Source organism: Parasphingomonas caseinilytica, assembly GCF_036663755.1.
Classification (GTDB): domain Bacteria; phylum Pseudomonadota; class Alphaproteobacteria; order Sphingomonadales; family Sphingomonadaceae; genus Sphingomonas.
In genome coordinates, this window is record NZ_JAXOJL010000012.1 from 1 (window position 1) to 53,413 (window position 53,413).

Consider the following 53,413-nt stretch of genomic DNA (forward strand, 5'->3'; position numbering starts at 1 on the left):
CGATACCGCGCTTTGCCTTGAACCATTGCCGGTCGCGATCAACAAGCGTCACTGTTGCCATCGGGACGGCCAGCACCGTCCGAACAAGGGTGACGATCTTCTCGAATGGCTCTTCGAGCGCGGTGTCGAGTACGTCCAGCCGTCGCAGTGCGGCAACCCTCGCGTCATCGTCGTGCAACTGGGTGTCATCCATGATGCTCTTCCTTCATCATGGCGCGGATGGCGACCGTAAGGTCATCGGCATAACTGTCGACCAACGTGCGAACGCTGGCGGCAACCACGTCTTCGCCTAATCCGGCGGCTCGCAGGCTATCGACAAGAGACGATAAATGGGACTGATGCCGCAGCACGCTGTCTAAAAGTTGTGGAGGTATCTCGAGCGGTTGCGCCGAGGTAGGCGTCGGTTGAAGTTGATCGATACGCACAGGATCGTCCTCAGAAGCGGAGATGACAGCGCTAGGGTCCAATGGTTAAAAGGTCGGAAACGAATTTTGACCAGAGACTGCGTGCGATGGCTGAGGTGCCGTCGAAGCCGCGGCTTATCGGTTCACCGGCAGCCACGATGATGTGCATCAATACCGGATAATGCCTGCTCAAAAATCCTTCATCGATGCATTATCGATTAGGACAATACGACATTTGCAGTGTCGGAGCATCACGGTGCTGGAAAGCGACTACATATATCCGATTTGGCGAAATAGCCTAAGCCGCTGCATTTGGTTAACCTAAGTGTGGCAGTTCCCGGTGCTGAGGAAACACGCGTGATCGGAAGGTCTACCGAAAATGAGCTGCGACGGCTGCAAAAACGGCGACGCTTTGGAATTCGAGATCTCGATGGCATTTCAGCCGATCGTCGATCTGACAACACAGCTTCCTTTCGCGTACGAAGCGCTCGTTCGCGGTCCGTGCGGTGAATCTGCAGCGAGCGTTCTAGCGCAGGTAAATCCGGGCAACCGTTACGCTTTCGATCAGCGTTGCAGGGTCCGCGCGATTGAGCTGGCGACCGCCGCAGGCATCCTGAATGGCGGGGCGAAACTTTCGATCAACTTCTTGCCAAATGCAGTCTATTCGCCCGCAGCGTGTATCAAGTTGACCCTGGCAACCGCGAAGGCTGTCGGTTTACCATCCTCTCGGCTGATTTTCGAATTCACCGAAAACGAAGAGATGGTCGATCCCGCGCACATCGCGCATATTGTTAAAAGTTATCAGCAAATGGGGTTTGGCACGGCGCTCGATGACTTTGGCGCAGGCCATGCCGGCCTGAACCTGTTGGCAAGATTTCAGCCTGACATTATTAAGCTGGACATGGAACTGGTCCGTGGAATCGAAGCAAGCATGCCACGGCGAATGATCGTCGATGCCGTCATCAAGCTAGCGGCGGCAATGGGTATCCTTGTGATCGCAGAGGGCATCGAGACCGAGGCTGAGTTAAGCACGCTGACACAACTGGGCGTCCGCTATATTCAGGGCTTCATTTTTGCTCAGCCGATGCTTGCAGCACTTCCCGCGATTTCGATCCCGTACGAAAATATTTCTTTGCGCGCCTGAGTTTGCTGAAGTCAGCAATGATTTGGCCAGATCACGCAGCCGAACAAACCGATCTAAAAAACTCGTCCCTGCGACTAACCCCCACCAGGCGCTTTGGTGCCGCGTGGACGCGCTTCGGGTATAACGGTATCGCGTTTGCCACCTTCTTTCCATTCGATCCGGTACAAGTCGAAGCGTCGATCGGCGAGGTTGCGTACAGTACCTTCAGCGCGCGCCCAGGTGAGATCGGCCAGGTTCACATCGGCTATCGTCACCGTCTCGATATTTTCACTGGCCTCAGCAGCGATGCCATCGCGAGCGAACGGAAAGTCGCAGGGTGTCAGAATGCAGGACTGAGCATATTGAATGTCCATATTATCGACCCCGGGGAGATTGCCCACGTTACCTGATAGTACCACAAAACACTGGTTTTCGATCGCGCGTGCCTGCGCGCAGTACCGCACCCGCATATACCCTTGGCGATTATCGGTGCAGAATGGGACAAAGATGATACGAGCACCCTCGTCGACGAGGCGGCGCGCAAGTTCGGGGAACTCGCTGTCGTAGCAGATCAAAACGCCGATTGGGCCGACGTCGGTCTGGATTACGTCGACGGAATTGCCTCCCTTGATTTTCCACCAATATGCCTCGTTTGGGGTTGGGTGGATCTTTTCCTGGGAGTGGATCGATCCGTCGCGAAGGCACACATAGGCAATGTTCTGGACGCTCCCGTCTTCGACGCGCGTCGGATGCGACCCTCCGATGATGTTTATATTGTACCGCAACGCCATCCGCGAAAGCTCGGCGACGATGGGCGCGCGGTGCTCCGTCATCCGGTCGATTGCTTCGATCGGTGACAGCACTTCTGGTTCAAACGACAGCAGAGACATTGTGAACAGCTCGGGAAAAACTACGAAGTCCGAACGATATTCCGCAGCAACGTCGACGAAATATTCGACGTTTTTGACGAAGGCGGCAAAGTCGTCGACAGCACGTGCTTGGAATTGCACGGTAGCGAGCCGGACGCTTTCAACATCGCGCGGTACGCGAAACGCGATTGGCTCGTTTGGGTCAACGTAGGGATTGCGCCAGATCATATGCGCGGCAAACCCGTCTGACGCTTTGTCGAACGGGAGATATCGCTCCAGCACACGAAGCGGCGTGAAGCCATTCGAAAGCTGAAATCCGATTACTTGATCGCGAAACTCCCCGGCTACGACCCGGGCAAGATAATCATCAGGACCGGTCACCTTGGCTTTGATGCGCGCATAGCCCGGCATACGCCCGCCGAAGACTATACCACGCAGTTCCAGCCGCTCAGCCAGCACGCGTCGAGCCTCGTAAAGGCGTTTGCCGATGCGTAGCCCGCGGTGACCTTCGTCCACCGCCATTTCGATCCCGTATAGCCAGTCGCCGGTGGCGTCGTGCCGGCTGCCAAACCCGTTGCCCGTGATGGTCGCCCAATCATGCGGAGACAGAGCGATCGCCTCGTCGATGCGCGAGGACGCGCAATATCCGACGATCGCGCCTTCAAAAATGGCAACGAACTGGCCTTGCGGAAAATTGTTAATCTGACCGCTGATCTGGCCAGCGCTGTAATTTTCTATTCCAGGATAAGCGCGGCTGATTAGCGCCAAGATACCCGGTACGTCTCCCGGAACTGCAATTCGGACCTCGAGAGTCGCAGGAGTCTTGCTTGGCACGGTTCGCTCCAAAAAATCTAAAAGCACCAACGAGTAGTCACGACGCGCCTGAGGCATCGCGTCCGACCTGGGTCTCTAACGTATTTACGGACGCGGCTGCGATGACAAAAATTTAAGAACACCGGAGCTGCTCATGCAGCGACCGTTGAAGCTCGGCCACTCCGGACGAAATTTCCCTGCAGTTTGTCGAAATTCTTTTCGATCCGGAAATGACGAGGCAAATAATGTCAACGGACTGCGTCGGATGCAACGCTCCTCACGGCGCGCGAAGTGGCTCCGATAGCGAATATCTCAGTTGTGTCAGGGCATATTCGACGATGGGGTAACGTGGAATCCACTATCCGGCTGACCATGCTGTCGCGATTAAACGCTTTCAGCGGTCGGGTCCGCATCTGCTGCGAGATTCCACCCATCGTGCGCTTCAAGTCGTTGAAGCGCCAAAAACGCACCACTAGCACCGAGACGATCATCACAGTCCACTTGTCGCCGACCAGCGAAAGCACGCGTTGCACACTGATCACGACGGTGTGCCGATCAGGTATTGTATCGTCGCGCGGCTGGGCAGGAAGAAGTATCCGCCCGCCCGAAGGGAGACGTAGGATCGTACGTTGTCTACCTGGATTGGGCCGGGCGCGGTGGGAATCGTGAACTTGCCGGTTTGCATCAGACGGCTGCCCAGCAGGGGGTCCGGCTCGCCGGTCAGCCCGTGGAACGAGGTCGCGTTCGACCATGTACGCTGCACGAACTCGAACTGTCGCTCGATGTCCGCGCAGAGCGCGACGAACAGCAGGCCCTTGCGCGGCTTCTCGCCGCGGCGGGCGTAGTCGTAGCTGCGACCGCGACGCAGCAGCCGGTGCCGGTTTGTGATTCGCTGCTCGTCCACGTCGCCCGGCTCGAGGCTGTCGCGTGGGTTGGTCCGCCGGATATGCGCCCCGAGCGGGCATTGCAGGCCGCGCGGATCATCCGTGCCGTAGGCGAAGTCGTTTTCCGGCGTGTCCTCGTCGTTCAGCGACGCCGGCTCGGTCGGATTGCCTACCAGCGGCGAGCCATCCCTCCATCGCCCGATGATTTTTGCCGCGATCCATTCTCGATCGATCCTCGCGCCAGTGAAGGCGGAGAGATCGGGATACTTCTTCGCGAGATCCTTTGCGTGCCGCTCGATTGCCCTGTCGAAGCCGTCGACGTCCTGGTCGAGTTGGCGGATCACCATGAAGCTGCCGTTGCGCCCGAGGTCGCGCAGTTCCGCGGCAGGCGACTGATCCCCGTACCGCGGGAACCGCCTGGCCTCGGTGGCGGTGACCGTCGGCAGCGAGTTGTGCACGTCCAGCTCGGCCCCGACCGCGATCGGGGGCGTGAAGAAGCCCTGGTCGTTCCGGTATCCAAGAAGAAACTCGCCTGCGGAGATCAGGTCCCGTGGCGACGGCTTCACGCGCGCGCGCTGGCTGCCACAGATCGCCGGTTGGGAAATGCCATCCCGAAAGCCGAAGTGTTCGCGGCGCGAGACGCCGGCTCCGCCCGGTCCGGGAACGGGCGCGCAAGGGACGGCGTCGATCAGCCTGCCTCCGAGTATCTCGAGCAGCAGCCGGTGGTTCGCCACGAGGCGCTCGTGCGCGGCATCATCGGAGTCGCCATCGGTCCCCGCAATCGTCGGTTCGTTGCCGTAGATCGTGATCACCGCATCGACCGTCCGCTCGCCGACACCGCTGTCGTTCCAGGGGCACCCGTGGCCATCGCCGTCGCCGAGCAGCCGCGTCCGTCCCGCCATCCCCATCAGGAACGCGGGCGGGAACGCATCGAGACCGCTGCCCTGGCCGACGCCGCAGCGCTGCAGACCGAAGCTGGTCAGCCCGAGCGTCAGTCCGCCGTCGTCGACCGGTCGGTCCCCGAAGGCGATCTGGGCCTCGGGCGGCAAACGGTACCGCGTCGCGCGGGCGTTGCCCGTCCGCAGCGCGAGCGCCACGCCGTCGGGCGGGCGTCGTTCGGATATCCGCCAGTGCGGCGGCAGGCCGACGAGTGCGGGTGGCGCGCTGAACGCTATGCCGCTCACGGCCTGCAACCACATGCTCAGCGCATCGCGATCCTCGGGCAGCCTTACGAACAAGCTGGTCGCGTAATGCTGCCGGCCGAAGCCGGTGAAGACGATGGACTGGGCCTCCTGTGCCTCCAGCTCGCCATCTTCGCGCTGCGCGGATCCGAAGCAGGTGAGCCAGCGGCGCGCGTCGGTGTCGTTCGCGGCGCGGGCGAGACCGTCCTCGATCATCGCGTTGTTGCGGATCTGCTTCGTGGTGAGGTGTGGATAGCGGCTGTACCAGAACGAGGTCGGACGCTGCTGCCGCCTGACCCAGCGCTTGAACCGGTCGCCGTCAGCGGCACCGTCGAGGATCAGGAAGCGTGTGCGCGGGAAGCCGACGCCGTTGCCCCAAGCGGCCGACTGCCCCGGGTGCGCGCGGGTCACGAAGTCCTCGAGGTAGCTCTCCCAGCTGCCGTCGTAGTTCGATAGGAACACGAACTGGTTGGTTCCCCGCACGCGGAACCACTTGGCCTTGTGTATCGTCCCCATGGTGACGACGAAGCCGGGGCGAAACCAGAACGTGACGCTCTGCTTGATGCCCCACATCGCGAACGCGAAGATGAAGCGGCGGAATAGGCCCGGTTTGAATGGCATGACCGCGATGATGTGGTTCTGCTCGTAACCAGGTTCGTCCTCGCGACGGGCTATCTCGCGGACGCATGCGAGCTCGGGCGCCCGCTCGTCGACGGTGTCGCTGGTCTCGTGCCACCGCAGCAGGGCGACGAGCACCGTGAGCACGATCGCGCTCGCCAGCGCGATGGTCAGGAAACTGCCGACTAGGGCGGCGGTCACTGCCCAGAACCAGCCGAGCGCGGTTGGACGGATCGGACAGCCGTTCCAGCCGATCGAGAGTGCGACGGCGACGTGCAGCACCACGGCGCCGACGACGAACGGCCTGAACGACGGCGATGCGACCATGGTGGCTGCGGGCGCCCATATCGACTTGGGAGGGACCCAGTCCGCGATCTTGAGGCGTCTGCGACCCGGTCGGATGATCGCGTAGCGCAAACTGGCCGCCTTAGAGAACAGGTCCTTCCATGCGCGGCCGCGCAACGCATAGAGGCCGTCCTGCTTGAGGAAGCGGCGCACGTGCATCAGCGCGTCCATCGCGCGCGTGGTGTTTCCCAGATTGCTGGCAAAGAAGTGGGCGAGCGCCTCCCGTGCGAACGTCGCGAGACGTTCCTGCCGCGCGATGTCCGCGACCGAGAACTCCTCCGTGCCGTTGAAGTTTACCCCGGTTTCGCCCCACGGCCGGGTGCGCAACGTCATTGCGCCGTCCCGGAGGAGGTCGGCGAGCGCGTCGGCGTCCGTCGGTGGTGCGCCGTCGGCGGTGCAATGCGCGTAGATCGGCGCGAGCCACGCGAAGCCCGACTTGGCTACCGCGCTGATCGCCCGGTCCTGTCCGCCATCGGCGTTGATCTCGAACAGCAGGATGGCCTTTTCGGAATGGGGGCCGGATTCGATCGCTGATAGCGACGCGAAGTGCACCAGCCCGGTCTCCGCCAGCGTCTTGGCGATGTCGCCCCTGGCCGGGTTTCTCAGCTGCTCGATCTGGATCGACAGGGCTGCGACGCCCACCCCATCGCACGCGGGCGAGGCGATGATGACCATCGATTGGCCAGCAAGTGGATCGTCGAACGTCATGTCCAGGCGCGTCGGGAACGGTCCGGTGCGGAACATCGTCCCGTCGGCGCCGGGTGCCGGGGTGAGGTCGGGCAGCCGGAGCAGCACTGCGAATATCTCAACCAGCTGGGTCATCGCGATCTGGGCCCCGAGGCAGGCGTGCGGGCCGTCGCCGAACATTAGCCACGCCGCGCGCCTCGGGTCCTGCCGCACTTCGCGCGCAACCCGTCCATCGCGCAGCGCCGACATCACGGCGACCAGGATGACGTCGTCGCTGCGAACCCGCCGGGCGCGCCACGTGTCCGGTGCTATAACACCGTCGCGGCCGACGCTCCGCCATTGTCCCGGCGAAAGCGCGGGATTAAGCCGCGCCGCCTGGAGCAGCGCGACCTCGAGCGCCGCCTTGTCGCCCTTGGTGGCGGCTGTGCGCGCCGTCGCCATCAGACCGGGGTCGTCCAGCAGTTGCTCCAGGATGTTGCCGCAGGCGAGCGTGTTGGTCGGGATAAGCGCGGTCGCCAATCCGAGCAGCGAGGCGCGCACGAGCGGGGGGGGCATCTTCGCCTGGGTGACGAGCCGGTCCGCCAGCGTCGTGTGCTTGCGTCGACTGCGCGGGTGCTTCACGTTGTTGGCAGTGATGCGCGCGACCGCGTCGTCGAAGGTGGCGCGCAGGTGTGCCGCCGCAATCGTGCCCTGCCGACGCGTGTTGGCATCCCCGAACGGGTCGCCGAACAGCATCGCCGAGACCGCCATTGTCCATTCCGCGAAGGTGTCGGGATCGCTCGGCGACACGCCGAGGTAGGTGCAGCATACCTCGGTCGCGCAGCGGGTGACGAAGTCCCGCATCACGTCGATCCGCCCGCCGCTCGCCTCCACAAGTGCGGTGGCGTGGTCATGCGTCAGTCTTGCGATCTCGGCGAGGTCGCCTGGTTCGAAGTGCCGGTGCAGCTGGGCGCGGAGCGCGGCGTGTTCTTGGCCTTCCATGCCGAGCACCGAATTCTGGGCTCCGCCCAGCTCGGTCATCTCGGGTGCATAAACGTTCGGGAAGGTCACGTCATCGGTCAGCACCGCCCGAACGTCGGCCTCTCGCGTGACGATCACGAGCCGCCCGATGCGCAGGTTCGGGCAGAACGTCCGCAGGATGGCGAAGGCCGCGGGCATAACCCGTCGAAATACCACGCGCGAGAGTCGCTGGCCGAGCCTGCTGCGTAGCGCCAGGCTCTGGAAGTCGAACAGCGGGAGCGGTGCTGGCGGCTTCGCCCGGTCGGCCGCTTGCTGGGCGAGGATCGTGTCGAAATACTTGAGCTTCAACATCCTGTATCCTCCGAAGCTGGCGGGATGGTTTAGGCGGCCGGTTCCCCGGCTGCGACGAGGCCCTGGTTCAGGACAGCGATCCAGTTTCGGTCCGCGAAGGGTAGCCACTCGAGTTCCTCGACGGCGAAAGTCGGCCGCGCCCGCCTGAGGTCGGATAGCGCACGCTTCGCCTCGTCCTGCCGGTCGAGCGCCACCAGGCTGGTGATGCGGATGACGTGCGCGAAGGAGTAGGCTGGCCGGCGCGCGAGCGAGAGCTCGGTGAACTCGAGCGCCGACGCGTGGGCGCCGAGCATGAGGTGCGCGATCGCCATCTCCGCCAGTATGTAGAACACCTGGCCATCGAGCGGGCTGAGGCGCAGCGCCGTCTCCAGCGGACCGAACGCAGCCTCCGGGCGCCCGGTCAGATAGTGGTTGCTGCCCGACTGCGCATAGGCCGACGCTAGACTTGGGTTCAGCCGGATCGCTTCGGCGAACAGGCTCTCGGCGCGGGCGTGGTTGCGCAGCCACATCTCGGCCATCCCGGTGAGCAAGTAGCCGCGCGCGTCGAAGCCGTCGGCTGCCACCGCGCGTAGCGCGGTCGCCCGCATCGCGGCGATTTCGTCCGGCGACTCCCGCCTTGACCAGATCGTCCAGGCCTTGGCGAGCGCCGACTGGATCAGCACCTCCGCCGAGTTCGGCTTGGCCTGGAGCGATCGGCGGAGCAGGTCGTCGGCGATCGCCGCGTCCTCGCGCGACAGGCGCCCGAGATGCCAGCGCGCACGCCAGACCATCTCGTCGATGTCGAGCTCGTCGACGGCGCGGTTGATCACGAGGGTCTGCTGGGCGGTGTCGACATAGGCGTCGAGATTGGCGACGACGTCCTGGGCGAGCGCCCCGAGTGCCGAGTGCGTCACGCCGCCGTCCAACTGGCGCCGCACCGACCAGAGTAGCTGCGCCCGCTTCGCGTCGAACAGGGAGACCTGCAGGTTGAGCGCGTCGTCGCGCGTCGTCAGCTGACCCCTTACGACGTAGCTCGCACCCACGAGCTGCCCGACCGCGCTGGAGGTCAGCTGGGTGACCCCCCCGTCACCGCTCGACGCCAGAGCGATGACCGGGATCCAGCGCAGTCGCGACAGGCGGTCGATTAGGTCCTCGGTGATGCCGCCTGCCCACATGTCCATCGTGGGATCGCCTGTCGTGTTCGCGAACGGCAGCACCGCGATGGCGGGCCTTCCGCTGAAGCCCGGGGCCGGTTGCGACACGTCCAGGATCCGCTTCGGCAGTGGATCGGGCGTCGGCGGCCGCGCCTTCCGCGGCGCCCCCCGACCGTCGAACCGGGCGCGCTGGTCGCGCAGCCACTCCTCGAAGCCCTCCTCGCCCGGAATGTCGAGACCTTCGAGGAACTGTGCCGGCGAAAGGGCTGACGCGGGCTGGTCGGAGGTTTCCCAGTCGCGCACGTCGATCGAGAACCTGCTCAGGTTGAGTGCGATGCGGTCGCGGTCGGCGGCGATCGGCACGCCCCCGTTCGTCCGCAGCACCAACCGCAGGTTGGCGAGTTCGCGACGGAGGCTGCCCTTCGCCTGATGGGAGGCGCGCGAGCCCCATAGTCGCTCCTCGAGCCAGCTGCGGGATCGTTCGCCGCTGGGCGCGGTGGCGAGCAGTGCAAGCAATGCCGACCCCTTCCGGCTGTTGATGTCGATCCGGACCCCGTCCGGACCGAACAGTCGCAGCGGACCCATCAGTTCGAGCCGTAGTGCGTCCGTCCGATCCTCCATGCCGCCATCCCCCCGCCCACAACAGAGGTCTAGCCGAGCCGTTGATCTATTCACGCTATTTTTCACGCGCGGTGGACGGGACTTTCACGGTGGGCGGATCGCCTCGCGCTATTCGAGCTATCAATCCGCCGCTTCGGGCGGTTGCAACAAGTCTCGGGAGCAGACCATGCCATTGACCGATTCGGATCTGAGTGCGCCGATCGATTGGACCGATCCGCGCTTCCACCCGATGCTGGCGGACCTGCAGGGGCACATCCTGAAGCATCATGGGCGTGACCACGCCAACCATCTGCTGCTCCGGTTCGACGGGGACTTGGACCAGACGCGCACGGCGCTGGCGCGGATCGGCAGGCATGTGCTGTCCGCGCTGGACCAGCTGCGGCAGGTCGAAGCACACAAGTCGCCGCTCGCGCAGGACGGCGGCACCGCGGTCTTCGTCTATCTCACTGCCACAGGCTACGCCAAGCTCGGCCTGCAGGGCCCGGCCGATCCGGCATTTCGTGACGGCATGAGGAACCGGGCGCAGCTGTCGGACCCCGATCCTGCGACCTGGGAGGAGCATCACCGCTCGCAGATCGACGCGCTGCTCATCATCGCGGACGTCAATGACACGAAGTCGACGGCTGTCGAGACCAACTTCCTGCCGATCCTGAGTGCCGGCGGCATCACGATCACCGGCCGCGACGTCGGGCGGGCTCTGAAGGACGCCGATGGCGTCGGGCATGAGCATTTCGGCTATGTCGACGGCATCAGCCAGCCGCTTCTGCTCGCCGACGACGTGGTCCGCGAGGACGCGCAGATGGGCAAGGACGGGTGGGATCCGGCGTTCGGACCCGGCGACGCGGCGCTGGTGCGTGATCCCAGCGGCGCCTCGCCTGACAGCTTCGGCAGCTACATGGTCTACCGCAAGCTCGAGCAGAACGTACGCGGCTTCAAGAAGGCCGAGCGGAAACTCGCCACCAGAATGGGTTTCGGCGAGCAAGACCCGCGCCGTGAACGCGCCGGCGCGATGGTCGTGGGCAGGTTCGAGAACGGATCGCCAGTGGTGCTGTCGGAGTTCGACGCCCCCGCCAACCCGACCAACAACTTCAACTACGCGCTGCCTAGCGGGGCGAGCGACCCCGACGGTCTAAAATGCCCGTTCCACGCGCACATTCGCAAGGCCAATCCGCGGGGCGACACCGGCGATGGTACGGGCGAGCGCACCCATCTCATGCCTCGCCGCGGCATCCCGTTCGGGGAACGCGCGGACGACTGGACCAGCGACGACGACGACACCAAGCCGGATCGCGGCGTCGGCCTGATATTCATGGCGTTCAACCGCGACATCGCACGACAGTTCGAGTTCACCCAGGCGTCCTGGGCGAACAATCCCGACTTCATCTTCGGGCGAGATCGCCCAGGCCTCGATCCGGTGATCGGGCAGGGACAGCGCGAACTGCAGGTGTGGCGACGCGACTGGAACGATCCAGCCTCCCCGACGGTCAAGTTCCAGTTCGAGCAGTTCGTCACCCTGCGCGGCGGCGAATACTATTACGCGCCGCCAATCAGCTTCCTAACGGGGCTGTAATGACGTTCGAGGTCTCGAAGGTCCTTAGCGACCTTGACGACGGCGCCAGGGATTACTTTCGGCGCTCGACGCTTACACCCGTGCGTGCGCTAGGCAGTGACGAGCGGAGCAGGGAGGAGCTCGGGAAGGTGCTCGAGGGCATGCGCTCGCTGGGGCCGCGCGACGAGGAGAAACAGATCGGTCCAGACGATCGCAAGGCTCGCGGGCGCCTCGAGGCAAGCGTCTACCCGTGGGTTCGGATCTGCCGCCTCCGGATACGCTGTCCGGACCAAAACGGGCAGCCAGTCGGAGTGGGCTGCATCGGCACCGGATGGTTCGCCGGACCCAAAACGATCATCACCGCAGGCCATGTCCTCTACGACGTGAACTGGCCGAAGCGGGGGGAGACGACGCCTGCATGGGGGGCGATGGCCGACGTGTGGATCGGCTACCGCGAGGGATTGGCGCTCGGCCATGCCAACTCGGCACGGTTCCGCGTCACGAACTCCTGGAAGGCGTTCGTCGATGCGGGAGCCGACGAGGCCGGGCGCCGTTCCCAGATCGACCTGGGCTGCATTCAGCTCGGTGAATCGCTTTTCGACTTCCCCAAGTATTTCGATCTGAACGGGGCTGGCGACGCTGCGCTCACGGGGCAGATCGCGACAATATCCGGCTACCCCACCGACCGCGACGCGTCCCAGATCCAATATAGCGGTTCGGGCGCGATCGGCGATGTCTCGCCTAGCTTCTTCTATCACCTGATCGACACCTACGGCGGCCAGAGCGGTGCGCCGGTGTGGCTCGGCGGGACCGGCGTCGATCAACCCTCGGTTGTCGGGATCCATACCGGCGGCAGCGAGGAGGAGGCGCGCAACTGGGCGGTCCGGGTGACGGGCGATGTCAAGGCACTGATCCAGCGGTGGGTGGACGAGAACCCGTGAGCCCGTTCGTGCCTTGCATCCTGGGATTGCGCTTCGAGAGGAGGAACTGACGTGGGAACGCTTGCATCCGTGTCGAACGATCTGCCTGAGGGAGCGGCGCCCGCCGTCAGTAGCGTCGCTGTGGACAGCCGCGACGTGGCGTCGGTGCCGGTCGTGGAGTCGCCTGTGGTGGTGCCGGCGACCGCCGTCGCGCCGAAGCCGCCGGTGAATGTCGTCACGATAGTCACGGCGATCGCGATACTCGCGCTGTTCGCGTGGCTCTTCGCCGTCATGCTAGACCGGGCAGTCCCCTCCAAGGACTGGGACCGCTACCTTGCGCTCTACAACAGCGTACAGTCGATCGTCGCCGCGGCCGTGGGGGCGCTTATGGGTGCACAGGTCAGCGCGGGCCTGGCCGTGGTCGCCCGTGCTGAAGGTGCCGCGTCGAAGCAGCGGGTGGAGAGGCTCGAGGGCAACATCAAGAGTTTCCAGGCGGACGTCGTCAACGGCGGAGCGGCATCGGAGTCCGGCGATCTAACCAGCCGAACGCGGCTGCTCGCCCGCGCGATCGCGCTTCTCCACTGATCGCCGAGATGTTCATGATCAACAGCAAGGGGACCCGAAATGAAGATCGTACCTGCAGCCGCGGCTGCCAGTCTGGTGGTGACAGGCTGCGCCCAGACGCCGCACGCGACGATCAGCTATCCGCTGACCCGGACCGACGCGGCGATCACGGTCGTCCGCACAGTGAAGTGCGACAAGGACGATCTGCCGCACATCGTCGACGTACCGGCCGTCGCCGTCACGTTCGGTGCCGATCCGAAGGCGACTGGAACGCTCGATACGTCGAAGCTGGACGGCGTGTTCGCCGACACCAGCCTCGACATGCACTTCGCCGCCGACCAGCGCCTGAAGACGGTCAACGCGGAGGCGACCGGCCAAGGCGAGACCATCCTCAAGGCGGCGATCTCGCTCGCTTCCTCGGTGTTCTTTCCGAAGCTCGGCGCGGAATCCGCGCAGGAACTGACCGGCATGCCGACGCCGGCTGCGGTTAAGGCCCAATGCAGCCAGCTCACCAAAGCCTTCGGAGCGGAGGCGATGACCATTTCCTACGCCGGGTCGCTCGATCTTCCGGACGTCAGCGGGCAGCCCGCGGCTCAGGTCGCTGCGAACAGGCGGATGGACTTCACGCTGAGTCCCGTGCCGCAGGACCTCGATCGCAGTCGCCGCTATGCGGCTCTGCTCGGAAGCGTCTGCGCCCGCTTCCAGACGCAGGATGCACCGAGGCCGCCGGTGGGTGATATCGCATCGCCGGGTGGCTATGCGACGCTCGACGCGCGCCAGCCGCGTTCAGCCGCGCTCCGCATCGCGGTAAGTCCGAGCACCGATGTCTGCCCGCTCAACGATCGGCTAGGCTTCATCTGGGCCGGCACGCTCGCGGTCGGGCAGTTGGGGACCCGCTACCGCATCCCGATTCCGCGCGCCGCCGTCTTCGGAAAGCAGTCGTTCGAACTGGTGCTCGACGACAGCGGTGGCCTCACGCAGATCAAATATGGCAAGTCGACCGGAGCCGGCCAAGCCATTGCCGTGGGACAGCAGGGCGTCGACGCGGTGAGGCCGTCAACCGACGTCGATCGTGCCGCCGCGATTGAAGCCGACATCGCTCTGCGCAAGGCGCAGGACCACCGAGCGAAGTGTTTTGCCGACCCTGCCGAGTGCTGAGATCGCCCGCATGTTTCCCGCGTCACGCCGACGCGGGAGATGCTGGTCACGCGCCACCTGAACGCGAAGCTGCGGCCGACAGCGAGGTCAGCCGCGACCTTCGTCAGGCCGCTAGTGCGATAGTCTACGCGAAGTTGCTCTCCGTTGCGCACTTCCGATGATTGCGATCGATACCGGTCTCGTTTTGAACCTATTCGAAAGAATGAAGGCCGTGAACTGCATGAGTTGCCAATATCTCGAAATTAACGCCTTAGCCTCTAAATAATTTAGCTGGACAATTTAAAGGTCTTATTTATAATTAGGATGATAATTAAAATGAGAGGATGTTTGTGGAGGAAGGCAGGGTAACGATCCGCGCCTGGGCGACGTTAGCCGTGCTGGGAACGCTCTATGTTCTCTCTTTCATCGATCGGTTCGTTATCGCCCTGCTGGTGCGGCCGCTGAAGGCGGAACTGGCACTGTCCGATCTCCAGCTAGGACTGCTGTTTGGTACTTTCTTCGCGCTGTTTTACGGGGCACTGGGATTACCAATCGCGCGACTCGCCGATCGTCGCAATCGCAAGTGGCTTGTCGTGGGCGGTGTCCTCCTCTGGTCCGCAGCGACGACCGCGTCCGCCTTTGCCGTGAACTATGCCACGCTTGCAGGATTGCGGTTTGGACTGGCGGTAGGGGAAGCGGCTCTGGTGCCGGCCGCTTTTTCGATGCTGACCGACATGTTCCCCCCTAGATGCCGGATAATGGCGGGAACGATCTTCAGCGCGTGCGGCATGCTCGGGGCGTCATGCGCCTTCCTGCTCGGTGCCGCAGTGCTTTCATGGGCGGAGGCTCATTCAGCATCGGTAGGAATATCGGCCTGGCGGTTGACCTTCCTAGCGGTAGGTCTTCCAGGCACGGTGATCGCCTTGGTCTTTGCCCTGACCGCGCGTGAACCCATCCGCAGGGAAAGCGGGGCGGCATCGACCATGCGTGGTGTGCTCGCCTATCTCGGAATGAACCGCAGATTGTACGCCGGCCTCTTCGTCGGTGCGGGCGCGGCGCAGATGATCAGCTATGCAGTGCTGGCGTGGTCGGTGACCCTGATGGAACGGTCCTTCGGTCTTTCAAGCGCGGTCGCGGGAACGCGGATCGGGCTGGCCACTGTCGTCGCCTCGGTCGGCGGCACGCTGATCGTGCCGACCCTTTTCCACAAGGTGATGGACCGGAGTCCGGTCCTGGCAAGCCAGATACCCGCCGTTGCCACCGGGATCGGTGGCGCCTTAATCGTAGTCGCCGCGACAATGTCGAACGCAACGGGCTTCTTGTTTGCCCTGACGCTCGGCGGCTTCCTGCTGATCGGTGCGACCAACGCGGTCGTCATCCTCGTTCAACCGCTGGCACCGTCAGAGATGCGGGCGACGCTCACCGCGCTGGTCCTGATCTGTATTAGCGGCGTCGGCATGGGGCTCGGACCGCCTGCAGTCGCCGTCGCGGCATCCTGGTGGGGTGACGCCGCGACGAGTGTCGCTGGAGGACTAGGAATCGTGGCCGCGGTCGGGATGATCGTTGCAGCCGGATCGTTCGCGATGGCGATCCAGCCTTTGTGCGGCGCGCTGGCGCGGATGGTCGCAAGCGATCGCGTCACGGGTTTTGACAGGCCTGAGCAGAAAGGTGCCGAATGAACGACGTAATCCTCGCCCGGTCGCAATCATTGTCTACCATTTTCCGAAGAGGCGCCGAGCGAAATGGCGACCGTGTGGCGATCATCTGTGGTGATGTCGTCTGGACCTACACTGCGCTTGACGAACTGGCCGACGCGCTGGCGCGGGGCCTGCGCGGACAGGGTGTCGCCAAGGGCGACCGCGTCGCGGTCCTCGCGCGCAACTCACATGGCTTCGTAGCGCTGCGGATCGCGGTTGCGCGGCTGGGTGCGGTCCTCGTGCCGGTGAATTTTATGCTCACGCCGGACGAGGCAAACTATATTCTCGATCATTCGGGAGCCCGTCTTCTGTTCGTGGACGCAAGCACGATCGATCTTGGTCACGCTGCCCGGCCTTCCAGCGTGGAAAACATCTTCGGTCTGCCGGGAGAACATGCACCGGCACCGGAGACGATACCGTCCTGGGATACGCTGTGCCTCGACGGCGACGCGGTGGAAGAGCAGGTCAACGGCGCGGACCTGCTGCAGATCATCTACACCAGCGGCACGGAGTCGCGGCCTAAGGGCGCAATGCTGACCCATGACGCGGTGCTGTGGCAATATCAAAGCTGTATCGTCGGCTGCGAATGGCAGCGAGAGGCCGTGGTCCTGCATGCACTGCCCCTGTTCCACTGCGCGCAGCTCGACGCGATACTGGGGCCAGCCCTGCAGGTGGGGGCGATTAACATCATCACGGCGACGCCGACTCCGGAAAATCTGATTCCGCTTCTCGCGACCCATCGGATCAGCGCTTTCTTTGCACCGCCGACAGTCTGGATCTCGTTGCTGCGATCATCGCTGTTCGATCAACACGATCTGTCGCATCTGAGGCAGGGATATTACGGTGCATCGATCATGCCGGTCGAGGTGCTGCACGAGCTTCGCCGCCGCCTTCCGCAGCTTCGATTGTGGAACCTGTACGGTCAGACGGAGATCGCACCAGTCGCAACGATCTTGTTGCCGCACGAACAGGAAACGCACGCGGGTTCCGCCGGTCGGGCAGCGCTTCACGTCTCGACGCGGGTGGTCGACGAGGCGATGGAGGACGTCGCGGTCGGTGACATCGGCGAAATCGTCCATCGCTCACCACAGCTGATGCAAGGCTATTGGAACGACGCGGAACGCACCGCCGCCGCGTTCAAGGGCGGCTGGTTCCACAGCGGCGATCTTGCGACGATCGATGCCGATGGCTACATCACGGTGGTCGATCGCATGAAGGACATGATCAAAACCGGCGGCGAGAACGTCTCGTCCCGTGAGGTCGAAGAGGCGATCTACTCGCATCCCGGCGTCGCCGAGGTTGCGGTGATCGGTCTGGCGGACGATCGCTGGATCGAAATCGTCGCGGCGGTCATCGTGCCGCGTGCCGATACGAAACTCAGTGAGGCGGACCTGATCGCGCATTGTCGGGGGCGGTTGGGTTCCTTCAAGGTGCCCAAGCGCATCGTTTTCGCCGAAGCGTTGCCCCGAAACGCCAGCGGCAAGATTTTAAAGCGTGAACTTCGTGATCTCGCTTAACGATGGCGCAGCGGGTATGGTCAGTCCGCTTGCGAGATCGAACGCCGTGACCCGCTTCGATTCCCTGATCGTCGGCGCCGGACATGGCGGCGCCCAGTTGCTGCAGGCCTGCGACAGCGCAAGTTCCTCGGCAGCATTGGGTTGATCGGCGATGAGCCGGAGTTGCCGTACGACCGGCCAGCGCCTTCGAAGGAATATCTGGCAGGCGAGAAGAGCTTCGACCGGATGTTGCTGAAGCCGGCCTCCTATTGGACCGAGTGTGACATCTCGTTTCTGCTCGGCCATCGCGTCGTCAAGATTGACGCAGCGTAACACTACACAACGTGCGGATATGGATTCCTGTGCGCTGGAAAGCCATCGCCGGCTGCCGCAGCAATCGATCGCGTGATTTCATCGATCAGATCGTTGCCGTCTGGACGGAAGGTGGGCTGTTCGCACAAAATGAAGGCATTCGTGCGAACGCATCAATCGACGGACTGGCCGGTCTGGAGCCCATTCAGGAAGGCGGCTCAATCACCGCCGGTAACGCAAGCCAGATGACCGACGGCGCATCTGCGATTCGGTCATGGACGAAACCGCGTCGCGGCGGCTCAATTTCGATCCGATCTCGCGGATCGTCAATATCACGGTCACCGCTGGCAATCCCGTCATCATGCTGGAAGAGCCCATACCGGCGATCTGCCTGGCCCTACCGAAAGCCGGTCTGGCATTGACGGACATCGACCTGTTTGAAGTGATCGAGGCCATTGCGTCAATTCCAATGCCGTGGCTGGAGGCGTTGTACGCTGACCCCGCCAAGCTCAATGTTAACGGCGGCGCCATCGCGCTGGGACATCCGCTGGGCGCAAGCGGAACCAAGCTGATGACGACGCTTCTGCACGCGTTGAAGGCAACCGATGCGCGCAACGGCTTGCAAAACGATGTGCGAAGATGGCGGCATTGCAAACGTCACTATCTTGGAACGGCTCTGAACGGAGGATATGCACGTGAAATGGTGGCGGAAACCTTGTCCCGTTACCACGCGATCGGGAGGGTGACGAAACCGCGGACCATGATGTGCTGAACGCGCCGCGCTCGGGCAAGGTCCAGTTCATAGTCGCCCAACACCGGCATAATCTCCTGAAGGATGACCTGTAGCATCGCACGAGCCGCATTTGAGCCCGCGCAAACATGCGGCCCCATTCCGAAACCGAAATGTCGCATGCGCTTCCGGCCGATATCGAACCGGTCGGGGTCGGGTATGGCCCGTTCGTCGCGGTTCGCCGATGCGTAGAACACAATCGCGCGGGAATCCGCAGGTATAACGGTGCCGGACACGTCGGTGTCCTGCGTGACGTGGCGTGCAAAACACTGCGTCGATGTGTCCCAACGAACCGCTTCGTGGATGGCAGCGGAGATCAGGGACGGATCGTTGATCACCTGTCGTCGCTGCTCAGGATGAAGCCACAGTGCGTGCATTAGATTCGGAAAGAAATGTCCAATGGACGCGCTTCCAGCCATCAGGACGGTGGAAAGATTGGCGACGATCTCCTCGTCGTTCAGCGGTGCGCCATCTTTTTTCGCGCTCAACAGCACGGAGAACAGGTCGTCGCCGGCGTCGACGTTTCGACGGTCTAACTGGCCCGCGAGGAACCTAGCGATCGCTTTAAAGTCCTCCGGCTGAAGGATCGCGCCCAACATGCCTTCATCTTGGTGGAACAACCCGCTGATGAGGTCGGTTGCCCGTTCAGATGCTTTCTGGTCCAGACCGAGCAACCGACCAAGCGCGTTGAAGAGGATCGGTCGCGCGAGATCTTCGATCAGATCGCCTTCTCGGCGCGCGGTGAGCAAGTCGAGCCGCCGCCGCGTTTCTTCGCGAATCGACGGAAGGACGAAATCGGTCCGCGCCGGACTTAGGCTGCGCTGAATCACACGCCGCAACTCATCGTGCCGCGGTGGGTCCATTGATCCCAGCGTCTTGCCAACGCGGGTTGGGGAGTCGACGACGACATTGCCATGCGCCGATGAGAAACTGTGATAGTCGGAGGTCGCACGTTCCACATCGGCGTAGCGCGTGATGAACCAAAGTCCGCTGTCCGGCTCCTGAAAGGCCGGTGCCTCATCTCGCAACCTACGATAGACTGGGTAAGGATCTTCAACGAACGCCGGGTCGGCAAGGTCGACGGTCAATGATGGCATGGCTATCTCTTTCGGTTCAAACCTGCAGCGCCGAGTCCGACAGCATGTCGGTTCGGACCTAGGCTTTTTGCGAAGCGGGACCGCGTCAGGCGGTTTCGCGCGTCTGCAAGGCGTGGTAATTGGTCATGCGGCGCGCCTCATCGAGCCTCATGCCCCCTGAAACGGCCGACCTGATGCGATCCTCGGCGGCCTCGATCGTTTGTGCGATCTCAAGCACTTCGGACAGGCGGCCGGCCGGGATGGCCACCACACCGTCGGCATCCCCGACCAGCCAGTCGCCCGACTCCACGCGGATCCCCGAAATCTGTACCGGGACGTTATAGGCATCGGCCGTGGCCCGGTCCTTGCCGGTACGCATCGTCGTTGAACGCGAAAAGACTGGATAGCCAAGCTCCACGCAACGATCGCTATCGCGACACACGCCGTCGATCACCGTGCCGCCCAAGGATTTCGTATGGGCTACGAATGTCAGGATGTCGCCCCATACCGTCTGGTCGAGGATACCTTGGTTGTCGATCGCGACGACGGCGCCTTCGGGGACGTCGTCGATATAATCGCCGACAACGCCGCCGCTTAAGCCGACCGGCAGCATACGGATGGTGAAGGCAGGGCCGGCGAAGCGCATCGTACGGACGACGGGCAGAATGCCTACCGCCTGTCCTTCGATCCCCAGACGATCAAGCGCGTCGGAGAGTGCCGTGACACCGAGCGTCTTGAGCTGTTCTACGAAGTCACGATCAGGCATTTCCGGTCTCCGGCTTTTTTAACATGTCTTCATAGCTGGCGCCCATCACATCGCCGATCGGCACGCCGGCATCGATATCGCGCGCCATCAGCGTTTCGCGGGCCAGAATATCCTCTGCGACGGCGATCACTTCGTCGAGGCGATCCGCACGGACGAATACGACCCCGCTACCATCTGCGACAAGCCAGTCCCCGGGCGATACAGCGACGCCGGCAACGGTGATCGGGCAGTTGAAATCATGCTCCGCGATCCGTCCCCGGGCCGTAACCGGCACGGCGGCGCGTGCGAACACCGGCAGGCCCAGATCACGACTTTCATCGATGTCGCGGCAGGCACCATCGACGATCACCGCGGCGACGCCTTTTCGGATCGCACCGCGGCTGAGCAGCCCGCCCCAGCCCGATACGTCGGTCCGACCGCGGTGTTCCACGACGATCACGTCACCGGCCTCGGCGCGCATGACCGCACCTGCACCGAGGTGGCGCTTCGGAAGACCATCGATCGGCGCTCCCAGCTTCACCGTTACCGCACGGCCCGCCAGCCGCCGGCCGGGGATCGTCAGCGGTGCCAGTCCAAATACGGCCCCGGGAAGCCCAAGCTTGTCGAGCGCGTCGGAGACAGTGCAGCTGTCGAAGCGGAGGAGGAGATCCCTGGTTACGGCGTCAGTCATTTTCAAATACCCACGCAAGCGCATCGCACTGGACCAGCATGTTGGCCGGCAGATGATCGTTCTGCAGCGTATGCCGTGCCGGCCGAGATGCAGGATCGGGAAACAAGGCGAGCCATTGTGTGTTTACCGCCGCGCGCGCTTCCGGCACCTTCACGTACACCGTAACGCGAGCGACGCTGTCCATGCCGGCGCCGGCCGCCCTCATGATCCGTTCGAGGTTCCAGAACATTAAGCGGGCCTGCTCGGCGACGTCGTCGGGAAGCGTTCCGGTCGCCGGGTCCATGCCATGTACACCTCCGGTGGCGACCAGATTGCCCACACGGCTGGCAGCGGGGATTGGTTGTACGCCGTGGTTGAAGCCCTCGACGTCAATGCTGCGCCGGATACGTTTCTCAGCTTTAGTCATTACGCCGTCCAGCATGCGAAGCCGACGCCGACGCCGGTGCCCGCCGGGGTCCGTACGATTGGCTCATAGTCGGTCCACGCGAGCGGCAGATGATCCGCTGCACCTGCGGTCATGATCCAGTTCAGGATTTCGGACGATCCCGAGTTGAGCGCTTCCGGCGGGATGCTGGTTAACTGATCGGCATTTCCAGGCGCCAGGCCTGCGAGCACCCGGCGATCGAGCGGTTCGTCGACCACGAAATGGCTCAACCCGCCGGATGCGATTACCGCGACCCTGGCGTTCGATGGACTATCCTGCACGGCGGCCCGAAGCGCCGCCCCTACGTCGAACGCCCTGGCCGAGGTCATGACGTTTGGGGGGAAATAGGTGTTCAACAGGACCGGCAGCATCGGAATGCTGTGTCCGCGAAACAGTCGCTCGGCGATGAATCCAAAGGCATGGCCAAAGCCGGCCTTTTGGGGGTCGTCGATATGCGAAGATGATCCGATATCCACATTGCGACGAACCAGCCCGCGGATCACATCCAAGGCCAGTTCTTTTGCACCGGGAAAGCGATGGACCTCGTCCATCATATAGCCCTTGCCCATCTCGTTCATCCAGGCGGGCTTGTCGTCCCGTCCCCAGACGTCGTTGGTGGCGATTTCGTCGCCATGATAGATCGAGATCATCGGCGTGTTGGACAGGGGAAACAGTTCCCCCTGATCGTCACCGATGACCATCACGACATCGATCGCCGCCGCATGCAGGGCATCTGCAAGCCGGTCCAGGCCGGCCTGGCAGCGAACGGACGCATCCTGAAACTGTTCCGGCGTCGCGATCGCCGCATAGGGTTCGCCACGTTCGGCCGCCAGTTCGGCATAGGTGACGAGCCGTCCATCCGAAAGGTTCAGCTGCGTATTGGAATAATCCGCATCCGCCCGATGGCGCCATTCCGTCCAGTCGAGGGTCAGGAGCGGGCTATGGGAGGCCGCAAGGCCAAGGACGATTTCCGCCATGGTCAGCGCTCCAGGTTATTGAAGAGGCGGCGGGCATTGCCCTCGAAGATCTTGAAACGATCATCATCGGTCATGAAGGACATAGCCTCGATTTCCGGCTTCATGTCGTCGTAGGAGCGGCCGGTCGCAGGGTTGATCTGCGAGCCGCTGCCGATCCTCTCTGTGCCGAAACACACGCAATCCACGCCGACGGTCTTGATGAGAAACTCGACCGATGCCGGCGCATGGAGGCATGTGTCGAAATGGAAGGCACGAAGCGCATCGTCGAACGTCCCGGCGCTTTCATTCATCTTGCCGGTGATGCTGCCCTTGCCGAGATCGGGGAACGCGCCGCGCTCCGCACGCCAACGGCCGATCTGGTATGGAACTGAGCCGCCGCCATGCGCGACGATGATCTTGAGACTGGGATAGCGCTGCATGACGCCAGCCTTGATCATCGAAAGCAGAGCGATCGAATGTTCGGTGATGAAGTGGTTCGCGTAGGTCTCGCGCCCGTTGCAGCAAGAAGCGGCGTGAATTAGCGCCGGAACATCGTGCTCGCACATTTTCTCGTAGAGCGGATACCAATAGGGATCGCCCATCGTCGGCATGTTTCCGGTTCCCTCGGTCGGATCCGGATTGATGAGGATGGAGTTGAAGCCAAGCTCGTTCAGGCAGCGCTCCATTTCCGGGAATACGCGCGAGATCGGTTCGTCCGGCACTTGCGGCAATCCCGCCATGCCCCTGAAGCGATCCGACGCAAGCCGCACTTGCTGAGCGATCGCGTTGTTCGTCCACCGCGTCCATACGTCGACAAGCCGCGTGCCACGCGAATGCAGCATCGTGAATGGCCGAGGGGAAACCATCTGCAGGTCGGTGCCGACGAGATCCAGCGCCTTGAACAGGACCTGGAGATGATCGAGAAACTGGCCGTCGTCGATCTTTGGTTCCATGCCACTGTAGTGACCGTCACTGCCGACGAGATTCATTCCCATGGAATTGAGTTCGGGAGGTGCCCAGAGATGAGAGTGTACGTCGATAATCATGGAGGTTTCCGCCTGCTAGAGATTGTAGACTTCGAGCGTCGAGGCCCCGGCCTTGATCTGCGCGATTATGGTTTTTTCCTTGGTGTCCCGATCGTGCGCTGCGGGCACCGCCCAGGCGGCGACAGCCGGCGAGAGTGCCATTACCCCGTCAGCGTCACCCACGATCAGGTCGCCCTTGCGGATCGTTATCGCGCCGATCCGGACAGGCTCGCCGACGGAACCGTCACCCTGCGGATTCTTGCCGGTGCCCATGACGCAGACGCGTCCGGCGAATGTCGGCAGGCCGAGAGAGATCAGTTCGAGTGAATCGCGAACCCCTCCGGTTATTATAAGGCCGGCGATCCCGCGCGTGATCGCCGCGGTCGCCATGATTTCGCCCCAGTACCCGAATTCGTCGCCTGGTCCGCAATCGACGACGAGAACGTCGCCCGGATGCGCCTTATCAAGCGCCTTGTGAATCCAGAGATTGTCTCCGGGCGGACAGCGAACCGGCAATGCCCGGCCATGAACGCGCATGAGGGGAGAGACCGGCTTGATGTGCGAGGGGAGAGCCCCGATCCTTCCAGCCGCCTCGTGCAGGCTGGCACTTGACAGGGATCCACCGGGGGTCATTGCCGGGTCCATACATCCTCCCTTACCCGCCTTTCATACGCGGTTCGAGTGGACTACAACAGATGCAATAACATTCCAAGTGTATTATTTAGCTGTGGCTTCCATTCAGCCGTAGGCGGATATTTGGGCGGGGAGGGTCAGAATGGCCGGTTAGACTGGGCGGAACGCGTCGCGAGAAAGCGATCAGGAAAGAATTGTTTCATCGCTGGCGGTGGTATCACGACGGTGCGGCGCTCGTTTCGTCGGCTTTCCGACAAAAAACAGGCGCAGACAAGTTTCGATATGTTGGTCGATAAAATCGGGATCTAGCGGAGAACGTCCCATGACCCTTGTCACTTCGGGAGATTGCATAAATATCCGGGTAGCAGCGCCGATAAAAATATAGTGAAGGTGATGCGGTTCACCTTCTACGAAGGCTCCCTTTTTCTGTACGCGTCCGATAAGCCCAGCAATGACATTGAAATAGTCCTGCAAGTAGTCTGAAACCATCGTTTCGATCTCAGGCGACGCGCGACTGGCAGCGTGGCCCATGAGCCTGTGCAAATTCAGGTCCGAGGCGCTGTAACGAATGAACTCTTCCAGAAGCAATCGAAGCTGAATAACTTCGCTAACGCCGCGCAGCCCGTCTAGCCGATCCATTTGCTGACTTGTGAAGGTCCGTACCAACCGGTCCATCACTGCCTGCCAAAGACCTTCCTTGCCGGTAAAATGATAAGTGACCATCGTGTGACGGGCGCCGGCGCGATCTGCGACGGTTCGGACTGATGCGCCATCATAGCCTTGAGCGGCAAACTCCTCGGTGGCAGCCGCAATGATCCGTTCGCGTGTGTCGATCGCGCGCTGCTGTTCGCCCCGCTGACGAGGCGCCCGTGTCGGCCTGATGCCATGATCCGTCCCCTCCTTGACATCGGAAGTGTAACTGATTGCGGAGGGCGATTTATCTGACATAAGCAAGGAAGCTTGGGCGGATTTTATGACGGTAGCAAGCGTGTGCGTGTCGACGGATTTCGCAAACGCCTCTTATGCTGTTCGAGGCCAGCTCATATTCATGCCGAATGCATGTTTGTGTTCGACAAAAGCCACGTGGCATAGTCGGCCATCGCTTCGCGGACGTTATACTTAGGCTCGAAGCCCAGCTCGTCCCTTATCCGATCAATGCGCATCCATCGACCGTCCATCGCGCCGCGTGGCTGGCTTGCGGGACGAACAGCAAGTCTAATGTCGCAACCGGGAACGACGTCGCGGACAGCGGTCGCAAACTCATCGTAAAGCGGCAACCGCCCGCTGCCGACATTATACGCGGGGTGCGACAGCGCAGGTGCTAGCGCGACTTTCGTGATCGCGCGAGCCGCGTCCTTCACGTAAATCTGGTCGTAGCCGCCATCGGCGAACGCAGTCTCGCCGCCATCGGCAAGCTCCTGCCCGGAGTTCGCCGAGATCGCGGCACGCAACAACCGGCTCGGCAGGTTCAGCCACGTTCGGTAGCCGGGGCCGTAAATTCCGCTCGCACGCACGAAAACGACATCCATGCCATGCTGCCGCCGATACAGATTGCCGATAACTTCCAGGGTTTTTTTCGCCCACGATTGGACGATAAAATGATCGTCTAATTCGAGCAGCGGTACGGGATCGGTTTCCTGAAAGGGCGCTTCCCCTGTCGGCAGGCCCCAATAGACGTCCATCGAACTCATCAGCACTACGCGACCGACGCTATTCAGCCGAGCCGACTCAAGAATATTTACAAGAGCGGATGTCCGGAATGCGACATCCCGGGCCGGGGTCAACGCCTTGGGATGGTGACCGCTCAAATCGATAACCACAGCTGGCCGGTGCCGCGCCACCACAGCCATGACATCGAACGGATCCGTGATATCGACCGACGCGATCGATACGCGTCCTTCGGCGATGGCTTGCGCGAGCAGGAGCGGAATAGCGGATCGGCTATGCGTCGTGACGACGACATCCTCGCCCTCGTCTACCAACCGGCGCGCGACATGTTGACCCACGAATCCGTTGCCGCCGAAGACGAGAATCATCTCGGCACCCAGTGCGGGCGTGCCCCGTCCGCACCGATACCGTCTATGATCTCTTCCAGGATCGCAGCAAGTCGTTGTGGATCGGATAGAAAGGGCGAATGCCCACTCTCCATCCGAAAAACCCGGCGCATCGGTGTCCTGTCGATCATCCTTTGCTGAAAGGCTGGGGATAGGGCGCGATCGCTGTTGCAGGCTACATAGTAACGGGGCACGCTTCCGTAGCGCCCCGACGTCAGCCGGATCGGTGTTCGGACGGGACGGATGGGTTGTGGCTGGACCATCGCTCCCCACGACCCGGCGTCGGGAACGTCATGAAAGAACAGCGACGATGCGTCGTCGGGCTCGTAATACACTTCCCCGCGGCTCAATCTCGGCTTGAGGCCAGGTGCTGGCGGCTCTGTCTTCGCCAGGTCCGAAATGCTTTCACCATCGAGCGGGACGAATGCGGCAATGTACACCAGCGCGCCAAAAAGCTCCGGCGCCAACTCTGCTGCGCCGCTAATGACGCCTCCACCCATCGAGTGGCCGACCACGATTGGTGGGACGTCATATTGAGCAACTGCATCATGCACGGCATCGATATACGCCCGCCATCGAACCATCCACGACAGTCGCCGCCGATATCCATGCCCCGGAAGGTCGAGGGCGACGGAATCGACCCCCAGCGCCGAGAGGCTGGTTTGCAGCGGGCCCCAGCACCACGCGCCATGCCACGCCCCATGCACAAGCAGCACCGACGGCACGGACAAGGTCAGAACCGCGACCTGAGCGTGATGCCGTACGTTCCCGGCATCCCTGGTGCCCGCGACAGCGAGTCGATCGCATAATTGACGTTGGTCCAATAGAATGTGTTTAACACGTTCCGGCCCCATAGCTCCACCGTAACCGCATCGTCCTGCGATCCTAGCCCTACACGCAGATCGACCAGCGTGTAGGGTTTGAGGCGGAATGTCGGGTTCTCGCCGAACGCCGCGTTGCTGACCGAGCGGTAGCTAACATTGCCCCCAAGATAGGCTTTCAGCCCTGTACCGACCGGCATGCCATACTCCCCATCGCCTACGATCTGCCAGCGCGGGGCATTTGGAAACGCCTCGCCCTTGATATCCACGACCCTGCCAACCGGATCGGGCGTCAGATAGGTCTCGCTCACCCGCGACTTGATGTAAGTCCCGCCGACACGTAGCCGCAGGCCATCGATCGGGCGAATGGTCGTATCGAGTTCGACACCCCAAACGTTTGATTTCGGGACATTCTGCAGCTGCGGCAGCGCGCCGAACGGGGGGTAGACGCCGGTCCCGAGGATCTGCTTGTTCGCATAGTCATAATAGAAGGCAGAAAGGCTGGTATCGATCCGGCGATTGAGGAGGCTCAGCTTTGTCCCTACCTCGTATGCGGTCACGCGTTCCTGACGCACGGGGGTCAGCTGGCTCGCGAAAACGGCAGGCAAAGGGGTGAATGCACCTGCTTTGTAACCACGGGTGACGTTGCCATACACCATGGTGTCGCGGTTAGGCTTCCAGGTAAGGCCACCGCGCCAGGAAACATTGCCCTCGTCCAGTGTGTCGATGACCAGACCAATGCGATTGAAATCGGCGCCCAGAGTTACGCATTCACCGGGCGGCGCAGGACTATAAGGTTTGCCGGCGGCCAGCACCGGGACTAGAGCGATAGCGGCAGCGAGCGCGCCGTCTCCTGCATCCCTCAAACAACCCTGATAATCCCTGTTCTGTTTGGTGTAGCGACCGCCTAATTGTGCCGTCAGCGTTTCCGTCAGCGGGATTTCGGTATTGCCGAACACGGCATATGTCTTGGCGCGCTGATCGGTTATGTTGTCGAAATTGGAATAGCGCAGTGGCCCAACGCCGCTGTTCGACCCGACATAGGTGGTTGGATCGCGCTCCTTCGCATTATCGTCCTGATAATTTAGGCCGATCGTGATCCTTGCGGCTTTCAGGTCGGCTGACGCCCGCAATTCCTGCGATATACTCTTGATCGTTGCGTTCAGCGTGCGGCGGAAGTTGTTGAAATCGGTGCCATCGCTGTCAGTAGGAGACGAGGTCTTGAAACTGGTATACGCCGTGATCGAGGTAATATCGATGTGGTCCGCGACTTCCCAATCGGCTCGCGCGGACAGCTGATAGAGCCAGTCGTCACGTCGGAAGGAAACGTTGGGATCCCAATCCGCGGCGCGTGAATTGTCGGGTGCGGGGCGACGACCGGCGAGCGCGAGTGTACTTTCGGGATACCCGCGTGGCGGCGGCGTCGTCGGCCGAAAGCCGATGAACTGCGATGCCAAGGTGTCGGACTTGTCCTGCCACCCGTTGGCATTGATCTCGAGCTTGAAACGGCTGGTCGGCTTCCAATCGACGATGATACGTCCTGCAGAAAAATCGCGCTTACCTAGCCTGTCATCCGGACGGGTTTCGCTTTTCTGCCAGCCATCGCGATACTCATGCTTGGCCGATACGCGCACCGCCAGCGTGTCCGTGATCGGGCCAGAGACATACCCTTGGGCGGACACGGCGTTAAAGCGACCATAGCTCAGATCGAAGCCGCCCTCGGGCGTGCTCGTGGGCTTGGCCGCAATATAATTGATCGCACCGCCGGTGGCATTCTGTCCGAACAACGTGCCCTGCGGACCCTTCAGCACCTCCACGCGCTCCACGTCGAGCGCGGCACCGGGGGTCATGACGAGATAGGGTAGAGGAACCTGATCGACGTAGACCGATACCGTAGGAGAGATTGCGGTGGAATTGTCGTACAGACCAATCCCGCGAATGGTGAAAATCGGAACGCCGTATGCGCTGTTCTGGAACGTGAACCCCGGAACTACCTTTGCGAGGTCGGCGGTGTTGACGATTCCCTGCTTCGCCATCTGATCTCCGGACACAGCCGTGATCGAAATCGGAACATCCTGAAGACGCTCCGTGCGTTTCTGCGCGGTGACGATGATGTCGCCCTCGTCGGCTGCCTGTTGTGGCTGTTCCGGTCGAGTGGCCGGCGGAACCGTCGTCTGTGCGAATGCCGGCATGGCCACCGATGCCACCATGATTGCCGCCAATTTCGTGTTGGTGTGTTTCATCATCATCCCTCCCTGCCATCATCTCCGTGATTGGCGTGAAGGACAAAATGATACATCTGGACGTAATACGCAATCTAAATGTTTTTCTTGGACGTGATACTGCGTGCGGGCCAGGAGGTGTCTGGTGCTGCGACGCTACCCTCACTCATCGCGTCTGCATATTTGCCCCAATCGATCTTAACCCCTTTCAAAGTTGCAGACCCCGCTGCCGCCTTGCCCTTCCAGGCAGAGCTTCATTCTCCGCGAGTCTCTTGAGCCTCCAGCGCAGCCAGCAGTTTGGCCAGACCGCCGATCAACGCTGTTCCTTCGGAAGCTCCCAGGCTCTTCAGCGCGTCGTGCACCGCGCCATTGTTTATCTGGCTTTCGATCGCATCGTGGGCAATATTCCGACCCGAATGCGTCAGCCGGATAATGACTTCGCGCTTGTCGGTGACATTTGGAAGCCGTTCCACAAGATGATGTTCGACTAGGCGATCAACCTGTTTTGTGATCGTACCGGGCGCGACAAGCAAGCTGCGATGCAGTTCTCCAGCCGATACCGCCTCCAACCCGTCGAGTCGCAGAAGCGCCACCAACAGGGTGATATGAGACGCGTTGAGGCCATAATTTTCACGGCAAATCTTTTCCTGCCGACGCACGAGCAGACTGCCGAGACGGATCGCGAATATCTGAAATGCTAAGAGATCCAGATCTTTGTCCGGAAATATTCCCGCCCAGCGGGATACGATTTCGGCGCTGGCACCCTCCGAATTCGTAACCGACCGATTAATTTTGTTTTCCAAGGAAAATATCTGCCCTATGTTGGTGTTGCGCGAACTGCAGATTCGCAGGGCGGAGGAGAGGCTTATGAAGGTACGAAATCAACCCACGCGACTGGATTTCCGCGTCGGACCGGAAACGCCGTTGGGCACTGCGCTCCGCCGCTTCTGGGTTCCGGCCTGCCTGTCGAGCGAAGTCGCCGAACCCGACTGCGACCCTTACCGCGTTCGCCTGCTCGGTCAGTCTTTCGTTGCCTTTCGTGACACCCAGGGCCGCGTCGGACTGTTGGACGAAGCCTGCCCCCACCGGCGTGCGTCGCTCGTGTTCGGACGCAACGAGAATGGCGGGTTGCGGTGCCTGTGGCACCAGTGGAAGATCGATGTGGATGGTAATCTTCTCGAAACGCCCAATCATGACAACTGCACGTTTCGCCAACATGTCAAAGCACGCGCCTATCCCGTTCGCGAATCCGGGGGGCTGGTCTGGACGTATATCGGCCCAGCGGAGCATGAGCCGCCGTTTCCGGAATTCAGCTGGGCTTCTGAGGCTGCGGAAAACCAGATCGTCGTTCCCGTGGACCTTGATTGCAGCTTCATCCATCCCCTAGAGGGACTGGTCGATTCCGCGCACGTGTCGCTGTTACATGTCGATGCCATCAATGCGTTGCGCGAGACCGCCGGCGCCGACAAGGCTGCTCTGACGGCGAGCACCATGCCTAAACTGGATGTGCGGGCGACCGACTTCGGCTTTCACTACGGCGCGCTGCGTGCCGTGGAGCACGAGGGTCAGTCAATGACTCAAGTTCGCGTTACGGCGTTTGCCGCACCCTATGTAGTTTTCATCGCCAACGGCAATATTCATTTGAGCGTGCCGCAGGACGACACGCATACCCGTTTCTACAATGTCGTTTCGCAGCGCGAGCTCCGCAGCGATCGACCGCTTGCTGAAATGCTGGTCACCCTCGGCGTCGATCCTCAGCAGCTGGAAGACGGCGGCATTGCCAGTACCATGCCGGGGCTGGGACCGCTCGGTCAGCGCAACCGCTTCAGTCAAGATCGCGTGGCTATGCGCGCCAATACGACCTTTACTGGGGTGCAGGGACTGACGGTGGAAGACGCGGTCATGACGGTCAGTGCAGGGTATCTCGCGGAGGAAAACAGTCCCGAGAATCTCGTACCCGCCGATCTGGCCATTTCCAGATTGCACCGTTGGATGAAGGAAATCAGCACGAGAGTCGCAAATGGGGACGTGATATCAGAGGTCGCGCCTGAAACCGAGACGCGCAGGATATCGGCCATTTCCGCCTTGCTCGTCGATGGTCAGGATTGAGCATCCGTCGTCCCAGATCATCGTTCGGCGAGGGCATCTTCGCCTTGAAGTAGCGTTTCCACAAAAGGCTGGTTTTAGCGCCGGCCAGGCCGATGTCCGTTTTACAACTTCAACCGCCCCGTGATCTTCCCTGGTTCGGCAGACACTCAGGGTTAGCCGATAATGCCCTGTTCGGCGTGTTCGGGGGTAAGATAGGCGACTGGCACGCCCACCTCATGTCGCAACTCGTACCGGTTCCCGGACGACGATGAGCGCCCTCCATGTTTTCAACAACAAAAATCGCGGCGCTCAAACAGGTCAATATCCTTGCAATTGAAGCGGCGGTCAGCGAGCACTGACCGATGGTCAAACGTCGGACCTGTACGATCTGCGGCTCGGCAGCTGAGGGTGCATGGACGTTTGTGACAATCACCTTCATCCATGACGTCGGCACGCGTCCGGATTATTCGTTGCCGCGACCGCCCCGCAAGCCGAGCGCCACCAAGCTGGCGGAACAGTGCCATGAGACGCTTTGCCGGTACTGGACCGTTTTTGATGTCGATTGGAGATGGTGATCGCGCCATCCGCCGACGACGCCAGCGTGAAAACGCCAAACAGGGAGGCTCGCAAAGTTGGATCAGGCTCTGTCGGAACTATTCCCGCACTGGGTTTCGCCCTGGTCCCCCTACGACTACTAGTTTTAGGCGGGCCACTTGGGAAGAATCAGGACGGCGCGAGGGGATGACGTTGGCGTTTTCACTTATCTCCCCAAGCGGTGAGCAGGACGTCGCGCACGGAGACTGCGTCACATTGCTCTGAGAACGGCGGCTCTTAGATTTTGTTAGCGATAAACAGACAGTCGATAGCCGGTCCGATCTCGGCCAAAATGGGATTATGAATAACCGGCCAATTTTGGGGGCTGGAAGAACGCATCGGATGGCGACTTACGGGTCATCACTTCACGATTGAACGAATCCAGTCGGTCATGAGATTTAGTGCTTCCGGGGCGACGCTCGTCGTGATCTTCCCATACTCACTAGGCGATCCGGTCGTGGCCGGCTGAAGGAGATGGTTCAATCCCGGCAGCTCAACGATCTTAGCGTTCTTGTTGCCCGCCAAAGCCCGACGGATCAGTGGTAGATTGCGATCGGGCAGAACCTGGAGGTCCTTGGATCCCGCAATCACCAGCGTCGGCACAGTGAGTTTTTGCAGGGCGGGCAAGGGATCGTCGTTGAGAAACGCTCGATACCAAGGAGAGGCGAGACCCTTGGCCTGAGCGGCAGCGCGGTCGGTCGGCATGCCCGCCTTGGTGAGGATGTCCGTCGCCGCCTGCTCGGCGGCGATACTGTCTGGTGCGGCGGCAACCGCTGCCAGCAGGCGGCGTTCCAGCGCGTCGTTGACGGTCGCGGTTGCCGCTGGCACTCCGTTTGCCAGCGCGATGGCCTTAGCCTGCGATGCTATGGTTTCGATGCCCGTTTCCGCTGGAGCTGACAGTAAAACGGTGAAGGCAACATGCCGATCAGCGCCGGCGACGGTAGGCGCGATCTCGGCTCCCTCGCTGTGTCCCAACAGACCGACACTGGCGGCATCAATAGAAGGCTGTTGACGTAGCCACTGAAGCGCCGCGGTCGCATCGGTTGCAAAGTCGCGCTGCGTGGCATTTGCATAGCTGCCGCTGGATTTGCCGACCCCGCGCTTGTCGTAGCGAAGGACAGCAACCCCCTGCCGCGTCAGCCGATCGGCGATCACGAGAAAGATGCGGTGGCCGTCGACGGTCTCGTCGCGGTTCTGAGGGCCCGACCCTGCGATCATGACGACGGCTGGAAAGGGGCCCTTGCCTTTCGGCATCGTCAGCGTTCCAGCAAGCGTCACAGCACCATCGATTATGCTCACATCAGAAGTGTCATAAGGGAATGGCGGTTGCGGGGTCTGGGGCCGAGAAATCGCAGGTGCGGCCGCCCCGGCCGGACGGCGTTTGAAGCTGGCTTTCATCTCCATGCCGCTCTGGCGGAAGGGACCGGTGAGCGTGCTGCAGTCGGTCGAAACGGTTCCGGCGAACTGGGCTTTGGTCGACGGTATGACGACCAATAGGCTGTTGCGGTTCGCGGTAACGTCGATGGATATACCGCGCGCATTTTGGTCTGGGCTGTCGATCGTGCTGCCCATGTCTTTTAGGTGCAGCACCAGTGGAAGCTGGATCCCTGCGGGAACGGTCAGCGAACCATCCCAGTCGCCAGCCGGCGAACAGGAGGTGGCGGCGGCAGCAAGTAGGGCGATCGCGATCATCTTCAGATGATACTCTCAATGATGCGGTCGACAACTGACGCTCGTCGATAAAATTCGGAATTCGAAAGCCATAAGGGTCGGCGCTCGATGGCTTTGGTCTACCGTCGGTGATGAAGTCGATCACTCGACGGCTAGCGTGGCGGACCTGAACGAGCGACCGGTTTTGGGTCGACCAATTTCGGTCGCAGGTGGCCGGTTATAAGTACTTCCTGCCGAGTTTTGCTTGCCAGCAACCGCCCATTTTCCGTCGCTTCGCGGTGTGGTATGGTCGACTGATGAGAGCATCATGTCAGTGCGGGCAGTTACAAGTTAAAGTGCCGGGCCCGACGATCGCCGTTGTGGCCTGCCACTGCGTCGCCTGTCAGAAGCGGTCGGGCTCGCCATTTGGTGAGGCCGCCTACTGGCCACATGACGACGTTTTGATTGAGGGTGAGGCAAGGCAGTTTGATCGGCCCACGGATCTGGGCGGCGTGTTCAGCCAGTTCTTCTGCCCCCACTGCGGCACGACGGTATACATGCGGGGTTCGAAAAACCCGACCATGACCGGAGTGCCGATCGGTTTGTTCGATGATCCCCACTCGATGCAGCCAATCCGGTCCGTATGGGAAGACCGCCGTCATGCCTGGGTAGAAATACCGACGGCTATCCAACATTTCGCACGTGCGCGAGTCGACTAGCGATGCGAGTGCCGTATCCGCATAACGATATCCCATTGTCGCTTACATGCCTGGCTTCGGCTCGCGCGCAATTCGACATAAGCAATGGACCGACCATCGTCCGAGCCGTTGACCGTTATGTTCGAAGGCCCGCTTCTATGTAAAATAACGGCGCTGCTGGATGACCGAAACTAGGTCGTCTCTCCGCAAGGTTGGTTCGGAAGACTGCGACCGGTGTCATCAGTGTTAGCCGGACTTGATCTTCACCCATCAAATCTTCTTCGCGGCCTCTTCAAAAAATGCCGCGGTCGCCGAACGGCCGACTAGGCCGATGCCGCGGGTCAACCCTGCACAGATGCCAACGCCCTTCGCGACAGCTTCACGTTCGATCCGGAGCGGCCGCTCGACCCCGGTTTGGCCTTTCACGCTTCCCACGATCGTCACGCGGTATATGCAGGCGCTCTTCATCTCGCCAGTGCTGACGCACCGACTCAGCGTGGCGGCGCGATCGACCTTGACCAGCAGGTCGAAGGAGACCGCCGATCCTTCTGCGGCGGCTCCGTCGCGGTCCAGTGCGGATGCGAAGCGTCGAACCTCGACCGACAAAGGATTCCGGATCTTCCATGCGCCGCATGCGATGCCGGCACGGATCACTTCGTGATCTACCTCCGGCGCAACCACCACGGCGACATGGGCAAGACCTCGACGCGGCACCGGGGTGAGCGGCACGCCTTGCTCCAAGGCATGAGCCGCGGCCGTGGCCTCATCGATCGAGTAGTCGACGATGCGTTCGGCGGCAGTTGCGGCCGTCGGCGCCACTAAGGCGGCCGCAATGAGCAGGTAATGTCTGGTTCTCATTTCGCAGCGACCTTCGGTTTGTGCTTGCTGCCGCTCAGTTGCATGGCGATCTGCCCGGCGAATGCCGTCGTCAGCTTCTCGCGAACGCCCGCTCCTCGAATCGCGAGGCCAAGGAGGCCTGCGCTGCTGTTGAGCACGTCCACATAGATCTCGCCGAGCTTGTCGCCGGATACCGCGTCCGCCACCACCACCGTCCCGGCGAGCTCGTCGTTGCTTCCCAGAAGCATCGCCATGCCGGCGTTCGCGGTCTTGATCGAGTCGATAGTGACGACGAGCTTGATAGGCCGCCCGCTCGTCAGACCCCATTCTCGGGTTACGTCCTCTATGACCAAGGGAAGCATTTTGGCGAAGGGCAGGGTCGAGTAGCGGTCGGTCGTAGCGCGCGCATCGGGCGAGCCGGATTCTGCTGGCGTTCCAGTGTTCTTGTTTGCCGCCTTGGCCTCCAGCTTCTCGAAGTTCTGCTGCGCGGTCTCGCCGATTATCACGGTTGTAGCGGCGACCGTCGCGTGCCCGATCAGCTCCGTCGGCAGAGGCTCAACTATCTTCGTCTTCTTGGCGGCGTCTGCTGGCGCGGCGAGCAGGACGAGCGACAGCAATGCAGCGGCGTATTTCACGATGATCCCCCGGTTCCATGGCCTATCGTCCGCGATCACCGGATGATGCGCATCCTACGCGCCGCTGTCCATCCTCACCTGCCTTCAGGCTTCACTCTAAAAGCGGGATTTAACGCAATATCAAGTCGGTGACCGTCCTCAGTGGCCGGCGCTGATGCTCTTTCTCACAGCCGTCTTCGAAGGTTTCGCTTTCGGCTCCAAAAGAAAGCTGCTCTGAATGCGGGGAACAAGAGGGCGTCGGTCTGCCCTCTTGTCTTCGAGTGAGCGGCATGTCCGCTTTTGACAACGGGAAGATCGTCACTGAAACTCCGCTTATGGGTCGTGCCGGAGGTGACTGGCGGCTCATGTTGCGCAAAGTGTAACAGCCGACATGCCCAGTCCCCAGGATCAATTAACCTTCGTCTTATGTCTGTCGTCTGCAGCCCAGCCGCAAAGCTGGGCTGCAGTCTTATTCAAACGACGGGGGTCGAACCGTAGCGATTGCGCTCGATCGCGACTTCGTCGTCCGTATAGGCTGGCGCCCGATCGTCGAACGTGCTCCAGCCGGACTCACGATACGCGGCCCCGCGGGTCGTGGCGTCGACCGACCTGTGTCGGTCGAGAATGGCTTCGACCTCCGGTGCAAGCGCATCATCGACGCGAGCACTGACCAGCGTTCCGCCGCGACGTACACCCTCGGAGTAAACGTTGGCCTCCTCTTCGGTGTGGCCCGACTCCTTCAGTGCACCGACGATGCCGCCGGTCGCCGCACCACCGGCGGCACCGATACCGGCACCGACCGCGGTCGATGCGAGCCAGCCGGCCGCTACGATCGGACCAAGGCCAGGAATGGCAAGCAGGCCTAGACCGGCCAGGAGCCCGCCGACCCCGCCAAGCACGGCCCCGGTTGAAGCGCCGCGGGTAACATCCCCATCATCGTTGACATCGCCGATACCGTCAGTGCCTTCACGATCACCGTGATCACGCTTGTTCGCGACGATGCTCAGATCGTCATGCGAAACGCCAAGCCGTTCCAGTTCAGCCACGGCGGCGGAGGCGTCGGAATAGCTGTCGAACAGCCGTGTGATTGTCTTCTTCATCGTTTCTCTCCTGAATGATCGGATTAGCGCGTCGTTACGTTGCCCTTGTAATCCAGGCCGACGGGCACCTTCTTGCCCTGGCGCATCGCCGTCCCGCGCCAGACGCCATTGTCGTCCTTCGCGAGCTTCGAGATGCCCGAGTATCCGGCCTTGGCGATGCGTCCGCGCGCTTGGCTCTCGGTGAACGAGTTGCGGCCAGCGGCGGGTGCGACGACGTTGCCGACGGAGCTGTCCTTCACGGCGGGGTTGTGAGAGCCGGAATGGGCTGTCTGCGCCGTTGCACCGGTCGCCATAAGCGCAGCGACGGTTGCGCTGATGATGAGGTTCTTCATGTTCTCTCCTGTGTGATAACGCCCTGCGGCGGTTCATCGTGATGCATGGCGAGCCGTTGCCACCGCGCCGCGATGCTAGTCAGCGGACCGAGCCGCGACGGACGAGGTTGACGATTGCGAGCAGGACCACCGCGCCGAGAAGCGACACCAGGATCGACTGGATGTTGATCGCGCCGTCCATGATCGAGGCACCGCCGATGAGCGGAGTGATGATGAAGCCAGCGAGAAGAGCGCCGACGATGCCGACGACCACGTTGAGCACGATGCCCTGCTGGCCGTCGGTTCGCATGATCATGCTGGCGACCCAGCCGATGATCCCGCCGACGACGAGGAGTATGATGAGGTTCATGTTATTGCCCTTTGTTGTGCGGGCATTTCAACATGGTCGGGTCCGCGATGTTCCATTTCGGGTTCCGGGAAGAGTGCTCCGCTGTAGTGCTTCAGCACTATCAGTGTTGGTGCTTTTGTTGCGGCAACTCGGAACCTGCTGTGTGGTTCTGCGCTTGAGAATTATGAGATCGAAAGCCAACCGTGCCATTCCGGGTCCAACCCTTCATCACCTCGAGCAGTTGATGGAGAGTCTGCTGGAGGGCGTCATCCTGATGGATCCCACCGGTATGATCCTCGGAGCCAACGCAGCGGCTTTGACCATGCACGGTATCGACCGGGTCGAGGACCTCGGCGCGACGGCGGACGAATACGCGCAGCGTTTCTGCTTGCGCTACCGCGACCACCGGCGGCTCAAGAGCCGGGAATATCCGCTGGTGCGGCTGCTCGCGGGCGAGAGCTTCCCGGACCTGATCGTGGAGGTCGCGCCCCTCGGCAGCAATACGCCGCGATGGGTGCATCAGGTCCGCGACGTCTCGATGGACGACGATGGCGGCGAGCCCGACTGCCTGGCGCTCGTCATCCATGACGTGTCCGAGCGCTTCGACGCCGAGGACCGGTTCGAGGCCATGTTCCAGGCCAATCCGGCGCCCGCGCTGATCGTCCGGGTTTCCGACCAGCGCTACGTTCGCGTCAATCAGGGTTTTCTGGATCTCAGTGGCTATCTCAGAAGCAATCTGGTCGGACGCACCATGTTCGAGGTCGACCTTCTGGCGAACGTCGAGCGTGACGCACACGTTAGGGAGCGTGTGGCGGCTGGGGACGTAGTCCCGCAGGTAGAGGCGGAATTGCCGTTGGCGGCCGGCGACACCAAGCTCGTCATTCTGGCGGGCCAGCCGATTGAGGTGCAGAACGATCCCTGCCTTCTATTTACCTTCGCCGATCTCGAGCCGAGGAGAAAGGCGGAGCGCGCACTTGAGACGAGCGAGCGCCATTTCGCGACCGTATTCGACATGGCTCCGGTAGCCATGGTGGTGACGCGCGGCGACGATCACCGAATTATCAATTTGAACGACGCCTTCAGGCGGCTGACCGGCTATTCCGGTCACGACGCTATCGGGCGGGTCGCGGAAGACCTTCAGTTAAGGAACGACGCTCAGCAGCGCTTAGGGCTGGAGGAAGAGGTCCATCGACGAGGGGGGTTCCGGGGGCATGACGTACGGGTGCTCGGAAAAGATGGCGTCGCGATCGACTGCATCGCGTCGGCGGAGCGGATCAGCGTGCACGGCGACGAATGCGTCCTTTGGCTCTATCAGGATATCACCGATCGCAGACGCAGCGAGCTGGAACTTGTGGAAGCGATCGAGGCGGTCATGAAGGACGCGAACTGGCTCAGTCGGTCGATCATGGACAAGCTGGCCACGCTTCGGAACCCACGCGCCGGCGAGCGGAATGCCCCGCCGGCGGCAGATATTAGCCCGAGGGAGCGTGAAGTGCTCGATCTCATCTGTCAGGATCTTGACGACGCCGGGATAGCCGAGCGGCTGGGACTTTCACGCAACACCGTCCGAAACCACGTTGCTCGCCTTTACGCGAAGATCGGTGTCAACCGGCGTAGCGCCGCAGTCGTTTGGGCGCGCGAGCGTGGCGTTGGATCCACGCCGCGGGAATAATCGACGTCTGAATAAGCCTGGTGAGCGGTCTTAAATGGGTAACCACCACGGTGTGTCACGAAAGTGCTTCACGAAGTTTGAGAAGAGCGGCAGCGAGTGTGTCTCTACTGATTGGCTTGCCGACCGTCCCAACGGATATGTCCGCAAAGTCAGCAGCAATTTCTGCCTGTCCGGTGACGAATACGGCCGGGATGGCTCGATCTAGAAGCCAGGCCATAGCCGAGGGACCGGTTGGTCCATCAGCCAAGTCGATATCGACCAACGCGCAATCCATGTCATACGATGATGCCTGTCGTTGCAACTCTATGAAGCTGTCGAGTGACCCCGCAAAAATGTGTCCGAGGTCTTCGATCATCTGTTCAAGATGAAAGACGATTAACGGATTGTCTTCGAGGCAGAAAACGCGAAGTGGGCGTACTGCGGAGGACTTTTTCTGAGCCATTTGCCGCCAACGCCGATTGACGTCATGAGTTGCACGACACGCGGGCAACACGACCGGCAACCTCGCACCGAAGACCGCCTGAATCGAACGATATGAGCGGCTTGGCACCGAACAGGCTGGCGAGTGCCGATCTTAGATATCGTGTGCCATATCCCGCTCGGGTAGGCTCGACGACAGTTGGGCCGCCGCTTTCCTCCCAGCAAACCGACAGGTCGATGGGATCGGCCTCGGATAGGGACCAGGTGAAGGACACGCTTCCGTCCGGCGTGGAGAGACCGCCATATTTGATGGCATTGGTGGCGAGTTCGTGAAGACACAAAGCAAGCGTCGTGCCGGCCTCGCGGGTCAGCATGATCACCGGCCCCCCAGTCAAAACCCGATTTTGTCCCGGCAAGCGGTATGGTTCGAACGTCAGATCGACGATATCTCCGATCGACACCGCCTCGTCCTCGGCCTGAAACACAGCCGAATGGACCTTGGACAACGCCCCCAGGCGGCCGCGAAAGTCGTCGGCAAATTCGGTCAGAGTGTCGGCGCCGCGATGAGTCATTTCGAAGATCGACGCGACGCTGGCGAGAATGTTCTTGACGCGGTGATTGAGCTCTCGTCGCAGTTCGATCTCCCGATCGATATGGTCGCGCACGTCGCGCTGCCGAAGTCGCGCCAGCAGCGCTGACTGAACACCGCTGATCAGCTCAACCGGGGTTACCGGGCGCTGATAATAGATATGCCGTGCCCGGGGCCAAGCCCGCGCCAGTTCGTTGCGCACCTGAAGCTGGTTCGATGTGCGATCGAGCAGGATGACGATCGGCATCTCGGACCATGCGGGTTGAGCCGCGAGATGTATTGCCACGGCTTTCAGGACCGCTGGCGTTAACGCCTCATGCGTCGCGACTAGAACGCCGGGCGAGTGTACCAACCGTTCCCCAATCGAGGCGAAATCCGTGCAGATTTCGACACGGATATCGTGCTCGGCGAACAGCTTCTGCAGATAGTCGGCGTCGCGTCGATATGGTGCCAGAACCAGGATATGGTTCAGCGGCGCGTGATCATCCGGCGGGACTTCGCTCACGACTCCGGAAGCGGATTGTAAGGTACGACGGAAATGCCGGCGCTTTCGATCTTCAGTTCGTGAACGAACAGATCATGCGGCCCGTGGCGCTTCTTCACGACCGTGATGTTGCGCCGCAAGCGGCCTTCATGCTCGGCAATACGCAGCAAAAGAACCGTGTCGCCCAGAAAACTGACATCGACGTCGATGCCGACATTCTGCCCGAGCAGTCCGTGCTGCGCGACGATCAACATCGTAAGCACACCGGACCGCGCGAGATATTTCAATAGCGACTGGATATCGCGAACCGCCTTGTCGCGCTGCGGAAGGGAGTTCAGATAACCCGTGAAGCTGTCGATGACGACGACGCGGGTCTTTTCCGTCTTAACGATGTTCTGGACGACCTGCGCAAACTCACCCGGCGAAATCTCGTTGGGGTTGAAATCCTTGATGACGAGTGCGCCGTCCTCGTGGAATTTCCGAAGGTCCATGCCGAGACCTTCCGACCGCCGGAAAAAGGTTTCGAGCCGCTCTTCGAACAGGAACAGGGCGACGCTTTCGCCGCGCTTGAGCGCCGCCGTCGCATACAGTGATGCCATGGTCGATTTGCCCGTCCCGGACTGACCGATAACCAGCGTAGTCGTACCCGATTCCTGACCACCGCCGAACATCGCGTCGAGCGTTTCGACACCCGACTTGATCAGTTCGGGCTTGCTGGTTTCGGACGCGTCGCCCGGCACGATGCGCGGGAACACCACGACACCTTGTCCCTCGCGAATTGCCATATCATGATAACCGTCGGCGATCGGGACGCCGCGCATCTTGCTAACCTCGATCCGCCGACGCACCGCGCCGTAATCTTCCAGCGTTTTATCGAACCGGATAACGCCGTGGGCAATGCCCTCCACCTCTTCGCCGTTCATCGCTTCACCGTTTTGGGTGTCGAGCAAAAGCGCAACGACGTTACGCTTGGCAAGGAAGGCCTTGAAGCCGATCAGTTCTCGGCGAAAGCGTGGCGTATCGCCCGTGATCAAACGGATTTCCAACAGAGAATCGTAAACGAGCCGGCTTGGCTTGTGATCCTCGATCGCCTTTTCAATCGCCTGCCGAGTCTCGTCGAGACGCAGTTCGGCAGTCTGAAAGATGGTCTGGTCGGCGGCGCCATTCACCGCGTCGGACGCAGACAATTCCTCGACCCGGATTCCGTCCAGCGTCCAGCCATGCGACACCGCGATCGATTCGAGCTCGGCCGCTGTCTGCGACAGGCTGACGTAGATGCAGCGCTCACCCGCTTCGACACCGGCGCGCAGGAACTGAAGAGCCGCTGTGGTCTTGCCTGCACCGGGCGCGCCTTGAAGCATATAGAGGTTCGATGGGGGCAGGCCGCCGCGAAGGATTTCGTCGAGCCCTTCGATACCTGTTGCAATGGGTTTGCTGACTCTCCGCTTTGGCACACAATTCTCCAGTTCGTGCAGCCGATTGCCATAGAAAAGTCCGCATCGCCAGCCGGCGAATGCTGAACCTCGACCATACGTTGAAATCAGGTTCATGGTCGCAACTGGTTCTTAAAGCGCGCTTCTGTCGATGGCGCCAGGGGGCTGTGCGCCGTAGCGAGGTGGCACGGGCATTTGCCAACGCGTCCAGCGCGAACCGGACGTCAGGCGATTGGCGGGTCGCAATGCCGATCGTTCATGCGACCGTAGGCGAACTATTGTCCGAAGAAAGCATAAACTTGGTAGGGAAGGGCAAAGCGCGCGGGCGTGTGCTGGCCCGTAAGATTCGCCATCTGATACAAATAGCGCTCATCAAATATCGATCAGAAATCCGGTCTGAAGAGCAAGTGATCTTGTCAGTATGGGATTGGCGGACCGATATCGATGTAGTCTCGTTGAGTTTGCTTCGGTTCCTCCGCCGAACCATTGCCCCGGTGCGTTTGGTCGGATGAGCGCGCCGGGGCTTTCCTTCATGGGACAGGAGCAGGCCTTTTCAGCGTTGAGCCAATGCGATACGATTCGCACTAGCTGCGTCGTGTCGATTATGCCGTGGTTAGCCCCCCTTTTGAAACTGGGACCCCATTTCAGAAGGAAGCGCCTCTCTAATCAGAGGTTCCCTGCCCGGTGGCGTCTTCAATAGGGCCACCGGGTCTTTTAGCTGAAAAGTTAGGTCAGAAAGTTTCCGGCCGGCGGCACTCCGCAGGTCAGTGGCTTCACTTTCTATCCCCCCGAGTTACCGGAATACCGGTCAAGAGTTTCCTGATCCCTGCCTGTGATCGATCACGATCGATGGGTGTTTCCTCTTCGCCTTGATCAAACCGAGGGGCGTTTTGGTTAGCTGTTCCACAGCCGCTTACGCGATGAATGCCTGATCCGCCGTAGGATGACCGTCAAGAAATCCGATCCGTAACCTTGGAACACTTACATCGCTCCGCACTGCGGCCTTTGGGCCACACTGTCGCGTTTTGGAACGTCGAACCGGAGCTTGCCCCGAAACAGCGTTGACAGCCAAAAACCGCAATGAAATGTTAACGAAGTATTTCTGGGCTGTAACGAATCGTAACATTTGGGGGATTATCATGAACAAAATGAAGCTCTTGTTGGCTGCGAGCATCATGACCCTCGGTTCGCTCGGATCGATGGCCCAGGCGGACATCGCCAAAGACCCGTATCTGGAATTCGAACACGCCGAGCAACTGCCCTACACGATCGCAGATTCGAACGCTTATCACGTCGATTTCAGCCAATCGTCGGCCGGCGCTTACGTCGTCAAAGGCTTCGAGGGTATAAGCCAGTACGATGTGGCCTCTGTCGGTCGCAGCTTCATTCCGCCAGACACGATGGGAGCGGTCGGGACCACGCAGTACACAAGCTTCGTCAACGGTGGCTTCGCTGTTTATGATAAGTCCACCGGTTCCCGATCGCTTTTTCAGTCTGACTTAGCCTTCTGGGCTGCCGCCGGTCAGACGGGAGCCAATGGTGACTCGCGGGTGTTGTTCAATTCTTCGGCAAACCGCTGGGTAGCGCTGTCTTTCGGTTCGAGCGTCTCGGATATCCAGATCGCAGTCTCCAATTCGTCAGATGCACTCGGTGGATGGACCTCAACCAAGTTTACTGGCTTCGCTGGCGGCACCGCCGACTATCCGACGCTGGCGATGGACAAGAACGCGATTTACATCGGGACCAATAATTTCAACTCTGGTGGGACATTCAGCGGGACGACCCTCAACGTCATTCCAATCGCCAGCATTTTCGGCATGGGGCCGCCGTCGATTGCGGGACTTACCCAGTACAGCACGCCCTACGCGAACGGTGGTGCGGATGGCGGTTTTGCAATTCAGGGTGTGAACAGCAATTCCGCATCCTCGATCGGTCACATCTTGGCGGCATCGCTGACCACAAACGACGTCATCGGATACGACGTCAATTTTGTTAACGGCGTCGCTACCTCAAAGTCTGCCGTTAAGTATGTCGGTACGGCTGATTATGCAGATAACGGTGCCGGACGGCAGCCCAACGCGGTGCCCGATGCGCCTACCGCCGGAAGCGCTTTCACATCCAACAATCGCGTGATCGATACCGGCGATCAGCGTATCGGATCGAGCGTCTACGAGGTGAACGGCAAGATCTATGCGGTTTACACGGCCACGCCCGTCGGCAGCGATTTTACCTCCGTTCACTATGTGGTTGTCGATGCCACGACGAAGCAGCTGATCAGCCAAGGCGATATCGGCGATGGCGTTCACGACTTTTACCAGGCTTCGTTGGCTGTAAATGCCAACGGTCAGGTGCTCATCGCCTATAATCGGTCGGGCGCTGGTTCCGACGGCAAGGTCAGCATTCTCGCGCAAGCGTACAACACCGATGCGAACGGTAATCTGGTGAAGAACGGCACAGAGCAGTTGTTGAAGGTCAGCCTTGTCGATGACTATCACAACGGCGCACTCAACGGTTTCGTCGCTAGCGGCCGTCAACGTTGGGGCGATTATAGCTCTGTTTCGCTCGATCCTAGCGACAGCCAATCTTTCTGGGTCATCGGTGAATATGCTCGCGAGTACAACGATGCGGCGGGTGGACATCCAGGCGGCACAGGCGGTTCGCGTTGGAGCACTTGGATCTCTCAGGTGAGCATCGCCGCTGTGCCCGAACCAAGCACGTGGCTCATGATGCTTTGCGGCTTCGGCATGGTTGGGGTCGGCATGCGGCGCAAGCGGCCGTCGGTCCGGACGACCGTGTCCGTTTAAGCGAATCTCTGATAAGTAGGGGATGGGGGCGCAATGCCCCCATTTCTGTCTGAGGGCTTCCGATCGTAGCATGGAGACAAATGATGGCGCTCGCGGCCGACGTTTATCTGGCGATCCTTGCGGCAGTCGGTCTGGTGCCTGAACGAGCGCCGCTTGTTGGCCAGTGGGGTGGCGATCATGTGCGGTTGACGATGACTGCACAAGGCGGTCATTTGACGCTCGACTGCGGCGAAGGTCATTTCCCATTCCCGACGGCGATCGACGTCAAGGGCAGTTTCACAGCGGTCGGCACATTCGAATTGTATCGGCCCGGGCCAACATCTGTTTCTAACGATAAGGGTGCACCGCGAGCTACGTACACCGGGCATCTGAAAGGGGACCAGATGGCGCTCGACGTGGTTCCATCATTGCCTTGGAGCCGAAAGCACTACGAGCTCATTCGGAATAAGCGAACGAAGCTCGTGCGATGCATGTGATCCGAAGGGGTCGCGTTGCAAGATGACCGGCCTGCGAACTCTCTTAAGGGACGCCGCCCGTCGTTTTATGCCGCTCACCAGACCTGCTGGCTTCATTCGGGCCTGACGCGAAGTAACACGTCTTCGCCACCGTCCTGATCAGCGAATGCATTAACGCAAGTCTCGATATACGCGCCCAGCTACGCCGCATTGCGGAATGACAAGCGGGTCGTTCGCATATTAAGCGGAACTTTCCAATAGGTGTGCACAGTCTGCCTTCGACAGATGAACACCTAAATTTAAGAAGTGCACAGGTTACGGGTCTCGACAGTCCAGCGAGTCGAAGCCCGATGGCCGGTCATTTTACATTTTATCATGACCATGCCACAAATACCGCTAGCGTAGTACAGTCTCCATGTGAAAGTATTAGTCTTGCATTCTGACGAGAAAAGCTACTGGAAATCAGGCCGCAAGAGGAAGGCGTTGATCAATCATCTCAGCCACGATTCCGGCCATTCCGGCAAGTTGATCCAAAACATGCTTTGAAACGTTTCGAACTCTATTATCTATTACGCAAAGCGCTCCGACGGTAACCCCATCGCTCGTTGTCACGGGATGACCCGCGTAACATCGGATACCAGGGTCATCGGTGACGGAAGGGAGACCGGAAAACCGGTCATCCCGTGCAGCATTTGCAACGATAAACGTTCCGCCTTGGGCAATTGTATAGTTGCAAAATGCCTCGTGTCGCGGCGTGCAGTCGATGTCCATGCCGCTGGCCGACTTGATCCACTGCGTATCACGCTCCATAATTGTCAGTAAGCAGACAGGAAATTCTGTTACCCTCGCGACATGTCTAGTCACGAGGTCGAACTGACGTTCGCGCGTGCTGTTTGTAAGACCCTTCCTGCGCACCAGGCTCAGACGAGCTTGCTCATCAGCGGGAATAGGAAACGATGGTGCTGATCCGGCAGTCAGCGCCCGCGCTTGCCTGCCTGATTGAGATTTAAAGTCGATCGTGGCGAAACTATTCCGCTTGGCGCCACTGACCGCTGCGGCTGCAGCGTTTACTTGGGCAAAGAACTTATCTGGATTTTCGACTAGGTCGCTTTTGCCGAGACATGTCGCTGCGCCCGCTTGTCGCAATTTATTTGACAGTACGATGTTTTTTACCGGAATGTCCGATACAATAATCTTACAAACATTCTCCAAATCAGCTATCATCGCCAAAAGAGCTGCGCCATCGATGTATGGCATAGTAAGATCTATTGTCACGATATCAGGCATCAAGCGCCGTATCATTTCGACGGCCATCGTCGCGTCGCTCGAAAAACCGACAACGCGGAAATCGCTTCTTTTACTGAACGCGTTGTCAAGCATGGCTTGGATCGTTCGCGAATCGTCGACTATAACGACACGCCGCTCCAAGCGAGAGCCTGCCGTTTTGTGCTCCATGATTCCCTCTCCTCAAAGGTTGTGACCATGACTGGAAGGTGGGTTATTATCGCAAGGCATTAACAAGTGGTAATCAAGCTAACGAGAAAAATGGGTGACCACGGCAAGCTACTACTCAAACCAGAGCGAGCGTTTTTATAACCGCTTCTTGCTCGGAGAAGCTTTTGCGTATCGTTGTCATCATGGAGATGGCTGAGAGTCGATATTCCGGCCAGTTGGCACCAGCGTCGGCCTTAGCCCATTTCTGGCGAAACGCATCGTACTGACCTCCGAGCATCACGCAGTCAGCTTTCAGTTTTTCCGCGATGCCCTTATCGCTCTGGCCCCTAGTGATTATGGGATCGAAGATGTTGTCGTGCTTGAACCGCTGAAGTCTTTGCATGGCGCTGCCAATTTTCTGCTGATGATGAACGAGAGCCGGCCAAGCTTCAATATACGGGTAACTCAGCTCCTGTCTCGCTATGTCTAGGATTGAGAGGATCGCGCGCTGACGAGCGTTAAATTCCCGAAGGACGCTGGCTGGGGACATCATGTTCGGTTAGTTACTCGTATGAAGCTGGACAGGGGGAACCGCTAGCCCCGATAAAACATCGATGCCCCACTGGGCGAATTTTTCGTTGATCCTCACCTTACTAAATCGCCTTACTGGATTCGGCACCAGCGATAAAAACCCGGTAACCACTGGAACGAGATCGCTGGGCAAAACCCCCGTAAATGAGTCGCCATTCCTTCTACGAGGTCGCAGTCCCGCATAATGGCTAACCTCGGCGATAAGCAAAAAGCTTTGGCTATTTGCGTGTTTAGCTCGGCGTACAAGCAGTTAAAGTGGTGAAATATGTCTAACAAATCAACATACCTCTGCCAACTCATGCTGCCACGCCAAGGCTGATCTTGGACGATACCGAGGAGGAAAAAGCAAGCCTTAACAACGTCCTTCAGGCAGTTGGACCGCTCGCTGTCGAAAAAAAAATCACAGGTCACCAGCGTCGGTTTGCCTGCGTGGGTGAATAATAAGTACGAGGTTTGCCGGTCTTGGCTGGATTACGATCCAAGACGGATGGACCGGGTCGCTCACGCCTGATTTCTCGATCGCGGCTTTGTAAGGCCGAGTGATTGCAACCGTGTTCGGGTCGCCTCCTCCGACCGCGTCATTCGTGCCGCAATTTCCTTCACAGATTCGCCTTTTATCACCGAGCGGCCAAGCTCCGCACAATCTTCCTCGGTCCACCTACGATTAGCCATTTTGCGCCCCCGCATCCTGCACTCCGAATTTTTAAGGTCTGCTGCGGAAATGTCGAGAGGGCGGTTTTGGCTATCGGCTTTAGCGCCAGCCAGAATGAAAAGCAGCCGATCGGGAACGAAAACACGATCTTATCGATTGCTGGAAAACTCGGAATTCGGCCTTCGATTTCGGGCCTGCCCTTGACCTGCCGCTGAGGCTTACACTCGCAATTTTCAGTGCGATAAGAACGCCTTAAATCCGGGATTGGCACAAAACCTGCTCTACCGGGTTCGTATCTGAGACGCCGATCCTCTAAATTTTGCGACAGGGGGGTCAGTCTACGGTGCGGGTAAAATCTTTGAGGATAAAGTTACATGAATAAGCTTCTCTCTGCAGCGGTCGCCGCTACGATTGCGTTTGCCGCTGCCCCGTCGGCACAGGCCGCGCAGTTTCTGAACATCACCGGGCCGAGCGGCAACTTCGGCGACGATGCCGTTACGTGCGCCGGTAACGCTGTCACGTGCTCCTTCACGCGCACTTTCACTTTCACGACGCCAGTCGGGTTCAATCTCGCCAGCTCCGACATCTCGTCGATTTTGACCGGTACGAACACGGCAACCAACATCGACTTCACGTCGGTGACGCTCAACGGTGTGAACTTCAACATCCTGTCGACCGGTGTCCAGGAGTTCCGCAATCTGCTGAACCAGAGCCTGGTTGTCGGCGGCCTCAACACGCTGTTCGTCTCGGGCACGGTCGGTGCGGCCGGTGGCACCAACCCGGCTGACGCGTCGTTCTCGGGCAACCTGTCATTCGCTGCTGCTGCGGTGCCGGAACCAGCGACGTGGGGCTTGATGATTGTTGGGTTTGGCATGATCGGTGCCGCATCGCGGAACCGCAAGGTGAAGACGAACGTCAAGTTCGCTTAAATCGCTTCACAGTCGATAGAGGAGCCGCTGGTTGAAAGACCGGCGGCTTTTCGCGTCATTCGCGGCTGCGATTGATTTTAGGACGATGTGTTTCACAAATAACATCAGTCTTGGTCATCCACAACGGCCGCGGTTCGGCCATAATGTTATCGCCTATAATCTCGAGATCGTACTATAAGTTTTCGTATTACCGGGAGGTCTGTTATAACTGTGCGCCGACTTGCTGTTCGTTATTTGCAGAAATTCTGACAGAATGTATTGGAAACCGCCACTTATGTTGCGTTGTGATGTGGAGCCATGGGGTTGTGCTCAAGCAGAGTGGCGATCCACGAATTCAGAAAAATAGGCTTTTACTGTCGGATCGCTGATGGGCTCGATCAGGGCCACCAGCCGGGCGTCTATGCACCCATGTCCGGGTGGTTGATAACCCATAGACCAGCCAGGAAAAAGGCGTTCGTCGCAAATCTGTCTGTTCAGCGCCACGGCAGCAAAATGTCGAGGGTCCAGGCAGATGCGGTCATATGTCGCTTTGACATTCTCTTCAGGCCCTTCGAGAACCTGTAAAAATCGCTTTCCGCCGGCCATTAGCAGGCCAGTTACGTTAGCTGATAAATTATTGCGGCGTGACACGCGCAGGATATTTTCCACCTCGATCTGATCGTGAGGGTTTCTGGCAGTACTGATGTAAAGCAACCTAAGCATTGGATTTTCTTCCTCGACCAAAAGATAGATCCAATTTCAAAAATTTTGGTTAATTGGTTTTTGTCGTAGCCCCTTCGGAGCCTCCAGCGGTTCATCTCCCGAACCTTCGAAGATTTGTGCGGCTAATAGCGGGCATAAACTTTTAGACAGCGAGGATGATCGTTATTGTGATCGGCTGTCCGGAGGACCGTGTAACAGTCCTGCTTAAAGCGCTGAAACGCGTTCGCTCAACGAATGGACGGCCATCTCCAAATGTGCAGCTGCGAGTATCAACTCGTGATCGTCCAGAAGCCCGAGCGCTTGCTCCATCAGAGCGAGGGCCCGTTTTGCCCTATCGTGATCATAGTCATCCTGCATAAACGTAGTTTTAGGGCATGTCTTTGGTTTGAACAGTGAATTTGTTGTCATAGACGGCGGAGTTGTGACGAAAAAAATGATATCGGCCTCGAACTTTGTTGTAGCTACATATTTGCCGAAGTCCCGTGCTCTGGCGCAATTCCATACGGCTAAATCAGATCAACCCCATTCGTCCGCCAGGCTTCGTCAGCCTTATTTCAGGCTGCCAAGTTTCGTTGGTCACAAACGCTGTTGCGGCTATGCGGACGTCACATGTAAAAGTTTTGATATGATAGTGGATACGCCCAAGGGCCACGAATGGAAGCCAGAGCATCTCCGTCACGCCGTGTCGGCGGCGGGCGTCGCTCTGTGGGCTTGGAATGTTGAGACCGACTTGCTCACCATGGACGCGCGCGGTTTCGAGGTCGTTCCGCATGCCTAAGGGCATGGGTGAATATGCGCCGACAGCTCTTCGAACGTAACATTCTCACTCCAGGGGACACCCCACACCCGATTGTGGTGGGAAGCGGTCGGTCTGTTTTCAGGAGCGCAGGCCGGTGAGCCGCCGTTGCGTTAATTGCTGCGCGCTGGCAGCATAACGCTCATGCGGATTGACCCTTCCGAATACGGCCCTTTGCGGTCTTGGCTCAGCCATATGGTTGCGAAGGTTTTTCCCTCGGACCTACTTGCCCCTGATACTCATCCCATAGCTGTGCTCGATAGCATGGCGGCGAAAACGCCCGCTAAGGCGCGGAGCGGCCTAGGTATGGCGATTGGGGACGTGGTGGAGTTTACGAATGAATGGTCAGCCAGCGAGGTGACCGCGTGCGATCACGAGCTTTCGCAATCGGGTTTACCTACACTGTCGGAAATGCGCGCGAGGTTCTCTAAGCTGGTGCAGCGGGTAGTTCGCAGGGGTCATATCAAAAGCGACGATGAGTTCTACGCTCTTCGCAACGCGGTCGAGCAGGGCGCGAACTTTGAGGGACTGCGGCCGCTACTGGAAGCATACGAAGCCCGGACTTGAACAAGCGACCGCTATTGGGCGGTGCGAATAGTGACCCGAACGGCGGACTTTGGGCGTTAGCGGTCTGTCCGATCTCGGGATCGCGATCGATCGCGCGTAACGTATGATTTGGTGGAAAACGGACGATCACAGTAATAGAAATGCTCGCAGCGTGCTCTTGCAGAACGCAGCCTAGGGTGGGGCGGCCCACGGCGAGCGATGATCGAACAAGCGAGTTATATAGTCGAACAAGGCGTTTGCTGGCTCCGTTCGACATCCGATTTGAGGCGATGTCAGCTTAATGCTACCATCGGTCAGCGTAAGTTCCATCGGGCCAACCGCGTTACCGAAAACCATATCGCCGCCGCGGCCCTTCCTAGCCTCACACTTCTTGTCGGTCAGTCCGCTTTTGAACGCCTTCTTAGCAAGCGCGCGCATCATCCGCAGGCTCTGCCTTGCCAACCGTCCTCGCCGTTGAGCAGGCTGCGGTGTTGCTTTGGGCCAGCCCACGATTGGGGGCGTGATGACATAGCTGCCGGTTGCGAGGTTCAGCACCAAGTTCTGCGATGGCGTCCACTCAGAAAGATCGACACTCGCCCGCACTTCCGTTTGTGCCTTCGACTCACCCACGGCGACGAGAGCGGACACCAGCATCGCAACGGAAAGTAGCATCTGCATTTTAATTCTCCGGCCGACAGCGCCGGTGGCAGCCTGAGGTAGTATAAGATTCTAGGCGACTGAGCGAGGGTCTTTGTGTGGGCGGAAGCGGAATGTCCGCTTTCGGGATCGCGACAGGACATCCAAAAGGTCCGATTGTGGTGGAAAACGGACATCAGCGTTTGGCTGGTCGCGGCATCACATCGGGCTGAGACTCGCCGACGTCAGATCGCCCGTTACCTGCCAGCGAATATTTTCGACCGACTGCGTGCGAAGCCAATCATCGACCAGCCATGCGAGACCCTGAACGGCCATTGTCCACTGCAAGCGAGCAACAAACCGCCCCTGACCGGCGTCAGTGAAGCGCACGAGGTGAAAGCGGTTCTGATACCATGACACCCAGACGGAACGCTTTCCGAGCAGTGCGGGCAGAACCTTCTTGCCCTTGGCACGCATGTCTTCCCGAAACGCTTTGGCGACTCGGCTCGCATCCGTAAGACTCGCGCCTTCCCGCATTTCGAAGCTCACTTGGTCTCGTAAGCGTGTCGACGACCCTGATATGTGCCGGTGATCTGCTTGACCGGCCATCCCCGCTCGCGCCAGCCTTTCGATCATGGCTGCATCTTGACCGCGATAACGAACACAATCGACCTCGCTCGACCACATCGCGCGGATGGTTCGGTCGATTTCATCCGGCGAACAGGGTTGCCGGACTATCGAGCAGTGATCCTCGCCTGTTTGGAAAATCTCCGGCGCGATGTCTTCCGGCACCCCACACAGTAGGCAACAATCCGGCTCGACATAGAAGTCGCCCTGACCCGGGACGGTCTCGTTCGAAGATGGCGGCGGCGCTTCCATGCCTCTTGGGTAGCCTACGTTTCGGTGTCGGGCCACCGTTCGCTGTATTAACGTCGCGACAGCAATGTCCGCTACTGGGCGATAAGCGGAATGTCCGCTTTTCAGATCGCCACCGAACACGCTGAACGTCCGATTGTTGTGGAAAGCGGACATTGCTCACCAATTCTCGGGCGCGTATATCAGACGAATGAATGCTAATGCGGGATCGAACTTAAAAGCAATTTTTCGCCGAGCTTTTCGCGCCGAGATTGCTGGGATTTTGCTTCTCTCTTTAATTAAGCTGTTCGTCTTTTGGCGCTACACGTCACATCAATGCGTCGGGCGGTCGCTGCACGCTCACTGGAAGACAGTGGAATTCTGCGTCAGTTCCGACGAGCTTCTGATATGGCGATCAACCGATTTTGCTATTGGCGTCATCGTCCTCGTGTTTCTCATCACTTCGCTTGTGGCGTTTACATATTCGAGGTTCGCCATAGCGTCCCCGACAGATTGACTTGCCGATGTTCCGACGGCGAATGTCTTATTCTGTGGCGTTAGCGGACGTCGGCAGGATTGTAGATAAACGCCTTACCGCGAGATGAAGGGTCCCAGCCTGCCGTCAGCGCTGAGCGTATATCTTCCTCGACCAGTTTCGGACTGACGGTCGGGCGCTGCGGCACGGGGAGCGGACGGCCATCGCGACCAGTGGGATAAGGGTATTCGATCACAAGTTCTCGGCGAGCCTCGTCGGCTACCTTCACCGAGATACACAAACCCTTGTAGCCGTCTCCGCTGTTGCTCCACTGAGGTTCACTGATCAGCATCCAGTCGAGTGCCACGCCATCTATCTTTACCGTGCCCTCTATCGTGCGCTTTTTACGCTTAGAATTTAATCCACCGGCCATAACGCATCAGACTGAAACGATTGACCGAAGTCAACGTCCGCTATTGGGGGTGGGTTCAACGGGTCGTCGCAACGCATCATTCTCGAAGCGAGAGGGGTGTGGGCGATGAAGCAGCGGCGGCGGATTTACTACTCGGCAGCGCAGCGCGCGGAGATTTGGGACAGG

Annotated in this window: 47 protein-coding genes and 3 pseudogenes; 17 read left to right on the plus strand and 33 right to left on the minus strand. The window is 60.2% G+C overall.

Going from position 1 to position 53,413, the window contains the following annotated elements; all coding sequences use genetic code 11:
- Both U1738_RS18925 and U1738_RS18930 read right to left on the minus strand, forming a co-directional pair.
- Positions 1-193: pseudogene (locus U1738_RS18925) on the minus strand (sensor domain-containing diguanylate cyclase); the annotation flags it as partial.
- On the minus strand, positions 186-425 hold the full coding sequence (locus U1738_RS18930) for a hypothetical protein (protein WP_332787056.1): 240 nt from the start codon (positions 423-425) through the stop codon (positions 186-188). The pseudogene U1738_RS18925 and the gene U1738_RS18930, both read right to left, overlap by 8 nt.
- A gap of 358 nt (positions 426-783) precedes the next feature.
- On the opposite strand from U1738_RS18930, the gene U1738_RS18935 reads away from it, so the two are divergent.
- Positions 784-1,548: an EAL domain-containing protein gene (locus U1738_RS18935; protein WP_332790592.1), complete on the plus strand. Its 765-nt coding sequence runs from the start codon at positions 784-786 to the stop codon at positions 1,546-1,548.
- Between the two features lie 74 nt (positions 1,549-1,622).
- Here the strand turns inward: U1738_RS18935 and U1738_RS18940 are convergent, their stop codons facing one another.
- The 3 genes from U1738_RS18940 to U1738_RS18955 all read right to left on the minus strand — a co-directional run bounded on the left by U1738_RS18940 (position 1,623) and on the right by U1738_RS18955 (position 9,989).
- The gene (locus U1738_RS18940) at positions 1,623-3,287 is read right to left on the minus strand and encodes a GNAT family N-acetyltransferase (RefSeq protein WP_332790593.1); all 1,665 of its coding nucleotides are present in this window, start codon (positions 3,285-3,287) and stop codon (positions 1,623-1,625) included.
- Positions 3,288-3,457: 170 nt separating this feature from the next.
- A complete protein-coding gene (locus U1738_RS20330) occupies positions 3,458-4,174 on the minus strand; it encodes a winged helix-turn-helix transcriptional regulator (protein ID WP_443027052.1) in 717 nt (238 codons plus the stop codon).
- Positions 4,175-8,264: 4,090 nt separating this feature from the next.
- Positions 8,265-9,989 carry a hypothetical protein gene (locus tag U1738_RS18955; RefSeq protein WP_332790595.1) on the minus strand — a complete coding sequence of 575 codons (1,725 nt, stop codon included), beginning with the start codon at positions 9,987-9,989 and terminating at the stop codon, positions 8,265-8,267.
- Positions 9,990-10,218: 229 nt separating this feature from the next.
- Here U1738_RS18955 and U1738_RS18960 point away from each other — a divergent pair, with 229 nt between their 5' ends.
- The 6 genes from U1738_RS18960 to U1738_RS18985 all read left to right on the plus strand — a co-directional run bounded on the left by U1738_RS18960 (position 10,219) and on the right by U1738_RS18985 (position 17,373).
- Positions 10,219-11,559, plus strand: a complete 1,341-nt coding sequence (locus U1738_RS18960; protein WP_332790596.1) for a Dyp-type peroxidase — start codon at positions 10,219-10,221, stop codon at positions 11,557-11,559.
- On the plus strand, positions 11,559-12,479 hold the full coding sequence (locus tag U1738_RS18965; RefSeq protein WP_332790597.1) for a trypsin-like serine peptidase: 921 nt from the start codon (positions 11,559-11,561) through the stop codon (positions 12,477-12,479). Before U1738_RS18960 ends, U1738_RS18965 begins: the two co-directional genes overlap by 1 nt.
- Positions 12,480-12,530: 51 nt before the next feature.
- Positions 12,531-13,043: a hypothetical protein gene (locus U1738_RS18970; RefSeq protein WP_332790598.1), complete on the plus strand. Its 513-nt coding sequence runs from the start codon at positions 12,531-12,533 to the stop codon at positions 13,041-13,043.
- A gap of 39 nt (positions 13,044-13,082) precedes the next feature.
- A complete protein-coding gene (locus tag U1738_RS18975) occupies positions 13,083-14,180 on the plus strand; it encodes a hypothetical protein (protein WP_332790599.1) in 1,098 nt (365 codons plus the stop codon).
- A gap of 323 nt (positions 14,181-14,503) precedes the next feature.
- Complete coding sequence (locus tag U1738_RS18980) at positions 14,504-15,838, plus strand: MFS transporter (protein ID WP_332790600.1); 1,335 nt, start codon at positions 14,504-14,506, stop codon at positions 15,836-15,838.
- Positions 15,835-17,373, plus strand: coding sequence for a fatty acyl-CoA synthetase (locus U1738_RS18985; protein WP_332790601.1), 1,539 nt, complete (start codon positions 15,835-15,837; stop codon positions 17,371-17,373). The genes U1738_RS18980 and U1738_RS18985 overlap by 4 nt, the downstream gene beginning before the upstream one ends.
- Here U1738_RS18985 and U1738_RS18990 read toward each other — a convergent pair.
- Entirely contained in the window at positions 17,344-17,658 is a 315-nt protein-coding gene (locus tag U1738_RS18990; RefSeq protein ID WP_332790602.1) for a hypothetical protein, read from the minus strand. The two genes, U1738_RS18985 and U1738_RS18990, sit on opposite strands and share 30 nt — an antisense overlap.
- A 56-nt stretch (positions 17,659-17,714) precedes the next feature.
- Here U1738_RS18990 and U1738_RS20335 point away from each other — a divergent pair.
- Both U1738_RS20335 and U1738_RS20340 read left to right on the plus strand, forming a co-directional pair.
- Positions 17,715-17,873: pseudogene (locus U1738_RS20335) on the plus strand (hypothetical protein); the annotation flags it as partial.
- Positions 17,874-17,938: 65 nt separating this feature from the next.
- Entirely contained in the window at positions 17,939-18,436 is a 498-nt protein-coding gene (locus U1738_RS20340; protein WP_443027050.1) for a hypothetical protein, read from the plus strand.
- Here the strand turns inward: U1738_RS20340 and U1738_RS19000 are convergent.
- The 12 genes from U1738_RS19000 to U1738_RS19055 all read right to left on the minus strand — a co-directional run bounded on the left by U1738_RS19000 (position 18,388) and on the right by U1738_RS19055 (position 29,904).
- Positions 18,388-19,551: a cytochrome P450 gene (locus tag U1738_RS19000; protein ID WP_332790603.1), complete on the minus strand. Its 1,164-nt coding sequence runs from the start codon at positions 19,549-19,551 to the stop codon at positions 18,388-18,390. The two genes, U1738_RS20340 and U1738_RS19000, sit on opposite strands and share 49 nt — an antisense overlap.
- Positions 19,552-19,636: 85 nt before the next feature.
- Entirely contained in the window at positions 19,637-20,296 is a 660-nt protein-coding gene (locus tag U1738_RS19005) for an RraA family protein (RefSeq protein ID WP_332790604.1), read from the minus strand.
- Positions 20,289-20,966, minus strand: a complete 678-nt coding sequence (locus tag U1738_RS19010) for an RraA family protein (protein ID WP_332790605.1) — start codon at positions 20,964-20,966, stop codon at positions 20,289-20,291. Before U1738_RS19010 ends, U1738_RS19005 begins: the two co-directional genes overlap by 8 nt.
- The gene (locus U1738_RS19015) at positions 20,959-21,372 is read right to left on the minus strand and encodes a RidA family protein (protein ID WP_332790606.1); all 414 of its coding nucleotides are present in this window, start codon (positions 21,370-21,372) and stop codon (positions 20,959-20,961) included. Before U1738_RS19015 ends, U1738_RS19010 begins: the two co-directional genes overlap by 8 nt.
- Complete coding sequence (locus U1738_RS19020; RefSeq protein ID WP_332790607.1) at positions 21,372-22,367, minus strand: DODA-type extradiol aromatic ring-opening family dioxygenase; 996 nt, start codon at positions 22,365-22,367, stop codon at positions 21,372-21,374. Before U1738_RS19020 ends, U1738_RS19015 begins: the two co-directional genes overlap by 1 nt.
- A gap of 2 nt (positions 22,368-22,369) precedes the next feature.
- On the minus strand, positions 22,370-23,392 hold the full coding sequence (locus U1738_RS19025; RefSeq protein ID WP_332790608.1) for an amidohydrolase family protein: 1,023 nt from the start codon (positions 23,390-23,392) through the stop codon (positions 22,370-22,372).
- A 15-nt stretch (positions 23,393-23,407) separates the two neighbouring features.
- Entirely contained in the window at positions 23,408-24,016 is a 609-nt protein-coding gene (locus U1738_RS19030) for an RraA family protein (RefSeq protein ID WP_332790609.1), read from the minus strand.
- A gap of 171 nt (positions 24,017-24,187) precedes the next feature.
- The gene (locus U1738_RS19035) at positions 24,188-24,952 is read right to left on the minus strand and encodes a TetR/AcrR family transcriptional regulator (protein WP_332790610.1); all 765 of its coding nucleotides are present in this window, start codon (positions 24,950-24,952) and stop codon (positions 24,188-24,190) included.
- 98 nt (positions 24,953-25,050) lie between these two features.
- On the minus strand, positions 25,051-26,040 hold the full coding sequence (locus U1738_RS19040; RefSeq protein ID WP_332790611.1) for an NAD-dependent epimerase/dehydratase family protein: 990 nt from the start codon (positions 26,038-26,040) through the stop codon (positions 25,051-25,053).
- Positions 26,037-26,783 carry an alpha/beta fold hydrolase gene (locus U1738_RS19045; protein ID WP_332790637.1) on the minus strand — a complete coding sequence of 249 codons (747 nt, stop codon included), beginning with the start codon at positions 26,781-26,783 and terminating at the stop codon, positions 26,037-26,039. The genes U1738_RS19040 and U1738_RS19045 overlap by 4 nt, the downstream gene beginning before the upstream one ends.
- Before the next feature lie 8 nt (positions 26,784-26,791).
- Entirely contained in the window at positions 26,792-29,122 is a 2,331-nt protein-coding gene (locus tag U1738_RS19050) for a TonB-dependent receptor (RefSeq protein WP_332790612.1), read from the minus strand.
- 233 nt (positions 29,123-29,355) lie between these two features.
- A complete protein-coding gene (locus U1738_RS19055) occupies positions 29,356-29,904 on the minus strand; it encodes a MarR family winged helix-turn-helix transcriptional regulator (RefSeq protein WP_332790613.1) in 549 nt (182 codons plus the stop codon).
- On the opposite strand from U1738_RS19055, the gene U1738_RS19060 reads away from it, so the two are divergent.
- Positions 29,894-31,210: a Rieske 2Fe-2S domain-containing protein gene (locus tag U1738_RS19060; RefSeq protein ID WP_332790614.1), complete on the plus strand. Its 1,317-nt coding sequence runs from the start codon at positions 29,894-29,896 to the stop codon at positions 31,208-31,210. The two genes, U1738_RS19055 and U1738_RS19060, sit on opposite strands and share 11 nt — an antisense overlap.
- A gap of 933 nt (positions 31,211-32,143) precedes the next feature.
- On the opposite strand, the gene U1738_RS19065 is transcribed toward U1738_RS19060, so the two are convergent.
- Complete coding sequence (locus U1738_RS19065) at positions 32,144-33,475, minus strand: alpha/beta hydrolase family protein (RefSeq protein ID WP_332790615.1); 1,332 nt, start codon at positions 33,473-33,475, stop codon at positions 32,144-32,146.
- Positions 33,476-33,750: 275 nt separating this feature from the next.
- On the opposite strand from U1738_RS19065, the gene U1738_RS20345 reads away from it, so the two are divergent.
- Complete coding sequence (locus U1738_RS20345) at positions 33,751-34,152, plus strand: GFA family protein (protein WP_443027053.1); 402 nt, start codon at positions 33,751-33,753, stop codon at positions 34,150-34,152.
- A 249-nt stretch (positions 34,153-34,401) separates the two neighbouring features.
- Here U1738_RS20345 and U1738_RS19070 read toward each other — a convergent pair whose 3' ends face one another.
- The 5 genes from U1738_RS19070 to U1738_RS19090 form a co-directional block, all read right to left on the minus strand.
- Positions 34,402-34,989, minus strand: a complete 588-nt coding sequence (locus tag U1738_RS19070) for a hypothetical protein (protein WP_332790616.1) — start codon at positions 34,987-34,989, stop codon at positions 34,402-34,404.
- Positions 34,986-35,603 carry a hypothetical protein gene (locus U1738_RS19075; RefSeq protein ID WP_332790617.1) on the minus strand — a complete coding sequence of 206 codons (618 nt, stop codon included), beginning with the start codon at positions 35,601-35,603 and terminating at the stop codon, positions 34,986-34,988. Before U1738_RS19075 ends, U1738_RS19070 begins: the two co-directional genes overlap by 4 nt.
- Before the next feature lie 452 nt (positions 35,604-36,055).
- On the minus strand, positions 36,056-36,682 hold the full coding sequence (locus U1738_RS19080) for a hypothetical protein (RefSeq protein ID WP_332790618.1): 627 nt from the start codon (positions 36,680-36,682) through the stop codon (positions 36,056-36,058).
- 23 nt (positions 36,683-36,705) lie between these two features.
- On the minus strand, positions 36,706-37,014 hold the full coding sequence (locus tag U1738_RS19085) for a hypothetical protein (protein WP_332790619.1): 309 nt from the start codon (positions 37,012-37,014) through the stop codon (positions 36,706-36,708).
- Positions 37,015-37,093: 79 nt separating this feature from the next.
- Positions 37,094-37,363, minus strand: coding sequence for a GlsB/YeaQ/YmgE family stress response membrane protein (locus U1738_RS19090; protein WP_332790620.1), 270 nt, complete (start codon positions 37,361-37,363; stop codon positions 37,094-37,096).
- Between the two features lie 223 nt (positions 37,364-37,586).
- On the opposite strand from U1738_RS19090, the gene U1738_RS19095 reads away from it, so the two are divergent.
- Positions 37,587-39,014 (plus strand): PAS domain S-box protein, encoded by a 1,428-nt coding sequence (locus U1738_RS19095; protein ID WP_443027051.1) that lies wholly within the window; start codon positions 37,587-37,589, stop codon positions 39,012-39,014.
- A 55-nt stretch (positions 39,015-39,069) separates the two neighbouring features.
- Here U1738_RS19095 and U1738_RS19100 read toward each other — a convergent pair whose 3' ends face one another.
- The 3 genes from U1738_RS19100 to U1738_RS19110 are packed head-to-tail and all read right to left on the minus strand — an operon-like array spanning position 39,070 to position 42,057.
- Positions 39,070-39,456: a response regulator gene (locus U1738_RS19100; RefSeq protein ID WP_332790622.1), complete on the minus strand. Its 387-nt coding sequence runs from the start codon at positions 39,454-39,456 to the stop codon at positions 39,070-39,072.
- A gap of 22 nt (positions 39,457-39,478) precedes the next feature.
- Complete coding sequence (locus tag U1738_RS19105; protein ID WP_332790623.1) at positions 39,479-40,528, minus strand: HWE histidine kinase domain-containing protein; 1,050 nt, start codon at positions 40,526-40,528, stop codon at positions 39,479-39,481.
- A complete protein-coding gene (locus tag U1738_RS19110) occupies positions 40,525-42,057 on the minus strand; it encodes a DUF7125 family protein (RefSeq protein ID WP_332790624.1) in 1,533 nt (510 codons plus the stop codon). The genes U1738_RS19105 and U1738_RS19110 overlap by 4 nt, the downstream gene beginning before the upstream one ends.
- Here U1738_RS19110 and U1738_RS19115 point away from each other — a divergent pair.
- The 3 genes and pseudogenes from U1738_RS19115 to U1738_RS19125 all read left to right on the plus strand — a co-directional run bounded on the left by U1738_RS19115 (position 42,021) and on the right by U1738_RS19125 (position 45,220).
- A complete protein-coding gene (locus tag U1738_RS19115; RefSeq protein WP_332790625.1) occupies positions 42,021-42,452 on the plus strand; it encodes a hypothetical protein in 432 nt (143 codons plus the stop codon). The two genes, U1738_RS19110 and U1738_RS19115, sit on opposite strands and share 37 nt — an antisense overlap.
- A 2,172-nt stretch (positions 42,453-44,624) precedes the next feature.
- Positions 44,625-44,744: pseudogene (locus U1738_RS20350) on the plus strand (PEPxxWA-CTERM sorting domain-containing protein); the annotation flags it as partial.
- 83 nt (positions 44,745-44,827) lie between these two features.
- A complete protein-coding gene (locus U1738_RS19125) occupies positions 44,828-45,220 on the plus strand; it encodes a hypothetical protein (protein ID WP_332790627.1) in 393 nt (130 codons plus the stop codon).
- Between the two features lie 441 nt (positions 45,221-45,661).
- Here U1738_RS19125 and U1738_RS19130 read toward each other — a convergent pair whose 3' ends face one another.
- Positions 45,662-46,654 carry a response regulator gene (locus U1738_RS19130; RefSeq protein ID WP_332790628.1) on the minus strand — a complete coding sequence of 331 codons (993 nt, stop codon included), beginning with the start codon at positions 46,652-46,654 and terminating at the stop codon, positions 45,662-45,664.
- Between the two features lie 115 nt (positions 46,655-46,769).
- Entirely contained in the window at positions 46,770-47,186 is a 417-nt protein-coding gene (locus U1738_RS19135; RefSeq protein ID WP_332790629.1) for a hypothetical protein, read from the minus strand.
- A gap of 1,064 nt (positions 47,187-48,250) precedes the next feature.
- Here U1738_RS19135 and U1738_RS19140 point away from each other — a divergent pair.
- Positions 48,251-48,805: an FxDxF family PEP-CTERM protein gene (locus U1738_RS19140; protein WP_332790630.1), complete on the plus strand. Its 555-nt coding sequence runs from the start codon at positions 48,251-48,253 to the stop codon at positions 48,803-48,805.
- A gap of 309 nt (positions 48,806-49,114) precedes the next feature.
- Here U1738_RS19140 and U1738_RS19145 read toward each other — a convergent pair whose 3' ends face one another.
- Positions 49,115-49,528, minus strand: coding sequence for a BLUF domain-containing protein (locus tag U1738_RS19145; RefSeq protein WP_332790631.1), 414 nt, complete (start codon positions 49,526-49,528; stop codon positions 49,115-49,117).
- A gap of 1,039 nt (positions 49,529-50,567) precedes the next feature.
- On the opposite strand from U1738_RS19145, the gene U1738_RS19150 reads away from it, so the two are divergent.
- The gene (locus U1738_RS19150) at positions 50,568-50,870 is read left to right on the plus strand and encodes a hypothetical protein (protein ID WP_332790632.1); all 303 of its coding nucleotides are present in this window, start codon (positions 50,568-50,570) and stop codon (positions 50,868-50,870) included.
- 171 nt (positions 50,871-51,041) lie between these two features.
- Here the strand turns inward: U1738_RS19150 and U1738_RS19155 are convergent, their stop codons facing one another.
- From U1738_RS19155 to U1738_RS19165, 3 genes are all read right to left on the minus strand, one after another.
- Complete coding sequence (locus tag U1738_RS19155) at positions 51,042-51,527, minus strand: hypothetical protein (protein ID WP_332790633.1); 486 nt, start codon at positions 51,525-51,527, stop codon at positions 51,042-51,044.
- 177 nt (positions 51,528-51,704) lie between these two features.
- A complete protein-coding gene (locus tag U1738_RS19160) occupies positions 51,705-52,364 on the minus strand; it encodes a ferredoxin (protein WP_332790634.1) in 660 nt (219 codons plus the stop codon).
- 533 nt (positions 52,365-52,897) lie between these two features.
- Positions 52,898-53,248, minus strand: a complete 351-nt coding sequence (locus U1738_RS19165) for a hypothetical protein (protein WP_332790635.1) — start codon at positions 53,246-53,248, stop codon at positions 52,898-52,900.
- Between the last annotated feature and the right edge of the window lie 165 nt (positions 53,249-53,413).

Bases quoted from the DNA above. Each gene is read 5' to 3' on its own strand.
- U1738_RS19010 (WP_332790605.1), bottom strand. From the start codon at position 20,966: ATGACTGACGCCGTAACCAGGGATCTCCTCCTCCGCTTCGACAGCTGC.
- U1738_RS19030 (WP_332790609.1), bottom strand. From the start codon at position 24,016: ATGGACCCGGCAATGACCCCCGGTGGATCCCTGTCAAGTGCCAGCCTG.
- U1738_RS20345 (WP_443027053.1), top strand. From the start codon at position 33,751: ATGAGAGCATCATGTCAGTGCGGGCAGTTACAAGTTAAAGTGCCGGGC.
- U1738_RS19050 (WP_332790612.1), bottom strand. From the start codon at position 29,122: ATGAAACACACCAACACGAAATTGGCGGCAATCATGGTGGCATCGGTG.
- U1738_RS19090 (WP_332790620.1), bottom strand. From the start codon at position 37,363: ATGAACCTCATCATACTCCTCGTCGTCGGCGGGATCATCGGCTGGGTC.
- U1738_RS19015 (WP_332790606.1), bottom strand. From the start codon at position 21,372: ATGACTAAAGCTGAGAAACGTATCCGGCGCAGCATTGACGTCGAGGGC.
- U1738_RS18940 (WP_332790593.1), bottom strand. From the start codon at position 3,287: ATGCCTCAGGCGCGTCGTGACTACTCGTTGGTGCTTTTAGATTTTTTG.
- U1738_RS19065 (WP_332790615.1), bottom strand. From the start codon at position 33,475: ATGATCGCGATCGCCCTACTTGCTGCCGCCGCCACCTCCTGTTCGCCG.
- U1738_RS19040 (WP_332790611.1), bottom strand. From the start codon at position 26,040: ATGATTCTCGTCTTCGGCGGCAACGGATTCGTGGGTCAACATGTCGCG.
- U1738_RS19130 (WP_332790628.1), bottom strand. From the start codon at position 46,654: ATGGAGCACAAAACGGCAGGCTCTCGCTTGGAGCGGCGTGTCGTTATA.
- U1738_RS19150 (WP_332790632.1), top strand. From the start codon at position 50,568: ATGGCGGCGAAAACGCCCGCTAAGGCGCGGAGCGGCCTAGGTATGGCG.
- U1738_RS19100 (WP_332790622.1), bottom strand. From the start codon at position 39,456: ATGGCTCAGAAAAAGTCCTCCGCAGTACGCCCACTTCGCGTTTTCTGC.
- U1738_RS18985 (WP_332790601.1), top strand. From the start codon at position 15,835: ATGAACGACGTAATCCTCGCCCGGTCGCAATCATTGTCTACCATTTTC.
- U1738_RS18965 (WP_332790597.1), top strand. From the start codon at position 11,559: ATGACGTTCGAGGTCTCGAAGGTCCTTAGCGACCTTGACGACGGCGCC.
- U1738_RS19115 (WP_332790625.1), top strand. From the start codon at position 42,021: ATGCTGAACCTCGACCATACGTTGAAATCAGGTTCATGGTCGCAACTG.
- U1738_RS19125 (WP_332790627.1), top strand. From the start codon at position 44,828: ATGGCGCTCGCGGCCGACGTTTATCTGGCGATCCTTGCGGCAGTCGGT.
- U1738_RS19020 (WP_332790607.1), bottom strand. From the start codon at position 22,367: ATGGCGGAAATCGTCCTTGGCCTTGCGGCCTCCCATAGCCCGCTCCTG.
- U1738_RS18980 (WP_332790600.1), top strand. From the start codon at position 14,504: ATGTTTGTGGAGGAAGGCAGGGTAACGATCCGCGCCTGGGCGACGTTA.
- U1738_RS19165 (WP_332790635.1), bottom strand. From the start codon at position 53,248: ATGGCCGGTGGATTAAATTCTAAGCGTAAAAAGCGCACGATAGAGGGC.
- U1738_RS18935 (WP_332790592.1), top strand. From the start codon at position 784: ATGAGCTGCGACGGCTGCAAAAACGGCGACGCTTTGGAATTCGAGATC.
- U1738_RS19155 (WP_332790633.1), bottom strand. From the start codon at position 51,527: ATGCAGATGCTACTTTCCGTTGCGATGCTGGTGTCCGCTCTCGTCGCC.
- U1738_RS19070 (WP_332790616.1), bottom strand. From the start codon at position 34,989: ATGAGAACCAGACATTACCTGCTCATTGCGGCCGCCTTAGTGGCGCCG.
- U1738_RS18975 (WP_332790599.1), top strand. From the start codon at position 13,083: ATGAAGATCGTACCTGCAGCCGCGGCTGCCAGTCTGGTGGTGACAGGC.
- U1738_RS18990 (WP_332790602.1), bottom strand. From the start codon at position 17,658: ATGGCCGAGCAGAAACGAGATGTCACACTCGGTCCAATAGGAGGCCGG.
- U1738_RS19085 (WP_332790619.1), bottom strand. From the start codon at position 37,014: ATGAAGAACCTCATCATCAGCGCAACCGTCGCTGCGCTTATGGCGACC.
- U1738_RS19080 (WP_332790618.1), bottom strand. From the start codon at position 36,682: ATGAAGAAGACAATCACACGGCTGTTCGACAGCTATTCCGACGCCTCC.
- U1738_RS19135 (WP_332790629.1), bottom strand. From the start codon at position 47,186: ATGATGTCCCCAGCCAGCGTCCTTCGGGAATTTAACGCTCGTCAGCGC.
- U1738_RS18960 (WP_332790596.1), top strand. From the start codon at position 10,219: ATGCTGGCGGACCTGCAGGGGCACATCCTGAAGCATCATGGGCGTGAC.
- U1738_RS19000 (WP_332790603.1), bottom strand. From the start codon at position 19,551: ATGCCATCATTGACCGTCGACCTTGCCGACCCGGCGTTCGTTGAAGAT.
- U1738_RS19110 (WP_332790624.1), bottom strand. From the start codon at position 42,057: ATGAACCTGATTTCAACGTATGGTCGAGGTTCAGCATTCGCCGGCTGG.
- U1738_RS19160 (WP_332790634.1), bottom strand. From the start codon at position 52,364: ATGGAAGCGCCGCCGCCATCTTCGAACGAGACCGTCCCGGGTCAGGGC.
- U1738_RS20330 (WP_443027052.1), bottom strand. From the start codon at position 4,174: ATGCCCGCTCGGGGCGCATATCCGGCGGACCAACCCACGCGACAGCCT.
- U1738_RS19140 (WP_332790630.1), top strand. From the start codon at position 48,251: ATGAATAAGCTTCTCTCTGCAGCGGTCGCCGCTACGATTGCGTTTGCC.
- U1738_RS19025 (WP_332790608.1), bottom strand. From the start codon at position 23,392: ATGATTATCGACGTACACTCTCATCTCTGGGCACCTCCCGAACTCAAT.
- U1738_RS19035 (WP_332790610.1), bottom strand. From the start codon at position 24,952: ATGTCAGATAAATCGCCCTCCGCAATCAGTTACACTTCCGATGTCAAG.
- U1738_RS19095 (WP_443027051.1), top strand. From the start codon at position 37,587: ATGGAGAGTCTGCTGGAGGGCGTCATCCTGATGGATCCCACCGGTATG.
- U1738_RS20340 (WP_443027050.1), top strand. From the start codon at position 17,939: ATGGACGAAACCGCGTCGCGGCGGCTCAATTTCGATCCGATCTCGCGG.
- U1738_RS18955 (WP_332790595.1), bottom strand. From the start codon at position 9,989: ATGGAGGATCGGACGGACGCACTACGGCTCGAACTGATGGGTCCGCTG.
- U1738_RS19005 (WP_332790604.1), bottom strand. From the start codon at position 20,296: ATGCCTGATCGTGACTTCGTAGAACAGCTCAAGACGCTCGGTGTCACG.